At 67.3% G+C, this 55,862-nt stretch carries 53 protein-coding genes (2 of these 53 cut by a window edge); 24 read left to right on the plus strand and 29 right to left on the minus strand.

Translation table 11 applies throughout. From position 1 onward, the window contains the following. From PWS46_RS03110 to PWS46_RS03120, 3 genes are all read right to left on the minus strand, one after another. Positions 1-271, minus strand: partial view of an SCO family protein gene (locus tag PWS46_RS03110; RefSeq protein WP_434617900.1) — the start only. It extends 344 nt beyond the left edge of the window; only the first 271 of its 615 coding nucleotides appear in the window; the start codon lies at positions 269-271; its stop codon lies beyond the left edge, outside the window. Between the two features lie 87 nt (positions 272-358). After that, positions 359-2,566, minus strand: a complete 2,208-nt coding sequence (locus tag PWS46_RS03115; protein ID WP_434617903.1) for a bacteriohemerythrin — start codon at positions 2,564-2,566, stop codon at positions 359-361. Positions 2,567-2,794: 228 nt separating this feature from the next. Next, entirely contained in the window at positions 2,795-3,550 is a 756-nt protein-coding gene (locus PWS46_RS03120) for a PhoH family protein (protein ID WP_434617906.1), read from the minus strand. Positions 3,551-4,312: 762 nt separating this feature from the next. Between PWS46_RS03120 and minC the strand changes: the two genes are divergently transcribed. The 8 genes from minC to dgcA all read left to right on the plus strand — a co-directional run bounded on the left by minC (position 4,313) and on the right by dgcA (position 12,596). Further along, positions 4,313-5,080: a septum site-determining protein MinC gene (minC, locus tag PWS46_RS03125; RefSeq protein WP_434617909.1), complete on the plus strand. Its 768-nt coding sequence runs from the start codon at positions 4,313-4,315 to the stop codon at positions 5,078-5,080. A gap of 94 nt (positions 5,081-5,174) precedes the next feature. Continuing rightward, positions 5,175-5,990 carry a septum site-determining protein MinD gene (gene minD, locus PWS46_RS03130; RefSeq protein WP_085088446.1) on the plus strand — a complete coding sequence of 272 codons (816 nt, stop codon included), beginning with the start codon at positions 5,175-5,177 and terminating at the stop codon, positions 5,988-5,990. Continuing rightward, complete coding sequence (gene minE, locus PWS46_RS03135; protein ID WP_434617912.1) at positions 5,987-6,346, plus strand: cell division topological specificity factor MinE; 360 nt, start codon at positions 5,987-5,989, stop codon at positions 6,344-6,346. Before minD ends, minE begins: the two co-directional genes overlap by 4 nt. 268 nt (positions 6,347-6,614) lie before the next feature. Further along, complete coding sequence (locus PWS46_RS03140; RefSeq protein WP_434617915.1) at positions 6,615-8,000, plus strand: CRTAC1 family protein; 1,386 nt, start codon at positions 6,615-6,617, stop codon at positions 7,998-8,000. A 246-nt stretch (positions 8,001-8,246) separates the two neighbouring features. Continuing rightward, positions 8,247-8,771, plus strand: a complete 525-nt coding sequence (locus PWS46_RS03145; RefSeq protein ID WP_085088452.1) for a PAS domain-containing protein — start codon at positions 8,247-8,249, stop codon at positions 8,769-8,771. A gap of 49 nt (positions 8,772-8,820) precedes the next feature. Next, positions 8,821-10,089, plus strand: coding sequence for a methyl-accepting chemotaxis protein (locus PWS46_RS03150; RefSeq protein WP_434617918.1), 1,269 nt, complete (start codon positions 8,821-8,823; stop codon positions 10,087-10,089). A gap of 391 nt (positions 10,090-10,480) precedes the next feature. Next, positions 10,481-11,527: a methyl-accepting chemotaxis protein gene (locus tag PWS46_RS03155; RefSeq protein WP_434617921.1), complete on the plus strand. Its 1,047-nt coding sequence runs from the start codon at positions 10,481-10,483 to the stop codon at positions 11,525-11,527. Positions 11,528-11,603: 76 nt separating this feature from the next. Further along, positions 11,604-12,596: an N-acetyl-D-Glu racemase DgcA gene (dgcA, locus tag PWS46_RS03160; protein WP_434617924.1), complete on the plus strand. Its 993-nt coding sequence runs from the start codon at positions 11,604-11,606 to the stop codon at positions 12,594-12,596. Positions 12,597-12,770: 174 nt separating this feature from the next. Here the strand turns inward: dgcA and PWS46_RS03165 are convergent, their stop codons facing one another. Next, complete coding sequence (locus PWS46_RS03165; RefSeq protein ID WP_434617926.1) at positions 12,771-13,181, minus strand: 4a-hydroxytetrahydrobiopterin dehydratase; 411 nt, start codon at positions 13,179-13,181, stop codon at positions 12,771-12,773. A gap of 150 nt (positions 13,182-13,331) precedes the next feature. Here PWS46_RS03165 and PWS46_RS03170 point away from each other — a divergent pair, with 150 nt between their 5' ends. After that, positions 13,332-13,937, plus strand: coding sequence for a uracil-DNA glycosylase (locus PWS46_RS03170; RefSeq protein ID WP_434617929.1), 606 nt, complete (start codon positions 13,332-13,334; stop codon positions 13,935-13,937). Here the strand turns inward: PWS46_RS03170 and PWS46_RS03175 are convergent. Beyond that, a complete protein-coding gene (locus tag PWS46_RS03175) occupies positions 13,927-14,586 on the minus strand; it encodes a class I SAM-dependent methyltransferase (RefSeq protein WP_434617932.1) in 660 nt (219 codons plus the stop codon). The two genes, PWS46_RS03170 and PWS46_RS03175, sit on opposite strands and share 11 nt — an antisense overlap. 142 nt (positions 14,587-14,728) lie before the next feature. Here PWS46_RS03175 and PWS46_RS03180 point away from each other — a divergent pair, with 142 nt between their 5' ends. Further along, entirely contained in the window at positions 14,729-15,577 is an 849-nt protein-coding gene (locus tag PWS46_RS03180; RefSeq protein ID WP_434617935.1) for a CHAP domain-containing protein, read from the plus strand. Between the two features lie 101 nt (positions 15,578-15,678). Here PWS46_RS03180 and ubiA read toward each other — a convergent pair whose 3' ends face one another. After that, the gene (ubiA, locus tag PWS46_RS03185; RefSeq protein WP_434617938.1) at positions 15,679-16,626 is read right to left on the minus strand and encodes a 4-hydroxybenzoate octaprenyltransferase; all 948 of its coding nucleotides are present in this window, start codon (positions 16,624-16,626) and stop codon (positions 15,679-15,681) included. 243 nt (positions 16,627-16,869) lie between these two features. Here ubiA and PWS46_RS03190 point away from each other — a divergent pair, with 243 nt between their 5' ends. The 3 genes from PWS46_RS03190 to PWS46_RS03200 all read left to right on the plus strand — a co-directional run bounded on the left by PWS46_RS03190 (position 16,870) and on the right by PWS46_RS03200 (position 19,554). After that, complete coding sequence (locus PWS46_RS03190; RefSeq protein ID WP_434617941.1) at positions 16,870-17,253, plus strand: response regulator; 384 nt, start codon at positions 16,870-16,872, stop codon at positions 17,251-17,253. Between the two features lie 108 nt (positions 17,254-17,361). Next, positions 17,362-18,141 carry a 16S rRNA (uracil(1498)-N(3))-methyltransferase gene (locus PWS46_RS03195; RefSeq protein ID WP_434617944.1) on the plus strand — a complete coding sequence of 260 codons (780 nt, stop codon included), beginning with the start codon at positions 17,362-17,364 and terminating at the stop codon, positions 18,139-18,141. A 48-nt stretch (positions 18,142-18,189) separates the two neighbouring features. Next, positions 18,190-19,554: a glutamate--cysteine ligase gene (locus PWS46_RS03200; RefSeq protein ID WP_434617947.1), complete on the plus strand. Its 1,365-nt coding sequence runs from the start codon at positions 18,190-18,192 to the stop codon at positions 19,552-19,554. 147 nt (positions 19,555-19,701) lie between these two features. Here the strand turns inward: PWS46_RS03200 and fdxB are convergent, their stop codons facing one another. From fdxB to nifE, 6 genes are read right to left on the minus strand one after another with little or no spacing between them, the layout of a single operon-like run. Continuing rightward, positions 19,702-19,995 carry a ferredoxin III, nif-specific gene (fdxB, locus tag PWS46_RS03205; protein WP_012973385.1) on the minus strand — a complete coding sequence of 98 codons (294 nt, stop codon included), beginning with the start codon at positions 19,993-19,995 and terminating at the stop codon, positions 19,702-19,704. A gap of 56 nt (positions 19,996-20,051) precedes the next feature. Then, complete coding sequence (locus tag PWS46_RS03210; protein ID WP_434617951.1) at positions 20,052-20,252, minus strand: CCE_0567 family metalloprotein; 201 nt, start codon at positions 20,250-20,252, stop codon at positions 20,052-20,054. Positions 20,253-20,271: 19 nt separating this feature from the next. After that, positions 20,272-20,739 (minus strand): NifX-associated nitrogen fixation protein, encoded by a 468-nt coding sequence (locus PWS46_RS03215; protein WP_434617954.1) that lies wholly within the window; start codon positions 20,737-20,739, stop codon positions 20,272-20,274. A 2-nt stretch (positions 20,740-20,741) separates the two neighbouring features. Next, positions 20,742-21,140, minus strand: a complete 399-nt coding sequence (gene nifX / locus PWS46_RS03220) for a nitrogen fixation protein NifX (protein WP_434617957.1) — start codon at positions 21,138-21,140, stop codon at positions 20,742-20,744. Between the two features lie 50 nt (positions 21,141-21,190). Then, positions 21,191-22,564: a nitrogenase iron-molybdenum cofactor biosynthesis protein NifN gene (gene nifN, locus PWS46_RS03225; protein WP_434617959.1), complete on the minus strand. Its 1,374-nt coding sequence runs from the start codon at positions 22,562-22,564 to the stop codon at positions 21,191-21,193. Between the two features lie 5 nt (positions 22,565-22,569). Continuing rightward, complete coding sequence (nifE, locus tag PWS46_RS03230; protein ID WP_434617962.1) at positions 22,570-23,976, minus strand: nitrogenase iron-molybdenum cofactor biosynthesis protein NifE; 1,407 nt, start codon at positions 23,974-23,976, stop codon at positions 22,570-22,572. A gap of 272 nt (positions 23,977-24,248) precedes the next feature. Here nifE and PWS46_RS03235 point away from each other — a divergent pair, with 272 nt between their 5' ends. Beyond that, positions 24,249-24,752 carry a hypothetical protein gene (locus PWS46_RS03235; RefSeq protein ID WP_434617964.1) on the plus strand — a complete coding sequence of 168 codons (504 nt, stop codon included), beginning with the start codon at positions 24,249-24,251 and terminating at the stop codon, positions 24,750-24,752. A gap of 31 nt (positions 24,753-24,783) precedes the next feature. On the opposite strand, the gene PWS46_RS03240 is transcribed toward PWS46_RS03235, so the two are convergent. From PWS46_RS03240 to PWS46_RS03260, 5 genes are all read right to left on the minus strand, one after another. After that, positions 24,784-26,274, minus strand: coding sequence for a methyl-accepting chemotaxis protein (locus tag PWS46_RS03240; RefSeq protein ID WP_434617967.1), 1,491 nt, complete (start codon positions 26,272-26,274; stop codon positions 24,784-24,786). 437 nt (positions 26,275-26,711) lie between these two features. Then, on the minus strand, positions 26,712-28,271 hold the full coding sequence (gene nifK / locus PWS46_RS03245; RefSeq protein ID WP_434617970.1) for a nitrogenase molybdenum-iron protein subunit beta: 1,560 nt from the start codon (positions 28,269-28,271) through the stop codon (positions 26,712-26,714). Positions 28,272-28,302: 31 nt separating this feature from the next. Beyond that, positions 28,303-29,742 (minus strand): nitrogenase molybdenum-iron protein alpha chain, encoded by a 1,440-nt coding sequence (gene nifD / locus PWS46_RS03250; protein ID WP_111065782.1) that lies wholly within the window; start codon positions 29,740-29,742, stop codon positions 28,303-28,305. Positions 29,743-29,946: 204 nt separating this feature from the next. Next, the gene (gene nifH, locus PWS46_RS03255; RefSeq protein WP_012973395.1) at positions 29,947-30,843 is read right to left on the minus strand and encodes a nitrogenase iron protein; all 897 of its coding nucleotides are present in this window, start codon (positions 30,841-30,843) and stop codon (positions 29,947-29,949) included. A gap of 261 nt (positions 30,844-31,104) precedes the next feature. Beyond that, the gene (locus PWS46_RS03260) at positions 31,105-32,415 is read right to left on the minus strand and encodes a hypothetical protein (protein ID WP_434617974.1); all 1,311 of its coding nucleotides are present in this window, start codon (positions 32,413-32,415) and stop codon (positions 31,105-31,107) included. Positions 32,416-32,618: 203 nt separating this feature from the next. Between PWS46_RS03260 and PWS46_RS03265 the strand changes: the two genes are divergently transcribed. The 5 genes from PWS46_RS03265 (at position 32,619) to PWS46_RS03285 (ending at position 36,595) form a co-directional block, all read left to right on the plus strand. Continuing rightward, positions 32,619-33,491, plus strand: coding sequence for an NAD(+)--dinitrogen-reductase ADP-D-ribosyltransferase (locus PWS46_RS03265; RefSeq protein ID WP_434617976.1), 873 nt, complete (start codon positions 32,619-32,621; stop codon positions 33,489-33,491). A 106-nt stretch (positions 33,492-33,597) separates the two neighbouring features. Next, the gene (gene draG / locus PWS46_RS03270) at positions 33,598-34,491 is read left to right on the plus strand and encodes an ADP-ribosyl-[dinitrogen reductase] hydrolase (protein ID WP_434619886.1); all 894 of its coding nucleotides are present in this window, start codon (positions 33,598-33,600) and stop codon (positions 34,489-34,491) included. Between the two features lie 2 nt (positions 34,492-34,493). Next, complete coding sequence (locus PWS46_RS03275; protein ID WP_434617979.1) at positions 34,494-34,916, plus strand: ArsC/Spx/MgsR family protein; 423 nt, start codon at positions 34,494-34,496, stop codon at positions 34,914-34,916. Between the two features lie 125 nt (positions 34,917-35,041). Beyond that, on the plus strand, positions 35,042-35,812 hold the full coding sequence (locus PWS46_RS03280; protein WP_434617982.1) for a class II glutamine amidotransferase: 771 nt from the start codon (positions 35,042-35,044) through the stop codon (positions 35,810-35,812). Positions 35,813-35,971: 159 nt separating this feature from the next. Next, positions 35,972-36,595, plus strand: coding sequence for an FMN-dependent NADH-azoreductase (locus tag PWS46_RS03285; RefSeq protein WP_434617985.1), 624 nt, complete (start codon positions 35,972-35,974; stop codon positions 36,593-36,595). Between the two features lie 220 nt (positions 36,596-36,815). On the opposite strand, the gene PWS46_RS03290 is transcribed toward PWS46_RS03285, so the two are convergent. The 9 genes from PWS46_RS03290 to PWS46_RS03330 all read right to left on the minus strand — a co-directional run bounded on the left by PWS46_RS03290 (position 36,816) and on the right by PWS46_RS03330 (position 45,787). Beyond that, complete coding sequence (locus PWS46_RS03290; protein ID WP_434617988.1) at positions 36,816-38,324, minus strand: AMP nucleosidase; 1,509 nt, start codon at positions 38,322-38,324, stop codon at positions 36,816-36,818. A 111-nt stretch (positions 38,325-38,435) separates the two neighbouring features. Continuing rightward, positions 38,436-39,815 (minus strand): signal recognition particle-docking protein FtsY, encoded by a 1,380-nt coding sequence (ftsY, locus tag PWS46_RS03295; RefSeq protein WP_434617991.1) that lies wholly within the window; start codon positions 39,813-39,815, stop codon positions 38,436-38,438. Between the two features lie 22 nt (positions 39,816-39,837). Next, positions 39,838-41,106 carry a tRNA (N(6)-L-threonylcarbamoyladenosine(37)-C(2))-methylthiotransferase MtaB gene (gene mtaB, locus PWS46_RS03300; RefSeq protein ID WP_434617993.1) on the minus strand — a complete coding sequence of 423 codons (1,269 nt, stop codon included), beginning with the start codon at positions 41,104-41,106 and terminating at the stop codon, positions 39,838-39,840. Beyond that, the gene (locus tag PWS46_RS03305) at positions 41,096-41,377 is read right to left on the minus strand and encodes a DUF2442 domain-containing protein (RefSeq protein WP_434617996.1); all 282 of its coding nucleotides are present in this window, start codon (positions 41,375-41,377) and stop codon (positions 41,096-41,098) included. The genes mtaB and PWS46_RS03305 overlap by 11 nt, the downstream gene beginning before the upstream one ends. Positions 41,378-41,381: 4 nt before the next feature. Further along, positions 41,382-41,642, minus strand: coding sequence for a DUF4160 domain-containing protein (locus tag PWS46_RS03310; protein ID WP_434617999.1), 261 nt, complete (start codon positions 41,640-41,642; stop codon positions 41,382-41,384). Beyond that, on the minus strand, positions 41,635-42,486 hold the full coding sequence (dapF, locus tag PWS46_RS03315) for a diaminopimelate epimerase (protein ID WP_434618002.1): 852 nt from the start codon (positions 42,484-42,486) through the stop codon (positions 41,635-41,637). Before dapF ends, PWS46_RS03310 begins: the two co-directional genes overlap by 8 nt. Before the next feature lie 91 nt (positions 42,487-42,577). After that, positions 42,578-43,006, minus strand: a complete 429-nt coding sequence (locus PWS46_RS03320; RefSeq protein WP_434618005.1) for a GtrA family protein — start codon at positions 43,004-43,006, stop codon at positions 42,578-42,580. After that, on the minus strand, positions 43,006-44,058 hold the full coding sequence (locus PWS46_RS03325; RefSeq protein ID WP_434618008.1) for a glycosyltransferase family 2 protein: 1,053 nt from the start codon (positions 44,056-44,058) through the stop codon (positions 43,006-43,008). The genes PWS46_RS03320 and PWS46_RS03325 overlap by 1 nt, the downstream gene beginning before the upstream one ends. A gap of 70 nt (positions 44,059-44,128) precedes the next feature. Continuing rightward, on the minus strand, positions 44,129-45,787 hold the full coding sequence (locus PWS46_RS03330; RefSeq protein ID WP_434618011.1) for a hypothetical protein: 1,659 nt from the start codon (positions 45,785-45,787) through the stop codon (positions 44,129-44,131). A 295-nt stretch (positions 45,788-46,082) separates the two neighbouring features. Here PWS46_RS03330 and leuD point away from each other — a divergent pair, with 295 nt between their 5' ends. Both leuD and leuB read left to right on the plus strand, forming a co-directional pair. Beyond that, the gene (leuD, locus tag PWS46_RS03335) at positions 46,083-46,694 is read left to right on the plus strand and encodes a 3-isopropylmalate dehydratase small subunit (RefSeq protein WP_434618013.1); all 612 of its coding nucleotides are present in this window, start codon (positions 46,083-46,085) and stop codon (positions 46,692-46,694) included. A 71-nt stretch (positions 46,695-46,765) separates the two neighbouring features. Then, a complete protein-coding gene (gene leuB / locus PWS46_RS03340; protein ID WP_434618016.1) occupies positions 46,766-47,881 on the plus strand; it encodes a 3-isopropylmalate dehydrogenase in 1,116 nt (371 codons plus the stop codon). Between the two features lie 79 nt (positions 47,882-47,960). On the opposite strand, the gene PWS46_RS03345 is transcribed toward leuB, so the two are convergent. Further along, positions 47,961-48,251 carry a general stress protein gene (locus tag PWS46_RS03345; RefSeq protein WP_109050568.1) on the minus strand — a complete coding sequence of 97 codons (291 nt, stop codon included), beginning with the start codon at positions 48,249-48,251 and terminating at the stop codon, positions 47,961-47,963. A gap of 140 nt (positions 48,252-48,391) precedes the next feature. Beyond that, positions 48,392-49,273: an HpcH/HpaI aldolase/citrate lyase family protein gene (locus PWS46_RS03350; protein ID WP_434618019.1), complete on the minus strand. Its 882-nt coding sequence runs from the start codon at positions 49,271-49,273 to the stop codon at positions 48,392-48,394. 191 nt (positions 49,274-49,464) lie between these two features. Between PWS46_RS03350 and pdxY the strand changes: the two genes are divergently transcribed. Then, the gene (pdxY, locus tag PWS46_RS03355) at positions 49,465-50,325 is read left to right on the plus strand and encodes a pyridoxal kinase PdxY (protein WP_434618021.1); all 861 of its coding nucleotides are present in this window, start codon (positions 49,465-49,467) and stop codon (positions 50,323-50,325) included. A 30-nt stretch (positions 50,326-50,355) separates the two neighbouring features. Here the strand turns inward: pdxY and PWS46_RS03360 are convergent, their stop codons facing one another. Then, positions 50,356-52,560, minus strand: a complete 2,205-nt coding sequence (locus PWS46_RS03360) for an ATP-binding protein (protein ID WP_434618024.1) — start codon at positions 52,558-52,560, stop codon at positions 50,356-50,358. Positions 52,561-52,815: 255 nt separating this feature from the next. Here PWS46_RS03360 and zapE point away from each other — a divergent pair, with 255 nt between their 5' ends. After that, entirely contained in the window at positions 52,816-53,988 is a 1,173-nt protein-coding gene (gene zapE, locus PWS46_RS03365) for a cell division protein ZapE (protein ID WP_434618027.1), read from the plus strand. 190 nt (positions 53,989-54,178) lie between these two features. Next, positions 54,179-55,862: the 5' portion of a type I restriction-modification system endonuclease gene (gene hsdR / locus PWS46_RS03370; protein ID WP_434618030.1), read on the plus strand. Its footprint extends 1,862 nt past the window's final position; the window shows 1,684 of its 3,546 coding nt (coding positions 1-1,684); its start codon is at positions 54,179-54,181; its stop codon lies off the right edge, out of view.

A 55,862-nucleotide genomic window follows, 5' to 3' on the forward strand; every position in this document is an offset into this window, starting at 1 on the left:
CCTGGGTCATCACCCCCAGCTCGGTCGGGCAGACGTCCGGGCAATAGGTATAGCCGAAATAGATCAGCATATACTTGCCGCGGAAATCGGCGTCCGTGACCGACTTGCCGGTGTGATCGGTCAGCGTGAAGGGACCGCCGATCGGCACGGCGGACTTCGTTCCGCTTTCCACCGTGGTGGCGGCGTTGCGCACCTGCCACCAGGCGATCCCGGCGGACACGGCGATGGCGAGGGCGGAGGCGGCGGCGATGCGCAGGAGTCGTGTCTTCATGGTCCGTCAGGAATGGGGCCGTCCGCAGCCGAGGTCAAGGGGGCGCGGCGCCATTGCGCAGCCGACATCGCGCAGGCGATGCGCCGGTCAGGCCGCTTTCGCCGCCATGGCCGCCTTTGCCTCCATGCTGTGGCCGGTCGCCGCCAGATGCTCGCCGATCCGCTTGTCGGCGCGCTGGATATGCTCGAACAACCATTCGCGCAGCAGCGCCAGCAGCTCGTCGGCCACGGACTCGCCGGCGTCGAGGCGGCGGCGCAACTCGCCGGCACGGGTGCGCAGAGCCTCGTGCTGGGCCTTGTGAGTGGTGACGTCGGAATAGCCGCATTGGTCCATCAGCCGCTCCTCCTGCTCGAAATGCAGGTCGGTGTAGGCCAGCAGCCGGCCGACTGCCTCGGCCAATGCCCGGCGGTTGCCGCCCTCCCGTCCCTTCGGCCCGGCCTTGGCCTTCTGGGCGAGGGAGGCCGCTTCGTTCATCAGCGCGATCAGGATCATGTGGTCGGTGTCGATCACCTCCTCGCCGACCTCAAGGCCGTCGGTCCAGGGCATGAACAGCTCCGACCCTTCCGACGGCACGTCATGCAGGGCGGTGAGCGGCGCGGAGTTGATCGCCCCGACATTGACCAGGAAGGCATCGACCATCCCGCGCAGCCCCTGCGCCTGCTGCGACAGACCGCCGGCGGCCTCCAGCAGGGCGTCGGCCGACCGTTCGGTCTCCAGCGCGGCCCCGGACACCGCGTCGATGCTGGTGGAGACCTGCCGGGTGCCCTCCGCCGCCTCGCCGGCGCTGCGGGCGATCTCGCCGGTGGCGGCGCCCTGCTGCTGGACGGCGGCGGCGATGGAGGTGCCGATCTCGTCGCTGCGGGCGACGATGGCGCCGATCTCGTGGATCGCCGCGACGGCGGCACGCGTCGCCTCCTGCACGTCGGCGATGTGGCGGGCGATCTCTTCGGTGGCCTTGGCGGTCTGGTTGGCCAGCGTCTTCACCTCGCCGGCGACAACGGCGAATCCCTTGCCCATCTCGCCGGCGCGCGCCGCCTCGATGGTGGCGTTCAGGGCCAGCAGGTTGGTCTGCCCGGCGATGCCGGCGATCAGATCGGCCACCTCGCCGATCTTCTGGGCTGCCTGGCCCAGTCCGTCGATCCGCTCGCCCGCCTTCTGCGACGCCTCCACCGCCTGGGTGGAGATGGCCGAGGAGGTCACCACCTGTTCGCCGATCACGGCGATGGAGCCGGTCAGCTGCTCCGCCGCCGAGGCGACGGTCTGCACGCTGCTGTTGGCCTGCTGCGAGGCGCTAGCGACGGAGGTCGCCTCGCGACGGTTGCGGTCGGCGGTGGCGGACAGGGCGCGGGCGGTGGTCTCCAGCGTGCCGACGGCGCTGCCGACGGTGCGGATCGTCTCGGCGATGGTGGCGTCGAAGCGGTCGGTCAGCCGCTTCAGCGCCTGGGCGCGCTGTTCGGTGACGCGATGTTCGATCTTCTGCCGGTCCCAATGGCGGGCGAGATCGATCTGCTGGACGCGGAAGACCTCGACCGTGCGGGCCATCGCGCCGATCTCGTCGCCGCGGTCCAGTCCGGGGACGGCGACAGCGCTGTTGCCGCCGGCCAGATCCTGCATGACGCGGCCCAGCCCGTCCAGCGGCCGGACGATGGCGCGGCTGACCAGCAGGGCGAGCAGCACGGCGGCGAGCGCGATCAGCAGCCCGGTCCCGGCCAGCCGCAGCGCGGCATGGCGGAAGGCGACGTCGACGTCGTCGATGTAGATGCCCGACCCGATCAGCCAGCCCCAGGGGGCGAAGCCCTTGACATAGGACAGCTTCGCCACCGGCTGGGCCGACCCCGGCTTGGGCCAGAGATAGTCGACGAAGCCGGCGCCGTCGGCCTTCACCACCCGCACGAACTCCTGGAACAGCAGCTTGCCGTTCGGATCGGCGTTGCGCGACACGTCGGTGCCGTCCAGCTCCGGCTTGATCGGGTGCATGATCATGCGCGGGGCAAGGTCGGTGATGAAGAAATACTCGTCGCCATCGTGGCGCAGGGCCTTGAGCGCGATTTTCGCCTGGGCCTGTGCCGCGTCGCGGGGGAGGGTGCCGGCGCGTTCCTGCGCCTCGAAATGGGCGATCAGGCTGTGGGCGACCTCGACGACGTTGCGGGTCTTGTCCTGGCGATCGGCCATCATCTCCGCGCGCAGGCCGATCAGGCTGACCGCGGCGACCAGGACCAGCCCAAGGCCGGCCGCGGCCAGGATCAGTGCGATCTTGCCCTTGATGCTGATGCGTTCGAACAAGGCAACGGTCACGGCGGCAACCCCCTCCGGCAACGAAACGGCGATGTCCATAAAATTTTCGGGACTTTTGCCGGAAGGGGGCTGCTCGTCAAGTCGTAATGTTCGTATATCTTACCTTTCGTTCATCGGAATGTCATTATTGCAACCATAGTAGGGTGTGTCCTGCGAATGCCGGCCGTTGAACCGACGGGAGATGCGGCGGCCGCAGCTCCCGCACAACCCCAGGACGATTCCGAGGGATCAGAGGACCGTCAGCATGCTGGCGACCAGCGGATGGCGGACGATGTCCTTCTCCGTCAGGCGGGCGACGGCGATTCCCTCCACCGCCTCCAACCGGCGGGCGATGTCGGCCAGCCCGGACAGGTTGTCCAGCAGGTCGGTCTGGTCGGGATCCCCGGTCAGCACCATGGTGGAATGCCAGCCCAGCCGGGTCAGCAGCATCTTGATCTGGGCATAGGTGCAGTTCTGCGCCTCGTCGATCACCACGAAGGCGTTGTTCAGGGTGCGGCCGCGCATGAAGCCGACCGGGGCGATTTCGATGGTGCCGTCGGCCATCATCGTGCGCAGCCGCTTGGACCCCAGCCGGTCGGTCAGCGCGTCGTAGAGCGGGCGGAGGAAGGGCGCCATCTTCTCATGCATGTCGCCGGGCAGGTAACCGATGCTCTCGCCCGCCTCGATGGCCGGGCGGGACAGGACGATCCGGTCGACGCTGCCCGATTCCAGCGCCTCCACCGCCGAGGAGATGGCGATGTAGGTCTTGCCGGTGCCCGCCGGCCCCAGCGCCACCACCAGATTGTGCGTCTTGATGGCGTCCATCAGAAGCTTCTGGTTGGGGTTCTGCGGCTTCACCTTGCGGAGATAGCTCTGGTCGCGGCGATCCTCGCTCCCACCGAGCGGGTCCCAGCCGAAGGCGGCGGGGGCCGTCATACCGGGGAAAAGCGGGTGGACGGTGGAGTCGTCCGCCGCAGCGATGCCTTTGCTCGAACGCTTGGCCATGTCGCATCTCCTCGAATGGTGGGGGTGGCGCCGGAATTGGGCACAAAAAAGCCTCCCGCAGGGGGGAGGCTCGATCGGTCGCATGGATGCGCGGTGATGGGTGCTTTGCCGGGCACTGCGGCCGGATGGCGTGCCGGGTCCGGACATGCCGGTGCGGGCCGACGGGGGAGGTGCTCTATGGGCGAAACAAGGTGCAAGAGAACCTCATCGTCGTTGAAAGCCACGCAACCTGACTGTACCGGTCATAACGCGCGGCGTCAGGCAAAATTGCGGCCGACGCAAAATATTCATACCAGATGTGGTGTGGGTGCCGCAGGAAAGCCGCCAGAGCGGGCTTGGTAACCCTTTCCGCCGAGCCGGACCGGCGGCGGGATAGCCTTCCGGCGGAGGCAACCGAAAGGCTTTGCCGCTGTCGTGCGCTTTCATTACTATGGTCGGCCACGGGGGAAATCGAAAGTCAAGTTGCAACCCTGGCCTGTCCACCCTGGTGGCTGGCTGCGATCCCAGGTCGTCGCATCGGGCGAGGGCCGGGGAGGGTGGGCGTTTGCCCAGGGCCAAGCGGCGGCGCGGCTTTCGATTGTCACCCCGGCGGACGGGGAAACTCTTGAATCCGACCGGTGTGGACGGCTAGAAGGCGCTGATTGGCTGGCTCGATGCCGGTGTTGCGCGACGGGTGTACCGGGGCGGCCCTGGGGCGGTTGCGGACGCACGGGTAAACCGGATGCACGGCACGGGGCGGCAGGAACGAACGGGAAGGCTACGGTGAGCAGCGCCAGTCAGGTCGCCGAACGGGATGCGCCGTTCCAGTTGCGTGGCAACTCCTTCACCATGATGGTGCTGAAGGTTTTCGCCCCGACATCGCCGGATTTCTTCACCCAACTGAACGTCAAGGTGCGGCAGGCACCCAACTTCTTCCGCAACGCGCCGGTGGTGCTGGATTTCGACGACCTGCCGGAGAGCATCGTCTTCGATCTGGGCGCCTTCGTGGCGCAGGTGCAGGCGCTGCATCTGCTGCCGGTCGGCTTCCAGGGCGGGCCGCAGCCGGTGCGCGAGGCGGCGATGACGGTCGGGCTGACGCCGATGCCGTCGGGCCGCGCCGCCAAGCTGGAAGAGGTGGTGAAGGCCCCCGACCCGCGGCAACAGGATCAGCAGACGCCGATCCCGGCGCCGCAGGTGCTGATCGAGGTGGTCCACCGCCCGACGGTGGTGGTGACCGAGCCGGTGCGTTCCGGCATGCGGGTCTATGCCGAGAAGACCGATCTGATCGTCACCAGCTCCGTCTCGCCCGGAGCGGAACTGCTGGCCGACGGAAACATCCATGTCTACGGCGCGCTGCGAGGCCGGGCGCTGGCCGGATTTTCCGGCGACGGCAACGCCCGCATCTTCTGCCACAGCCTGGAGGCGGAGGTGCTATCGGTCGCAGGCAATTACCGTGTCAGCGAAGACATCGGCAGTGACTTTTACAAGAAAGCCGTGCAGGTTTTCCTGCGCGACGGCGTCCTCAGCATGGACCTGCTGAAGACCGCCTGAAAGCTGAAGCGACGGAATCTTGTTCGGGGGCTGAAATCTCCGGACGGTGTTTGGTATCGGTGACGGCAACTTTGGGATTATGGGAGAGGCTCCGTTGAGCAAGATCATCGTCATGACCTCCGGCAAGGGCGGTGTCGGCAAGACGACCTCGTCCGCGGCCTTTGCGACCGGGCTGGCGCTTCGCGGCTTCAAGACGGTCGTCATCGATTTCGACGTTGGCCTGCGCAACCTTGATCTGGTGATGGGTTGCGAGCGCCGTGTGGTCTTCGACTTCATCAACGTCATCAACGGCGAAGCGAAGCTGAACCAGGCGCTGATCAAGGACAAGCGGATCGAGAACCTGTACATCCTCCCGACCTCGCAGACGCGCGACAAGGATGCGCTGACCCGCGAGGGGGTGGAGAAGGTGCTGAACGAGCTGTCGAAGGAATTCGACTACATCCTGTGCGACAGCCCGGCCGGCATCGAGCGTGGTGCCCTGATGTCGCTTTATTTCGCCGACCACGCGATCATCGTCACCAACCCGGAAGTGTCGTCGGTGCGCGACAGCGACCGCATCCTGGGTGTGCTGAACTCGCGCTCCCGCCGGGCGGAACAGGGGCTGGAGCCGGTGACGCAGCAGTTGCTGCTGACCCGCTACGACCCGGAGCGCGTCGAGCGCGGCGAGATGCTGAAGGTCGACGACGTGCTGGAGATCCTGGCGATCCCGCTGCTCGGCGTCATTCCGGAAAGCCAGGCGGTGCTGCGCGCCTCCAACGTCGGCATGCCGGTGATCCTTGACGAGGTCTCCAACGCCGGTCTCGCCTATTCGGACGCGGTCGGCCGCTTCCTGGGCGAGGACATCGAGCATCGCTTCGTCACCCCCCAGAAGAAGGGCCTGTTCAGCCGGCTCCTGCGGAGGAGCGCATGAGCATCTTCAACTTCTTCCGCGCCGCCCCGCGCGCGTCGGCCGTCCAGGCCAAGGAGCGTCTGCAGATCGTCATGGCGCACGAGCGCGCCGGGCGCAGCGGCCCCGACTATCTGCCGATGCTCCAGCAGGAGTTGCTGGCGGTCATCGCCAAATACGTCAACATCGACGAGAACAAGGTCGAGGTGAAGCTCGACCGCGGCGGCGATTGTTCGACGCTGGAGGTCAACATCGAACTGCCGGCCCGCGAGCAGGCCAAGGCCGCGGCGGCCGCCAAGCCGGCGGAAAAGCCGGCCGGCAACGACGATGCTGCGGCCAAGCGTGCGGCCGGCAATGCCGGCGCGAAGAAGCGCATCTGAGCGAACCCGGCCTTCGACCGTTCGATATCCGCTTGGCGAAATCCCTCCGGCGTCACGGCGCCGGGGGGATTTTTCTTTCCGGCGAGACGATCCTGCCGCGCGGATTCGGGCTGCGGCATCGGGCATAGGCCGTCCCTGATCCTCCGTCCGGGTTTACGGCCGGGCGGGGACGGGGTATCAACAGGGATACACCGCTCGAAAGCCCAATGGCTCCAAAGGCCTGTTGCGGGCGGCGAGGGTGGACCGACCACGGGACAAGAGGGTGCATATGTTCCTCGATTGCTCGTCGCTGCTCGCCGAGAACCCGCCGCGGCCTTCGAACGGGATTGCGGTCACGGACATCGACGGCGACGGCGCCTTCGAGCTGGTCGTGGCCGGCTACCGCACCGCCAACCTCGTCCTGAAATGGACCGACGGCCGTCTGGTCGACGTCGCCACCCCGCTGATCGCCGATCCCTCCAGTCCCGCCATGGGGCTGGCAGCCGCCGACATCGACGGCGACGGGCGGGAGGAGCTTTACGTCGTCAATTGCGACCGCGCCACCGGTGCCAAGGACATGGCCGACCGGCTGTTCGCCTGTTTCGGCAAGCATTGGCTCGACCTTTTCGCCCAGGCGGAGAATGCCGGGGCGGCCAACCACACCGCCGCCGGCGCGGTGGCGGCGCTCGACCGCTGGGGGCATGGCCGCTACGGCTTCCTGGTGGCGACCGACGGCGGGCCGCTGCGCCTCTATGAGCTGACCCGGCGCGGCCGGCTGGAGGATGGGGCGGAGGAGGCCGGTCTCGACTCCATCGGCGCGGCGCGCGGCGTCGTCACCCTGCCCATCGTCTCCGACCATATGGATGTGGTGACGGTCAACGACGGCGGCCCCAACCAGCTGTTCCGCAACCTGGGCGACGGCAATTTCGAAGAGATCGCCGAGGAACGCGGCATCGCCGATTCGCGGCCGTCCGGACGCGCGGTCGCGGCGCTGGATGTCGACGGCGACGGCCTGTTCGATCTGGTGGTCGGCACCTGGGATGGGGCGCAGCGCCTGTTCCACCAGCGTATGGGCGGCGCCTTCATCGAATCTGCCGGCGCCGACATGTCGATGCCCGGCCGCATCTTCACCGTCGTCGCCGCCGATTTCGACAATGACGGCTATGAGGAGCTGTTCTTCCATGCCCATGGCGAACCCAACCGCCTGTTCGGCTGGCGCAACGACCAGTGGCAGGAGCTGGAGCTGGGCGATGCGGCCGAGCCGAAGGGGCTGGGCACCGGCGCGGTCGCGGCCGACATCGACGGCGACGGCCGGCTGGAACTGGTGCTGGCGCACGGCACCGCCCATGGCGGGCCGGATGCCGTGGCGCAGCCGCTGTCCATCTACCGTCCGGCCGCCTCGCACAATGGCTGGCTGCGCGTGCAGCCGCTGACCCCCTATGGCGCGCCGGCCCGCGGCGCCGTCGTCAATCTAACCGCGGGTGGCCGCCGGCAGCGCCGGGTCGTCAGCGCCGGGTCCGGCTATCTCTGCCAGGGCGAGCCGGTGGCGCATTTCGGGCTGGGCGCCCTGCACGAGGTGGAGCAGGTCGAGGTGCGCTGGCCCGACGGCACGGTGGTGACGGTGGACAACCCGCCGGCCGGCCGGCTGCTGACCATCCCCTATCCGCCGGAATAGGCGATACTCATCCAACCGGATGATGGTCACCCAAATATTTCGGCACCGCAATGGGTAGGGCCTTTCCTGACAGCTTCCGTCACATTAAAGTGCATTTCGTTGCGGCGCCCGCGGTGCGGGGCATCGCGCGGCATGTCGATCCGGAAATAATCCGTTCCTGCCGCCCGGTTCGCGCTGCAATACGGCGCACACAGGACCATGCCGCTCTGGGCGGGGCAGGTCTGGAAGCGGGAGACCGGAAGGCATATGGCACGACGCGACGTCCCCCTGACGGGGGTGGAACGCTTCTTCGACCCGGATGAAGTCATCGTTTCCAAGACCGATCTGAAGGGGCGGATCACCTACGCGAACCGGGTGTTCCAGCGGGTTGCCGGTTATGAGGAGGCGGACCTGATGGGCGCCCCCCATTCCATCGTCCGCCATCCCGACATGCCGCGCTGCGTCTTCAAGCTGCTGTGGGACACGCTGGCGGCGGGGAAAGAAATCTTCGCCTATGTGGTCAACCGCGCCCGCAACGGCGATCATTACTGGGTCTTTGCCCATGTCACGCCCAGCTTCGACGCCGAAGGGCGGGTGATCGGCTATCACTCCTCCCGCCGCGTGCCGGAGCGGTCGGCGCTGGAGAAGGTCATCCCGCTCTACCGCCAGCTTCTGGACATCGAAAACAGCCATGCCGACCGCAAGAAGGGGATGGAGGCGGGATTCGCCGCCGTCCTCGCCCTGCTGGCGGAGAAGGGGATCGGGTATGACGAATTCGTCTTCTCCCTCTAAGTCGTCTTCCCTCAGGGCATCTTCCCTGACACGGGCGGGCGGTCTGGCGATGCTGGGCGGGGTGGCGCTGGCGGCTTTGCTGACGGTCGACCTGCTTGGGCTCGGCGGGATCGCCCTGCGCGCCGGGCTGGCCGCGGCCGGGCTGGCGGCGATCGGCGGGGCGGTGCTGTTCCTGCGCCGCGCCTGTGCGGTGGTGGACCAGCTGACCCGCGTGAATCGTGCGATCTCCGCCGGCGATTTCGAGGCGCGGGTGATCGGCATCCGCGAGGGCGGGGCGCTCGGCGAGCTGATGCACGCCACCAACGACGCCATCGACCGCACCGACGCCTTCGTGCGCGAGGCGACCGCCTCCATGCACGCGGTTTCGGAACACAAGTATTTCCGCCGGATCATGCTGCGCGGCATGCAGGGCGGTTTCCTGCACGCCAGCCGCACCATCAATGCGGCGACGGAGAGCATCTCGCGGAAGGTGGCGGGCTTCGCCGGCGTGACCCAGCGCTTCGAAGGCCAGATCCAGAGCGTGTGCAGCGAGGTGGCCGACACCGCCCACCAGCTGGAGGTCTCCGCCCGTACCATGGAGACGGATGCGACCCAGGCCACCGGCAAGGCATCGTCGGTCGCGGCGTCGGCCGCCCAGACCGGCAGCAATGTCGGCAGCGTCGCCGCCGCGACGGAGGAGCTGTCCGCCTCCATCGCGGAGATCGCGCGCCAGATCGGCGAGGTCGCCCAGGTCGCGGAAGACGCGGCGGGCGAGGCCGAGCGCTCCAACGCGCTGGTCGGCAACCTGTCCGGCGCGGCGCGGACGGTGGGCGACGTCATCACCCTGATCAACGACATCGCCAGCCAGACCAATCTTCTGGCCCTAAACGCCACCATCGAGGCGGCCCGCGCCGGCGAGGCGGGGAAGGGCTTCGCCGTCGTGGCGCAGGAGGTGAAGCGGCTGGCCGACCAGACCGCCAAGGCCACCGGCGACATCGCCGCCCAGATCGCCGGCATCCAATCCTCCACCGAGGAGGCGGTGGGCGCCATCGTCGGCATCGGCCGCACCATCCAGTCGATCAACCAGATCGCCGCCGGCATCAGCGCCGGGATTGAGCAGCAGGGCTCCGCCGTGCGCGAGATCGTCGTCAACATGGAACAGGCCGCCGCCGGCACCCGTGCGGTCTCCGACGACATCCGCGAGGTCACCGACGCCGCCGGCCGCACCAGCGGCACCGCGCACGAGGTGTTCGCCGCCTCCGAACGCATGGCCGCCGAGGCCGACCGTCTGACCCGCGAGGTCCAGCGTTTCCTGGACGAAATGCACCGCGTGGCCTGACGGCTTTTCGGTGGTGCATTTCCTGCGGGGCGGTGACGTGCTCCGCATCAACTGCCCGGCGAATGTGCACAGCATGTGCATGGGATTTTGCAATGCGGAATTGATCTGGCGCGTTGCTCCTCAGATAAGAATTTTTGTTGCGAATTTGCGAAGAATTCGTGTTACGTGTCGGCAACATGGATGCCGCGCCCATGGCAAGTTCGCAACCTGTTGAGCAACCCGACGCCAGCATGCCTGCTGTTTCAGCAGCTTAACCGTACAACTCCCCCGAAATGCCGGATGGCGTCATGTCATCTGCGGCCAAGCGCCGCGGAAACCGGGAGGGCGGGCCGTTCACGGGGCGCCGGTGACCGTTGGCACGGCTTTTGATTTGGAGGATGCAGGGACGGTCATGACGGGGGACAAGACGATGAGCATGGCGGGCACCGATCTTTTCGAGCTGTCGCGGGGCGTGCTGGATGTTGCGTCGAAGAAGGTGTCCTTGATCGAGGACATCACCCGGCGCACCAAGATGCTGGCCATGAACGCCCTGATCGAGGCGGCGCGGGCCGGCGACGCCGGGCGCGGCTTCGCCGTCGTCGCCAACGAGGTGTCGGAGATCTCGACCCAGGTCAACAGCATCACCAAGGAGCTGCGGTCGGAGATCGTCGCCCGCGTCGACCATCTGACCACCACCGGCAGCGCCATGGTGCAGGAGATGCACGGCAAGCGGCTGGCCGACCTGTCGCTCAACATGATCGAGATCATCGACCGCAACCTGTATGAGCGGTCCTGCGACGTGCGCTGGTGGGCGACCGACAGCGCGGTGGTCGATTGCGCCGCCGACCCGACGGAGGAGGCGCGCCGCCATGCCTCGCGCCGGCTGGGCGTGATCCTGGAATCCTACACCGTCTATCTCGACCTGTGGATCGCCGACCGCAACGGCACCGTCATCGCCAACGGCCGGCCCGACCGTTATCCCGGTGCGCGCGGCGCCAACGTGTCGGACGAGCCGTGGTTCCGCCAGGCGCTGGCCACCCGCAACGGCGGCGAGTTCACCGTCGGCGACGTCGCCCGCAACCGCAGCCTGGACGACCGCGTCGTCGCCACCTATGCCACCGCTATCCGCCGCGACGGCGAGGCGGACGGCGACGCCATCGGCGTGCTCGGCATCTTCTTCGACTGGGAGCCGCAGGCCGCCGCGGTGGTCGAGGGCGTTCGGCTGGAAGCCGGCGAACGCGAGAAGTCGCGCTGCCTGCTGCTCGACGCCCGCCATCGGGTGATCGCCTCGTCCGACGGCCGCGGCCTGCTGACCGAGACGGTGCCGCTGCGCCGCAGCGCCTCCACCATGGGGCACTATATCGACGACAAGAACCGTCTGGTCGGCTACGCCCTGACGCCCGGCTACGAGACCTACAAGGGGCTCGGCTGGTATGGGGTCATCGTTCAGGAGCGGTGATCCCGCCGTCTTCACTGTCGCCTTCGGGAACGGGGCCGGGATACACTCCCGGCCCTGTTCCGTTTCGGGGTTCGCAATGTCTGCCCAGCAGTTGACCGTCCGTCGGGAAACCTTCCCCATCCGCGGCGCCTTCCGCATCTCGCGCGGGACCAAGACCGAAGCCGCGGTGGTGGTGGCGGAGGTGACCGACGGCCCCCACCGCGGCCGCGGCGAATGCGTGCCCTACGCCCGCTATGGCGAGAGCGTCGACGGAGTCGCCGCCGCGCTGGAGGCGATGGCCGGGGCGGTGGCCGGCGGGCTCGACCGCGACGCGCTGGCCCGGCAGATGCCGCCGGGCGCCGCCCGCAACGCGCTGGACTGCGCGCTCTGGGACCTGGAGGCCAAGCGCAGCGGCGTGCCGGCCTGGAAACTCGCCGGGCTGGCCGAGCCGTCGGGGCCGCTGGTCACCTGCTACACGCTGAGCGTCGACGAACCCGAGGCGATGGCCGCCGCGGCCCGCGAGCGGGCGCCGCGCCATCCGCTGCTGAAGATGAAGCTGACGGGGGAGGGCGATCTCGACCGCGTCCGCGCCGTCCGCGCCGCCGCCCCCGCCGCGCGGCTGGTGGTCGACGCCAACGAGGGCTGGACGTTGGACCAACTGCACCAGTTCGCCCCGGTGCTCGCCGGGCTGGGCGTCGAGATGATCGAGCAGCCGCTGCCGGCCGGCCAGGACGAGGCGTTGCGTGGAATCGACTGTCCGGTGCCGCTCGGCGCCGACGAATCCTGCCATGGGCTGGAGTCGTTGGAGCGTCTGCGAGGGCTCTATCGGGTGGTGAACGTCAAGCTGGACAAGACCGGCGGCCTGACCGAAGCGCTGGCGATGACCCGCGCCGCCCACGCCATGGGCTTCGAGGTGATGGTCGGCTGCATGGTTGCGACCTCGCTCGCCATGGCGCCGGCGATGCTGGTGGGGCAGGGCGCGCGCTACGTCGATCTGGACGGCCCGTTGCTGCTGGCCCGCGACCGCGACCCGGGGCTGGTCTATGACGGTGCGGTGGTCCAGCCGCCGGTCGCGGAGCTGTGGGGGTAGGGCAGCACTTAGCCCCCTCCCTGACCCTCCCCCTCTTCGAGGGAGAGGGGACTACCGCAGCTTTGCAAATTGACCCTCTCCCGCGATCGGACCGACCTTCGGTCGGCCGAGGGCGGGGGAGGGAGGGACCCGCGGCGACGCCGTGGGAGGGAGGGGGCAACCGAAGCCTGCGCCTCACGCCCCCTGCACATAAGGCGGCGGCGGAGTCCCCACCGACGCCGGCACATAGGGCGTATCGGCCAGCCCGTTGACCTTGGCGGCCATGACGAAGTCGTTCTCGTGCAGCCCACTGATCTTGTGGGTCCAGAAGGCGACCGAGCAGTGGCCCCAGCCGTAGCGGATCTCCGCATGGTGGCCTTCCGCCTCGCAGAGGTCGCCGACCTGGACGGCGAAGGCCTGGGCCTGGGCGAAGTCGGGGAACTTGAAGTCGCGTTCGATGCGGTCGGGATCCTCCTTCAGGACCCAGCCCGGCACCTGCACCAGATAGGAGGCGGCCATCTCCCGGTCCATCGGCGGTATCCCGCCGCGGCAGGGCTCGCAGGTCTTGCCCGCCAGTTCCTGCGTCGTCGGTGCTTGCGGTGTCATCCCGATCTCTCCCTTGTTGGTAGGCTGGTGTTGGTGGGCCGGACGGTCTGGGCTAGAACCTCACCGTCTACAAGCTTGGGGTCGGGCCGATGCTTCGGCAAGCCCGCCGCCCCGCCTGCACCCATTGCCGGGAATTTGGGAAGCGATCCGATGACTGACCTGCGCACCGACCTGCCCTTCGCCGACTACCAGTACCCGACCAAGCCGGTGGACGGGCGGCGGCTCGCCATCGTCGGCGAGGCGCCGGGGGCGGAGGAGGCGCGGCAGGGCACCCCCTTCGTCGGCCGCAGCGGCAAGCTGCTGGACGAATCGCTGGCCGCCGTCGGCATCGAGCGGGCGGAATGCCTCGTCGCCAACGTGTTCCGCTACCAGCCGCCCGGCAACAAGGTCGGGCACTTCTTCTCCTCGCGTGCCCGCGCCCGCAAGGAGGGGCGGGAGATCGACGAGAGTTGGGGCGCCTTCGGCACCTCCGACCGGCTGCTCGCCGAATTCGCCGGCGAGATCGAGCATCTGCGCGCCACCCTGGCCGAGTATCGCCCGTCGGTGATCGTCGCGCTGGGTCGCACCCCGACCTGGGCGCTGACCGGCGAGAACGGCATCCTGCAGCTGCGCGGCAAGCTGCTGCCCTGCCGCCTGCTGGAGGGGGTGGAGGTGGTGCCGACCTTCCACCCCAGCTATCTCCTGCGCGGCCAGCTGGTGGAGCAGCCGACCTTCCTGGCCGATCTGCGGCTGGCCGTGTCCCGCCTCAACCGTTAGGAAGTAGCCGCCAGACCGTCGTTTCGCGCGCCTCCCGGTCCTCCAGCTCGAGCGAGGTCGGGACGGTGTAGGTCGCCACCTTCTCGATCCCGCCGGCGGGGGCATAGGCGCGGCCGGGATCGCCCAGCAGGACCAGCGTGCCGGTCGCGGCGACCTCGCGCAGCCATGCGGTCACCCGCTCCGCCATCGGCTTCTCGTAGCAGACGTCGCCGGCCAGAACGACGTCGATGCCCGGCAGGGGGCGGCCGACCAGATCGGCGCTGACCGGCTTGACCTCCACCCCGTTGGCTTCGGCGTTCAGCGCGATGGCGGCGAGCGAGAAGCGGTCGATGTCGCAGGACTGCACCCGCGCCGCGCCGGCCTTCATCGCGGCGATGCCGACCAGCCCGGTGCCTGCGGCAAAATCGAGCACGGACTTGCCCTCCACCAACTCCGGCCGGTCGAGCAACAGCCGCGCCACAGCCTGCCCCCCCGGCCAAGCGAAAGCCCAGTATGGCGGTGGCAAATTCGTGGCGGCCAAGGTCTCCTCGGTCGCCTGCCAGAGTGGCGTGACCTCGGTGGCAAGATGAAGCTGGATTTCCGGCAACAGCGGGGTGGTCGTCAGCGTCGTGTTGTCGCGGACGAAATCTGGCGGGGATGCATTGTTCATACGAGGATTCCCAAGGGACTCCGCTGTTGGGGGGAAGGCGGCCGATGGCTTATGAATGTTACATAATTCAAACGGTGTAGACACAGCTGCGAACCCGTGTTACCCGTTTCCATCAGGGGAAAACAGAGGGATTGGGGGAGTCATGCGGCAGAGGGGAACCGCCATCGGCCTTTCGTTTGCGGCTTTGATCGCGCTCAGCCCCCTTACCGTGTCGACGGCCGCCGCACAAGACGGCGATTGCGTTCGTACGGTCCGCTCCATCTCCGATTTCACCATTCGCGGCGATGCCTGGACCTGGTGGGACCATGCCGCCGGCCAGTATGACCGCGAACACCGCCCCGCCATCGGCTCCGTCCTCGTCTTCAAGCGCACCGGTCACATGCGCCGCGGCCACGTCTCGCTGGTCAGCGCGGTGATCGACCGCCGCACCATCGAGGTCGACCACAGCTGGCTGGATGGCGAGGGGCTTCGCCGCGGCATGCGGGTGGTCGATGTGTCCCGCAACAACGACTGGTCCGCCGTCCGCGTCTGGCACGAGCCGACCGACCAGCTCGGCCTGCGCGTCTATGCCGCCTATGGCTTCATCATGCCGGACGGCGAGGAAGCGCCGCGCGGCGGCCGGATGCTGGATGCCGGCGACCGCGGCATGGACCAGGGCTTCGCCAGCAGCCCGCGCGGCCGCGGCAAGTCCACCGGCCCGCGCATGCTGGAAGCGTCGCTGCACCCGCAGAAGGGCCATGCCGTCTCGGTCCCCGGCCGCAAGCCGCAGAGCCTGCCGACCACGGCCGTCGCCTCCCTCGCCCCGCAGAAGCCGCAGCGCATGGATGTCGCCGTGTTGCCGTCGCGCAAGCCGGCCAGCGCGCATGCCGCCCCGGCCCCGGTGACGGTCGCCGAGGTCTCCTCGCCCGGCAGCCGCCGCACCGTCGCCCCCGGCCGCAAGCCCGGCTCCGGCAACTCCGTCGCCCAGTTGGCCGAGACCAGCGGGCGCTGAACGGCGCGTATCTCAGGTTTTCAGGAAGGGCGGGGCTTTGCTCCGCCCTTTTTTGTGCGGGAGTTGGGGCATCGAAGCCAACACCACCCTCACCATGCCCCCTATATCTTCCCCACCAGAATCGCCGCCAGCACCAGCCAGCCGAACCAGCGGTTGGACTTGAACTTGTCCAGGCAGTCGCCCTGATCGTCCGGCCGCCAGGTCGCGACCTGCCAGGCCAGCTGCAGGGCGGCCAGCGACAGCACCGGCAGGAACAGCCCGCCCAAGCCCGCAAGACGGCCGGCGATGCCGATGCCGACATAGGTCAGGGCGTAGAAGCCGTAGATCCAGATCTTGCTCTGGTCGCCCAGGCGCAGAGCGGTGGACTTGACGCCGATGCGGGCGTCGTCCTCCTTGTCCTGATGGGCGTAGATGGTGTCGTAGCCCAGCGTCCAGGCGATGCCCGTCACATAGAGCGCCACCGCCGGCCAGCCGACATCGTTCTGCACCGCCGCCCAGCCCATCAGCGCGCCCCAGTTGAAGGTCAGGCCAAGAAAAGCCTGCGGCCACCACGTGATCCGCTTCATCAGCGGATAGGTGAAGACCAGCAGCAGCGACAGCACGCCCAGACCGATGGCGGTCGTCCCCAACTGCACCAGAATCAGCAGCGACACCAGAAGCTGGGCCAACAGTAAGGCCAGCGCCTGACGCACCGACACCTGTCCCGACGGGATCGGGCGCGAGCGGGTGCGCTCCACCATCGCGTCGAACTTGCGGTCCAGGATGTCGTTGACGGTGCAGCCGGCGCCGCGCATCAGCACCGCGCCGACCCCGAACAGCGCCATCAGCCACAGCAGCGACGGCCAGTCCCGGAAGGGCTGCGGCATGGCCAGCGCCACGCTCCACCAGCAGGGGAACAGCAGCAGCCATGTCCCGATCGGGCGGTCTAGTCGCGCCAGCGTGACATAAGGGCGCAGCCGGGCGGGAATGCGGCGGGCGATCCACCCATCCTGCCGGATGTCGGTGAATCCGGAATCGGGAAGAGTCGGGCCGGTGGAAGCAGTGGGCATGACGGCGGTGTTTCCGCTGTGCTATGGAGATGTCGGAACAGCAATTCTGGCGAAGGTATCGGGCCGCCGTCCGTGCGGCAAGTGCGGCGCACAGCGTGTGACCGGAGTGAAGTCCGGAAACGGCGCGGCGAAGCACCCGGGCTCAAGCTATGAAAAATTGCAGTCCCAGGACTTGCGCGCGCCAAAATCGTGCCAATACTGTTTCTTTATCAAAACCTCAGCGGCTTGCAATCGCAAATGGACATGAGCACGAAACCGGACCGTTTCGCCGTCGTCATCGATGACGAGTCGATCATCTTGGCCGGGATGGAGATCATGCTGGACACCTGGGGCTATCAGGTGCTTGCCGCGGAGGATGTGGAAACCGTCCTGGCGAAGCTCCCCGGCTGTCCGGCGCCGGACGTGATCCTGTCCGATTACCGGCTGCGCGACGGCTGGTCCGGCATCACCGCGATTCGGGCGGTGCGCGAGGCCTGCGGCGCCGCCGTACCCGCCATCATCCTGACCGGCGACACCGGGGCCGAACTGATGGCCGCCGCGAAGGCGGATCAGATCCGCATCCTGCACAAGCCTGTCCAGCCCAACGACCTGCGCCGCCAGATCGACGCCCTGATCTCGACGCCCTGATCTCGACTCCTTGATCTCTGCCGCCGATCCGCATGTCCGGCGTCTGATCTGCTGACTTGCACGCCCGCGGCCGGCTATAGTCGGCGCCGCCCCGCGGAGACGAGAGCCATGGCCGACCCGATCAAGACCCGCCTGTATGTGGACAGCCCGCTGGCCGAAGGCCAGTCGGTCGGGCTGGACCATGAGCGCGCCCATTTCCTGCGCCATGTCCTGCGGCTGGACCGCGGCGACCCGGTGGCGGTGTTCAACGGCCGCGACGGCGAATGGCGGGCGGTGATCGACGGCTTCGGCAAGGGCTGGTGCTCGCTGACCGTGGCGGAGCAGCGGCGGGAGCAGGACTCGACCCCCGACCTGTGGCTTCTCTTCGCCCCGCTGAAGAAAGGCCGCATCGACTTCGTCGCCGAGAAGGCGACCGAGATGGGGGTTTCCCGCCTGTGGCCGGTCTTCACCCGCCGCACCGATCCCAACCGCGTCAACAGCGACCGGCTGCGCGCCAACGCGGTGGAGGCGGCCGAACAGTGCGAGCGCCTGAGCGTGCCGGAGATGGGCGAGGCGCTGCCGCTGGAGCGCGTGCTGGCCGGCTGGCCGGCCGACCGCCGGCTTTACCTGTGTGCCGAGGCCGGCTCCGCCCGTCCCATCGCCGAGGTGCTGCGCGACGCCCCTGCAGGCCCTGCAGCCCTGCTCATCGGGCCGGAGGGGGGCTTCGACCAGTCGGAACTTGACGAACTCGCCAAACTTCCCTTTGTTGTTCCGGTGGGATTGGGTCCGCGCATTCTGCGGGCCGACACGGCGGTGGTGGCGGCGCTGGCTTGCTGGCAGTCCTTGGCCGGGGACTGGACTGCCGGGGGAAGCGACCGGCGTCCGCCATTCCGCGCGCCGATCCCGTAACCGGCCGTCACCCGGCCGATCCTCCGTCCACTTCCCGCGAGAGACTTCATGTCCGCACCCCCGACCACGCGCGGCGAACCCATCACCGACCGCCGCCAGCTTGCGGCCTATCTCGAATCCGGCTGCAAGCCGGCGCCGGACTGGCGCATCGGGACCGAGCACGAGAAATTCGCCTACCGCACCTCCGACCTGCGGCCGCTGCCCTATGACGGGCCGGACGGCATCCGCGAGTTGCTGACCCGCATGACCCGCTTCGGCTGGCAGCCGGTGGAGGAGAAGGGCAACATCATCGCCCTGGTCCAGGACAAGGCCAACATCACGCTGGAGCCCGGCGGGCAGGTCGAACTGTCCGGCGCGCCGCTGGAGACCCTGCACCAGACCTGCGCCGAGGTGCATCGCCACCTGCGCCAGGTGAAGGAGATCGGGTCCGAGCTGGGCATCGCCATGATGGGGCTGGGCTTCCAGCCGAAATGGACGCGCGACGACATCCCCTGGATGCCGAAGGGCCGCTACAAGATCATGCGCGACTACATGCCGAAGGTCGGCTCGCTCGGCCTCGACATGATGACGCGGACCTGCACCGTGCAGGTCAATCTGGACTTTGCGTCCGAAGCCGACATGGTGAAGAAGTTCCGCGTGTCGCTGGCCTTGCAGCCGATCGCCACCGCGCTGTTCGCCATGTCGCCCTTTACGGAAGGCAAGCCGAACGGCTTCCAGAGCTTCCGCAGCCACATCTGGACCGACACCGATCCGGATCGCACCGGCGACATCCCCTTCGTGTTCGAGGATGGCTTCGGCTTCGAACGCTATGTCGACTATCTGCTCGACACGCCGATGTACTTCGTCTACCGCGACGGCACCTACATCGATGCCGCCGGCCAGTCCTTCCGTGATTTCCTGGAGGGCAGGCTGCCGGCGCTGCCGGGCGAGCTGCCGCTCATCACCGACTGGGCCGACCACACCACCACCGCCTTTCCGGAAGCGCGTCTGAAGAAGTATCTGGAGATGCGCGGCGCCGACGGTGGGCCGTGGCGTAGCCTGTGCGCCCTGCCGGCCCTGTGGGTCGGGCTGCTCTACGATCAGGTGTCGCTGGATGCCGCGTGGGATCTGGTGAAGGGCTGGACGGCGGACGAGCGCTCGCACCTGCGTTCCGATGTGCCGCGCTCGGGCCTGCGCACCAGCTTCCGCAGCGGCAATGTGCGCGATGTGGCGCTGGAGATGCTGGCGATCGCCCGCGACGGTCTGGCCCGCCGCGCCCGCAACGACAATTGGGGCGACGACGAGACTCACTTCCTCGACACGCTTCAGGTCATTGCCGAGACCGGCCGCAGCCCCGCCGACGAGCTTCTGGAGAAGTTCAACGGCCCCTGGGGCGGCAGCGTCGATCCGGTGTTCAAGGAGTATGCGTACTGAGGGGAGTGGGGGCTTGGCAGAAGTGAGGCCCCCTCCCTAACCCTCCCCCGCTGAGCGGGGGAGGGAGCAAGCGCTTATCCGGGAGAGTGGCGGCAGTCCCTCCCCCGCCCAGCGGGGGAGGCTAGGTGGGGGGCTAGCCTCTACAACTCACGCCGCCACTGGCGCATGGGTGATGCAGCTCTTCGAGCAGACCTTGGAGCAGCTTTCGCAGCCGATGCAGTTGGCCGCTTCCTTGACCGTCATGATCTTCTTCTCGGCCTCGTCGTCGAAGGCGTCGACGATGTCGCCGTCCTCGGTCAGACCGATCATATCGAGCACGCCGCGCCCGCACACCTTGAAGCAGCGGCCACAGCCGATGCACTGCTTCTGGTCGATGGATTGGACGAATTTCGGGGTCCAGCTCTGACCACCGCGGGTGGTGCCGGTCAGGAACTCAGCCATGGGAATGCTCCTCTCGGGAAAGGGTGCGCCTAAGCTATTCTTTAAAAATGGAGGGGTTACGCCGTCTCCAGCGCCTTCAGCGCCGCCCGCTTCTCGGTCAGGGTCTTGAAGGCGTCATAGGTTTCCTGCGCCACCGTCATGATGGTCTGCCAGTTCTGCGGAAGCTCTTCCGACAGATCGTGCAGGTCCATCTTCTTCTGGGTGGCGCGGGCGTTCAGCTTCTTGATCTCGTCCTTCAACGCGTCGATGTCGGTCATGGTCGTGCTCCCGCAAGGCTCAGAGGTTCGCGACCTCGGGATATTCCCGGATCAGCGCCACCGCATCCTCGACCAGCTTGGCGCCGTCGGCGGCCAGCTTCTCCAGGCTGGGGAAGCCGAAGCGATGGACGTCGCGCAGGGTCTTCGACACCACCACCAGCCGGCCGGTGGTCAGGATCATGCGGCCGAAGCCCTCGTGGCTCATCTTCATCATCGGCGAGGCCATCATGCCGGTCTGCTTTTCGACCGTGACGCCGACCGCCTTGTAGAACAGCTCCAGCCGCCACAGCGTGTCCGGGTCGGGATCGCCGATGATCGGGATGGCGGCGCGCGCCTCCTTGTCCAGGATGAAGGGGGCGAGCAGAGCCTCGTCGGGCTTGCCTTCCCAGGCGCCATAGCTGTCCTCGGCACGGAACAGCAGGACCAGCGTCTTCACGAACTGGTCGGCGACCGACAGTTCAGCCACATCAGCGCTCTCTGCAGCCATGCTCAGACCTCCTCCTCGTCGAAATGGAATTGCGGCGTCTCGCCCATCGCCTTGCGCAGCCAGGGCGGCGGATTGCCGTTCAGCGTCTGGACCAGCTTGTCGAGCAGGGCCGGGATGGCCTCACTGGCCTCGACCTTCACCGGATGGATCTTCTTCGCCACCACGCGGGCGGCGGCCGAGGCGCCGATGGCCGACAGATAGATGATGGCGACGTCGGCCAGCACCTCCAGCTTGGGCACCAGCTTGTCCTCGTTGCCGTCCTCGAACATCGAGCCGCCGAACTGGAAGGTCTCCAGAAAGGCATGGCCCTGGCGGTCGACCTGATAGACGGCGATGTTCTTGGCCCAGCCGAAATGCGCATCGACGTGCTGCATGTCCTGGGTGCAGAAAGCGACCTTCATCGATCCTCCTCGTGTCGGATGGTGTGTCGGGCGTGGGGCCTGCACCAGGCTCAGACGGCGTTGCATCCGCATGATCCGCCTCCGCAGCCGTGCGATTCTTCCGCTTCGTGGCCGTGCTCGTGGTCCATTTCGCGGGCGAGGAACAGGTTGCCGATGTCGCACAGCAGCTCGCGCGTGCCGCGGTAGCCGACCTGGACGCGCAAGCCCGCTCCCAGCCGGTCGAACATCGGCAGGCCCATGCGGTGCAGCGGCACGCCGATCCGCGCCGCCCCCTGCCGCCCGTGCGAGTTGGAGACGATCAGGTCGGCGTCACGGGCCAGCGTCTCTACGTCGGAATGGTCGCCGACCATGATGGTGGCGGCCTTCAGCCGCTCCAGAACCGGGCTCTGCGTCGGCGATACTGCGGCGACGACTTCCGCCCCCATATCGGTCAGGAAGCCGGTGACGGCGTAGAGCAGGTCGGGCTCCAGCGCCACGGCGATGCGCTTGCGGCTGTAGAAGAAGTGCCCGTCCAGCATGGCGTCGACCAGGGCTTCGCGCTGGCGCCGCAGACGGGCCGGTGCCGGCTTGCCCGACAGCTCCATCAGAAGGCGGACCAGCTTGTCCGTCGCCTCCAGCCCGGTCAGCCGGCTGAAGAAGTGGCTGGGCACGTCGGTCTTCAACTCCAGCGCGTTGCCGGCGACCCGCATATGCTCGCCGACCACGATGGTCGCGGCCGAAGCGCCCATGGCGCGGATCTGGTCCACGGTCACGCCGCCCAGCGAGGTCGCGGTGAAGTCGGTCGGCTGGCGGCCGGACATCGACAGCGACAGGTCGGGCAGCATGATCGGCGACAGGCCGAAACCTTCGATGATGTCGCGCAGTTCCTCGACATCGCCGGGCGACAAATGGCTGCCGGCCAGCACATTGACCTGGGTCGGGATGCGCACCGGCGACGGTTCGACCAGCCGTTCGACGATCCCGGTGACGGCGGCAGCATAGCCGTCCTCGAAGCCGCCGGCGAAGTCGGGGGTGTTGGCGAAGACCAGGGCGGTGTCGGCCATGTCGGGATTGCGCTGGCGGAACAGCGTGTACTGGCCGCCCATGTCCTCGCCCTTGGTCTCGGTCACGCCGGTGGTGGCGACGCCGATCATGGCCGGCTTGTTGCGCTCGACGATGGTGCGGATCGCCTGCTCGAGATTCTCGTAACCGCCGAGGATGGTGGAAACCTGATCCATCGCCGTGGTCTGCAGCGGGATCGCCTCGCGGAAATGGCGCACCAGCAGCACCAGCCCGAAGGCGGTGCAGCCCTGCGATCCGTGGAACAGCGGCAGGCAGCGGTCGACGCCGAGATAGGCCAGCGCCGCGCCCAGCGGCTGGCTCATTTTCAGCGGGTTGGTCAAGGCGGCCTTGGCGGCGGAGGGGAAGCGCTGGATGTGCGACATCGGTCTCACTCCGCCGCCAGAAGAGTGGAGGACGGGCCGGATTCCCACGGTGCCGGCTGGCGCACCTGCCGCCAGATCGGGTTCGACAGCGTCTTGTCGATCTCCTCGCAGAGATTGACGATGCCGTCATAGCCGGCATAGGCGTGGTGGCGCTCCTGGTTGATGTCGAGCCAGGGAACCTTGGCCTTCAAGGAGATGAACTGCGACCGGCCACCGGACATCATGATATCGGCCTGATTGTCGGCCAGCATCCTGTAGATGTCGCGCGGCTTCAGATCGTCCCACTGGTGGAACTCCTCGCCCTTCATCTTCTTGATGCGCTCCTTGTCCTCCTTGGTCGATTTCTTGGTGGAGGTGCCGAGGATGGTCAGACCGGCGCCTTCCAGCGCGCTGACCATCGACCAGCTCTTGACCCCGCCGGTGAAGAGAAGGACGCGCTTGCCCTCGAAACGCGGCTTGTAGGGTTCCAGACGGCGCCAGACGCGGCTTTCCTCGCGCGCGATCACGCCCTCGGCCCGGTCGATCAGCCCCTTGTCGGCGCCACGCTCCACCAGCATGCGGGTCATGGTGCGCAGCGTGTCCGACATGTCGGATACGCCGTAGAAGGACCCTTCGAAATAGGGGATGCCGTAGCGTTCCTGCATCTTGCGGCCGACATTCACCAGCGCCTGGCTGCACACCATCATGGTGACGCGGGCACGGTGCGCTTGAGCGACCTCGTTGTACCGCCCGTCGCCGGAGATGCAGGACAAGAGGCGGATGCCGATCTCGTCCAGCAGCGGCTTGACCAGCCACAGCTCGCCGGCGAGGTTGTATTCGCCGATGATGCAGACGTCGGTGGGGGTGGTGTATTCCGGCTCCACCGTGCCGATGACATGCTCCAGCAGGGCCTCGCCGGCCAGCTTGTTGCCGAGATTCTTCGACCCGACGAAGCCCGGCGCCTCCACCGGGATCACCGGCTTGCCCAGCTTTTGGGTGGCGAACTTGCAGACGGCGGCGATGTCGTCGCCGGTCATGGCGGGCACGCAGGTCTGATAGACGAAGACGGCCGGCGGATCGTATTGCTGAACGATCTCCTTGATGGCGCGGTAGAGCTTTTTCTCGCCGCCGCCGATGACGTCCAGTTCCGACAGGTCGGTGGTGAAGCCGGTGCGGTAGAGCTGCGGGCCGGAGGATTGCGAGCCGCGGTTGTCCCAGCTGTTGCCCAGGCAGGCGATGGGGCCATGGACCAGATGAGCGGCGTCGGCGATCGGCTGCAGCACGATCATCGCGCCGTCATAGGCGCAGCCGCCGGCCGCGGCCCCCGGCTTCAGCGACTTGGTGCAGCCCTTCTTCTTCTCCTTGGCCGACTTGGCCTGGTTGGTCGCGCAGCCCGGTTCGTTGAAGACGTCCTGGATCTTGTCCTGGAGCATGCCCGCTCTCCCATCCTGGCGCCGGAAATGGCTCTGCGGGCATCTGATGCAGGGGGCGTGCCAGTGGGGAAGCTATTGATAAAAAAGGATTGTCATCTTTTCCATCGCTGTCCGATAGCTGACAATCGCTCCCGGCCGGCCGCGGCTTGTCGGGTGTCGCACAGCACTTGGCAGGGCGCGCACGCAGGGAAGGGGCGGGGCGGCCGTATCAGGACGGTTCGCTGCGATGAGGTTTCATGATGGTACGGTTCGGGCGGCGCGGTGGCCGAGGGATGATGAGCGGCATGCTGCTGGCGCTGGCGGCAGTGCCGGCCGTGGCCGCGCAGAATGACGCGGTGATCCGGTTGGCGACGGAGCCCGGCCATGAGATCGGCATCGCCTGCCGTTTCCTCGACCCCGACCAGCGCCCCGTCCCGCCGGAGGCCGAGACCTTGTGTGCGGCTGCCGCCGATCTCGTCGAGGGCAGGATCGCCGGCCATGGCAAGGCGGTGGTGCGTCTCGGTCTGCGGGCTGTGGCGCCTGACGACGGGGAGGTGGAGGAGAAGCCGCCCGCGGTCGATGGCCCGATCCTGCTGCTGGTTCTGGAAGGTCGTCAGGATTGGAGCGGTACGGCCCATCCCCGCCTGCTTCTGCGCGCCCGTCCTGTCCGCGACGGCAGGGCCGCCCCGTCGGTCGGCCTGCCGCCGGTCTCGGTCGAACTGGGCGGAGAGAACTGGCGGGCGGCTGCCGACCTTGCGTTGGAGCGGGTGGTCGGCTTCGCGATTCGGGACAGTTGAGGCTGGATGACCGACCAGACCACCGGCAGGGTCAGCGGGCGAGCACTTGCGCGGCTTCCTTGGTCGAGGCGATGGCGGTTCCGACCTGCGCAAAGGCGGCGGAGATTGCGGTGATGTTCCGATCCACCACCGCCACCGAGGTCGATGCTCCCTGCATGTTGGCGGAGATGCTGGCGGTGACGGTGGTCTGTTCCTCGACCGCGCCGGCGGACATGACGACGAATTCGCGCAGATTGTTCATGGCCGTGCGAATTGCCGACAGGGATGACACGACGTCGCCGGAGACGGATCGCATTCCCTCGATTTCGCGGGAAATCTGGGCGGTGGCGTTGGCCGACTGGTTGGCCAGATTCTTGACCTCGTTGGCGACCACGGCGAAACCTCTGCCGGCCTCGCCCGCCCGCGCCGCCTCGATGGTCGCGTTCAGTGCCAGCATGTTGATCTGTCCGGCGATGGAGCGGATCAGTTCGACGATGCCGCCCATCGCCTTCGCCACTTCCGACAAACGGGTCGCGGCGCGGTCGGCGTTGTCGGCTTCGCTCACGGCGGCATCGGCCGCCTGCTGCGACCGCGACATGCTGTCGGCGATCTCACGGGCGGCGGCGGCCAGTTCCTCCGCCCCGGCCGCGATGGTCTGCACCGTTCCCCTGGTCTCCGACGATGCGGCGGCGGCGGTGTCGGCCTGCCGGTGGGCGCCGCTCATCGCCTGTTCGATCTCGGTGAAATTGGTGTCGATCAGCGACTTCAGACGGTCCAGCAGGCTGATCTGTTCGGTGATGTCGGTCGCGAATTTCACGACCTTGCACAGGCGGCCGGCACCATCGAAGACCGGGTTGTAGGAGGCCTGGATCCAGACGACGCGGCCGCCTTTGCCGATGCGGCGGTATTGGGCGGCTTCGAACTGGCCCTTGTTCAGCCGGTGCCAGAAATCGCGATAGGCAGCGCCCTCGCGCTCCCGCGGGTCGACGAACATGCTGTGATGGCGTCCGCGTATCTCGTCCAGGCTGTAGCCGAGCACCTTGAGGAAATTCTCGTTGGCGGTGATGACGGTGCCGTCCGGATTGAATTCGATGACGGCTTGCGACCGGGAAATGGCGTCGATCTTGCCACGCATGTCGGCGTTTACGGTCTGGCGCTCGGTCACGTCGGTGGCAATCTTGACAATCCTGATGGGTCGTCCGGCGGAATTGAGGACGGGATTGTAGGTTGCCTCGATCCAGACCTCGCGGCCCTTCTTGCCGATGCGCCGGTACAAAGCCCGTTGAAACTCTCCACGCTTCAGCCGATCCCAGAATTCCCGATAGGCGGTACCCGCATGTTCAGCAGGATCCACGAATATCCGGTGATGCTTGCCGACAATTTCAGGCAATGAATAACCCATCACCGTCAGGAAGTTGGAATTTGCGGTCAGGATTGTGCCATCCATGCCGAATTCGATGACTGCCTGAGATCGATCCAATGCTGCCAGCATTGCTTGGCTATCGGATTCCTTCGAACCAATCGACCGGATGAAACCAATCATTTCCACCCCCTCCGCGCGTCCACCTTGAACGCTTGACGGGCCCTATGAAAGCCTGACCTTTTCAATTGGTCAATCAGGACTAGCACTAAAGACCGAAGAATTTTCGAGGCAAACTTAAGACATAAGTGCCACCTAATGATCAGAGGACCATTTTATATTTTCGGGTCTAAAGAATTTATAGGGAAAGCCATTTTTCAAGCGCAAGTCGTGTCGTTTCCTGTGCGAGAATCGGTAATATTATTTACTTGTAGCATAATAATAATTCCCATGCCTCAGCAGTTTGTCAAACTTGAAGTCCACAGACGAAAATACCCGGAGCGTGCCGTCGCCGGCGCTCTCCGGGTTGGGGAGGTTGCCGCCGGGCCGGGGGGATGGAAACCCCGGCCCGTCGGATAGGCTGGAACCGATGCCTGGCTCGCTGGCGACCTGCCGGCCGATCAGCGGATCAGGTCGAACGAGTAGTCGGTCTGGCCGACGATGTTGGTGTTGGCGTCGATGTCCTCGAAGATCCGGTCCAGGATCCGCACCAGCACGTTCAGCGCGCCCTGGTAGCCCCAGGTCGGGTAGCGGTGGTGATGGTGGCGGTCGAAGATCGGGTAGGTCAGGCGGATCAGCGGAACCTTGGTGTCGCGCTCCAGATACTTGCCGTAGCTGTTGCCGATGATGTAGTCCACCTTGTCGGTGAAGATCAGCGAGCGCAGGTGCCACAGGTCCTTGCCGCCGTAAGCCGCGCCAGAGGCGCCGAAGGGCGAGCCGTCCAGCACCTTCTGGACCTGCTTCTCCCACTTCTTGGAGCCGGAGGTGGACAGGATGTGCACCGGCTCCGCACCCAGCTCCAGCAGGAACTTGGTCATGCCCAGGCAGAAGTCCGGGTCGCCGTAGACCGCGAAACGCTTGCCGTGCATGTGGGTGTGGCTGTCGGCGATGGCGTCGACCAGACGGCCGCGCTCCAGCTTCAGGCTGGCCGGCACCGGCTTGCCCGACAGTTCCGCCAGCTTCAGCAGCAGCTCGTCGGTGGCGGTGACGCCCATCGGGTAGTTGAACTTGGCGACGTCCTGGCCCTTCTCCTTGCAGAACTGCAGGGTCTGGGTGGTGTTGTACTCCTGCATGGAGATGGTGGCCTTGGCATGCAGGGCCTCCTTCGTCTCCTCGATGGTGGTGCCGCCGTCATACATGCGGTACTCGCCATCCATCGGCGTGTCGAAATTGTCGGACACGTCGGACAGGATCTGCAGCTTCAGGCCGAATTCGCCGGCGATGCGCTTCAGTTCGCGGTTGTTGCCGACCGCGAAGCCGTCGAAGCCCGGGATCAGGTTGATCTGCTCGGTCTTGGGCGTGTCGAAATTCTCCGACGTGCCCCAGAAGTTGCTCAGGATCCCCTTGATCATGTTGTCGTAGCCGACGATGTGGCTGCCGACGAAGGCCGGGGTGTGGGCGAACGGCACCGGGAAGTCGGCCGGGACGCTTTCCTTGTTCTTCGCGTTGGCGATGAAGCCCTGCAGGTCGTCGCCGATGACTTCGGCCATGCAGGTGGTCATCACCGCGATCATCTTCGGCTTGTAGAGCGCATAGGCGTTCGCCAGTCCGTCGATCATGTTGTTCAGGCCGCCGAACACCGCCGCGTCTTCCGTCATCGACGAGGAAACCGCGCTGTTCGGCTCCTTGAAGTGGCGGGTCAGATGGGTGCGGTAATAGGCGACGCAGCCCTGGGAGCCATGGACGAAGGGCAGGGTGCCTTCGAAGCCCTGGGCGGCGAACATCGCGCCGATCGGCTGGCAGGCCTTGGTCGGGTTGATGACGACCGCTTCACGGGCGAAGTTCTTCGCCTTGTATTCCTCGGACTTGGTCCATTCGGACACGCGGGCGACTTCCGCGTCCGAATGGCCGTATTCGAACTCGGTCTTCTTCTTCTCGAACATCGCCGCATATTCGGGCTGCCGGAAGAGGGTGTAGTGGTCGAGGACCTTGTCGGCGCTCTGCGAAAGCTTGTCGGTCATTCTCAAATTCTCCTGTTCCAGAGGCCGATGGTCAGAACGGGGCCTTCATCACGCCCCAGACGGGGTTGTTGATGGCCAGGTCCATGTCGCGGGCGAAGATCGCGAAGCCGTCATAGCCGTGGTACGGGCCGGAATAATCCCAGCTGTGCATCTGGCGGAACGGCAGGCCCATCTTCTGGAACACGTACTTTTCCTTGATGCCCGACGCGACGAGGTCGGGACGCATCGCCTCGACGAACTTCTCCAGTTCGAACGCGGTGACGTCGTCGTAGATCAGCGTGCCTTCTTTCACATAATGCGGCGTGCGCTGATAGTCGTCGTTGTGGGCGAACTCGTAGCCGGTGCCGATGATCTCCATGCCCAGGTCATGGTAGGCATCGACGACGTGGCGGGGACGCAGGCCGCCGACGTAGATCATGACCTTCTTGCCGTCCAGCCGCGGCTTGTACTTGGCGATGACCGCATCGACCATCGGCTGGTAGCGGGCGATGACCTTCTCGGCGTTCTCCTTGATCTTGTCGTCGAACAGAGCGGCGATCTTGCGCAGGGATTCGGCGATCTGGCTCGGGCCGAAGAAGTTGTATTCCATCCAAGGAATATTGTACTTCTCTTCCATGTGGCGCGCGATGTAGTTCATCGAGCGGTAGCAGTGGATCAGGTTGACCTTGGCCTTCGGCGTGTTCTCCAGCTCGGCCATGGTGCCGTCGCCCGACCACTGGGCGATCACGCGCAGGCCGATCTCCTCCAGCAGGATGCGGGAAGACCAGGCGTCGCCGCCGATGTTGTAGTCGCCGATGATGGTGACGTCATAGGGGGTGGAGACGAAGTCGGCCTTGGGTTCCGTCTTCTCGAACACCCAGTCGCGGATGGCGTCGTTGGCGATGTGGTGGCCCAGCGACTGGGACACGCCGCGGAAGCCTTCGCAGCGCACGGGGATGACCGGCTTGCCGATTTCCGCCGACTTGGCGCGGGCGACCGCCTCGATGTCGTCGCCGATCAGGCCGATCGGGCATTCCGACTGGATCGAGATGCCGTTCACCAGCGGGAACAGCTCGTTGATTTCCTCGATGACCTTGTGCAGCTTCTTGTCGCCGCCGAAGACGATGTCCTTCTCCTGGAAGTCGGAGGTGAAGTGCATCGTGCCCCAGCTGTCCACACCGGTGTCGCCGATGTAGTAGTTGCGGCGGCCCGACCAGGAGTAATAGCCGCAGCCGACCGGGCCGTGGGAGATGTGGATCATGTCCTTGATCGGACCCCACACCACGCCCTTGGAACCGGCGTAGGCGCAGCCGCGGATGGTCATGACGCCGGGGATGGACTTGACGTTCGACTTGACGCCGCAGTCCTTGGCCTCGGCCTCCAGCACGTTCAGGTGCTTGGCGCGGCGCTTGCGGGACTTTTCGGGATAGGCTTCGAGGACTTCGTTGACGAGGTTCTTGACGTCGACCGTGGTGTTCTCGGACAGGCTCATAGCCGGCCTCCTGCTTGAATATGCCGCGCCACTGCAGCGCGTGACCGAGCCCCTCCCTCCCACGCCGACGTCGCCCGGCCGGAACCGGTGGGCAGTCGTTGGGTCGACGTCGTACGGGGCTGGGGAAAAGGGCCAGTGTTCAGGCGGTCCCCCCTGCGCCGATGGGGCAGGGGGGCCGGTAGGCAACCGTCGCTACGCCCGGGATCAGGCGCCGGCCTTCGCCGCTTCCTTGGCAGCCAGCTCGGCGAGCTGCTGCTCCTCGGTCTTCATGATGCCGAAGTCCATCAGCATCTCTTCCAGCTCTTCCATGGTGATCGGGGTCGGGATGCAACCCTGGCCGGAATTCGCGTGGATCTTGTTGGCCAGCGCGCGGTATTCGCCGGCCTGCTTGCTGTCCGGGGCGTACTCGATGACCGTCATGCGGCGCAGCTCGGCGTGCTGGACGATGTTGTCGCGCGGCACGAAGTGGATCAGCTTGGAGCCCAGGCGCTTGGCCAGCGCGTCGGCCAGATCCCATTCCTTGTCCGTCTGACGCTCGTTGCAGATCAGACCGCCGAGGCGGACGCCGCCGCTGTGGGCGTACTTCAGGATGCCCTTGGCGATGTTGTTGGCGGCGTAGAGCGCCATCATCTCGCCCGACATGACGATGTAGATTTCCTGGGCCTTGTTCTCGCGGATCGGCATGGCGAAGCCGCCGCAGACCACGTCGCCCAGCACGTCGTAGGACACATAGTCCACGTCGTCGTAGGCGCCGTTCTCTTCCAGGAAGTTGATCGAGGTGATGACGCCGCGGCCGGCGCAGCCGACGCCCGGCTCCGGACCGCCGGACTCGACGCACTTGATGTTCTTGTAGCCGACCTTGAGGACGTCCTCGAGCTCCAGATCCTCGACCGAACCGGCTTCGGCGGCCAGATGCAGCACGGTATCCTGGGCCTTGGCGTGCAGGATCAGGCGGGTCGAGTCGGCCTTCGGATCGCAGCCGACGATCAGGATCTTCTGATCCAGCTCGACCAGCGCGGCCAGCGTGTTCTGAGAGGTGGTGGACTTACCGATACCGCCCTTGCCGTAAAAGGCGATCTGACGCAGAGGCGCTTTGGCCATGTGGGTCGCTCCTGTGCTTGGGTCGTGGGGACTGTGCTTCGATCCGGTGCGGCCGGTTCGTGGCCGCTTCGGATTTCATGGATTGCACGACCCGTGCCAGAACGATGAAATCTCGCAAGCTATTGTTTTTGCAAAATATTTTACCGAGTCGGCGCTGCGTGCCCCTTTGTCGGGGTCCCGACACACACGACAAAGCCCGACATTTTGTCGGGTCTTTATGGCGGGAAGGATTTATGGGAAGCGAGCACCAACAGCAGAGCCCTACTGCCCCTCGCCCAATGCCTCCGCCGCGACGACGATGCGCAGCGCCAGTTCCTCCACCGCCTCGTCGCGGTCCATGTCGTAGAGCAGTTGCGCCAGCAGCCGGCCGCGCGCCATTAGGCGCAGGGCGAGCGCGGGATCGGCGGGCTTCGCCAGCAGCGCCTCGACCAGACGTTCGCCGGTCAGGCGGGCCAGAGCGTCGCAGCGGTCGACCAGCCGCTGCTTCAGCGTGTCCACGGCGGCGGGACGGCCGGCATGGCTGAGGTCGGCGCAGAAATGGTGAAGGCTGCGCAGTTGCCGCAGCAGGGCCGCGAACAGCAGGTCATCCAGTTCGCCGCCGGCCGCCGCCTTGCCGATCAGATCGAACAATGTGTCGGAAAGCCGCCAAGCCGCCGACAGCCAGTCGTTCATCGCCTTGCGGTCGGCCGGCTCGACGAAAGGACCGGATTCCTCCTTCGTCTCTTCCTGGTCGTCCAGATTGCGCAGCGCGATGACGATCAGCCCGTCGGCCTGGGCCAGCGTCGCGAGGCTGGCGTGCAGCGTTTTCAGCCCGCGGTCAGCGACGAAACCCTCGATCGCCTCGGTGGCCCGGCGCAGCGAGTAGCGGGCGAGCCGCCGTGACTGATAGACGACGTCCTGCATGGCACTGTCGCCGCCCAGCGCTTCCAGCGCCATCCGCCGCACTTCGAAGCGCAGCAGGGCGCGGGCCAGCCGGTCGATGCCGCCGACGTCGATGGGGCGGCTATCCTTGGTCAGGTTGTCGGCGGTGGTGCGGGCATCGGCAACGATGGCGGCGATCACCGCCTGGAGATGGCCCTTGCCGCCGCCGCGCATCCGGCTGACCAGCGTCCGCATCGCCTCGGCGAGGTCGACGGCGCCCGGCAGGCTTTCCTCATGGTCGGTGCGGCCGGTCACCAGCCGGTCGATCAGATGGTCGCGCACGCCCGGCAGCAGGACGTCGGTGACGATCTGGCCGATCGGTCGCAGCAGCGCGTCCATCAGGCGGCCGGGCGGCTGTCCGACCAGTCCCGGCAGCGGGTTGATCGGCTTGGGCACCAGCCGCGGCCGGTGCGGCTCCAGCAACTCCAGCACGGCATCGCCGCGCAGGGGCGTGATCGACCCGCGCAGCAGCTGGGCAAGCCGCAGCGCGGTGCGCGCCTCGGCGACGCCGCGCGGTGGGCGGTTGTCGGGGGTGGCGGGCGATGAAGCCGCGGGGTCGGCGGGCGTCTTGGGCCGGACAGGCGTCTGCGCGGGCACGGGCGGGGTGCGCCGGCGCCGGCTGTCGTCGTACTTGGTCGGCCAGAAGGCCATGCGGGTGCCGCCGGATCGTAAGCGTCGCTGTACTGAGTATGGGGACGGGAAGTTCGGCTTCAAATGGACAATATTGCGACATGCGGCGACACGCCCCCGCCGGTTGCAGCGGTGAAGGCTTGGCACGCGCCGGCTTATACAATATCCATATAAGAAGTAATGGCTTTTCGACGGGGCGGCCGGGCGTGACGGATGGGGGCTTGATGCGCGATGCGAGCGGACGGGCGGTGGACTCCGGCTCGCCCTCCGACTCACCGCTGGCTCTGCACGCCCACCGCACCAACCTCGTCAATGTCCCGGCCGCCGTGCTGTGCAGCGAAGCCTACAATGACGAGCCGCGCCGCCTGCGCATCGGCGCCACCCGCAGCGAGCACGCCGCCCTGTTCGAGGCGCTGGACGAAAGCCCCGACGCGCTGACGGCATCCGACATCTTCCAGCGCCATATGGCCGAGGTGTTCGGGGTGAACCCCGACTTTTCCGGGGCGGAGGGGCCGGACGGCAGGCGGCGTTTCCGCGCCAGCTATCTGCGGCTGCTGAAGGGCTGGATGTTCGACAGCAACCGGGCGGAAGGGGCGGTGCTGAAGGGCTGGGTGGAGAGCCGTTTCGGCCTGCTGCCGACCTTCCATGGCGAACCGATCCGCCGCTTCGCCTCCGACGCCTGGACGGCCTATGGCGAGCAGAAGCAGTCGACCCGCTTCCACAACAACAACATCCACCTGCAGCTCGACCTTCTGTACGAGTTCTGCCAGTGGACGATCCGCCGCGGCTGGCCCGACGCGCCGATGCCCAACTGGGCCTCGCACATCCGGCTGTACCGCGGCGTCAACGATTTCGAGGAACACCACATCGTCGCCCGGCCGGACAAGCGCACGGCGGTGCTGCGGCTGAACAACCTGTGTTCCTTTTCCATCAACCGCGACATCGCCGGCCAGTTCGGCGACTACATCCTCGATGCCTGGGTGCCGCTGCCCAAGGTGATCTTCTTCCGCGACATCTTGCCGCGTTACCCTTTCCAGGGCGAAGGAGAATATCTGGTGATCGGCGGGGACTATCGGGTGGGTGTGTCGCTTCTTTGACAACCTTACGCCCGGCGTCGGCCTGCGTGCCGTCGGAGGGGCGCACCAGGAAGGGGCGGGCGCTTTGCCCGATGGCATGACCGATCCGACGATTTTGACACCCGGGATCCGATCCCCCGAAGTCCGATCCAGGGCGCTCGGCGCCTATCTCGGCCTTGCCTGCGGCGACGCGCTGGGGGCGACGGTGGAATTCCTGACCAAGGGCGAGATCGCCCACCAATATGGCGTCCACAAGCACATCAAGGGCGGCGGCTGGCTGAAGCTGCCGGCGGGTCAGGTGACCGACGACACCGAGATGTCGCTGCATCTCGGCCGCGCCATCCTGTCGGCTCCGGAGTGGGAGCCCCGCCGCGCCGCCGAGGAGTTCGCGATCTGGCTTAAGTCGGTGCCGGTCGATGTCGGCGACACGACACGGCGCGGCATCCGCCGCTTCATCATGCACGGCACGCTGGAGGAGCCGGAGTCGGAATACCACGCCGGCAACGGCGCGGCGATGCGCAACCTGCCGGTGGCGCTGGCCACGCTGGGCGACGATGCGGCGTTCGAACGCTGGTCGGTCGAGCAGTCGCACATCACCCATTGCAACCAGCTGTCTGATTCCGCGGTGATCGCGCTGGGGCGGATGGTGCGGCGGCTGGTTCTGGGCGGCGGCATCGTCGCCGCGCGGGAGGAGGCCAACGCCCTGATCGCCAAACACCGCCAGTTCAAGTTCGAACCCTATCGCGGCCTGTCCACCGCCTTCATCGTCGATACGGTGCAGACCGTCTTCCACTATTACTTCCAGACCGATTCGGTCGAATCCTGCGTGGTGGAGACGGTGAACCAGGGGGGAGACGCCGACACCACCGGCGCCATCGCCGGCATGCTGGCCGGCGCGACCTATGGCGTCGAGTCGATCCCGTCGCGCTGGCTGCGCAAGCTGGACCGCAAGGTCTACGACGAGATTTGTCAGCAAACCGACGCGCTGCTGGCCCGCGCGCCGCTGTTCCGGGAGAGATGACGATGGCCGACGTGATTTTCTTCGAAAAGCCCGGCTGCGGCGGCAACGCCCGGCAGAAAGCCCTGCTGGAGCAGGCCGGTCACCGCGTGATCGCCCGCGACCTGCTCGCCGAGCCCTGGACGGCGGCGACGCTCCGTCCCTTCTTCGGCGACCGGCCGGTGGCCGACTGGTTCAACCGGGCCGCCCCGGCGGTGAAGAGCGGCGAGGTGGTGCCGGAGGCGATGGACGAGGCCGCGGCGCTCGCCGCGATGGTCGAACGGCCCTTGCTGATCCGCCGCCCGCTGATGCAGGTCGGCGACCGCCGCGACTGCGGGTTCGAGACCGACCGGGTGGAGTCCTGGATCGGGCTGGGCGGTGCTGCGCCGGCGGGCGGGAAGATGGAAGGCTGCCTGCGGCCGGACATGCCGCCCTGTCTTAAACCATGAGGGCCCAAACCATGAGGGTCAAAGCCCTGCAGCCCGAAACCATGAACGTCAGCGCGTGACCTCGGGCACCACCTGTCGTAGCTTGTCGCTCCCAAGGGCGACGACCAGCGGCAGACGAGGACACCATGTGCGAACTCCTGGGCATGAGCGCCAACGTGCCCACGGACATCTGCTTCAGCTTCGCCGGCCTGATGCGCCGCGGCGGGCAGACCGGTCCGCACCGCGACGGCTGGGGCATCGCCTTTTACGAAGGCAAGGGCTGCCGCACCTTCCATGACCCGGCCCCCAGCAGCGAGTCGGAGATCGCCCGGCTGGTCAGCCAATATTCGATCAAGTCCTGCACGGTGATCTCGCACATCCGCCGGGCCAACCGCGGCCGGGTGTCGCTGGAGAACACCCATCCCTTCACCCGCGAGCTGTGGGGGCGGGTGTGGACCTTCGCCCATAACGGCCAACTGAAGGGCATCAAGGACCGCATCCTGACCTTCTACGAGCCGGTCGGCAGCACCGACAGCGAGCATGCCTTTTGCTGGCTGCTCGACCAGATCCGCATGCAGTATCCGGAGCCGCCGAAGACGACGGCCGGCCTGATGAAGCTGATCCGCCATCTGGCCGCCGATCTGGGAACGCTGGGTGTGTTCAACATGCTGCTCAGCGACGGGCGGTATCTGTGGTGCCACTGCGCCACCAACCTCGCCTGGCTGACCCGCAAGGCGCCGTTCGGCGCCGCCACCCTGCTGGATGCGGACATGAGCGTCGATTTCTCCAAGGAGACGACACCCAACGACATCGTCACCGTCATCGCCACCCGCCCGCTGACCAGGGACGAAGCGTGGACGGTGATGCAGCCGGGGCAGATGGCGGTCTTCCGCGGCGGGACCCTGGTGACGCGCTGAACCCGCCGGGCCGATGGTCGCTTGGCCGCCGATTGTTGCCTCTCCAGAGACGATCTTTCGCGCACAGCCCGGCTTAACCGTCGGAAATCAAAAGAGCATCTTGGGTGTCAGAAACCGGCCGGACCTGACGGCCGCAACAACCAAGAGGCTCCTTCCGCCATGACCACGATCCTGCATGTCGACTCCAGCCCGCTCGGCGCCGCCTCCGTCACCCGCCAGCTGACCGCCTCCATCGTCGAGGCCCTGGTGAAGGCCGAACCGTCGGCCACCGTCGTCGCCCGCGACGTCGCCGCCAACCCGCCGGCCCATCTGGACGGCGAGCTTCTCCAGGTCGTCAAGCTCGGCAACCGCGACGGTCTGACCGAGCGTCAGCGCGACGAACTGGCACTGAGCGACGCCCTGGTCGAGGAGTTCCTGGCCGCCGACGTCGTGGTGATCGGCGCGCCGATGTACAATTTCTCCATCCCGACGCAGCTGAAGGCCTGGATCGACCGCCTCGCCCAGGCCGGCCGCACCTTCCGCTACACCGAGAAGGGCCCCGAGGGGCTGGCCGGCGGCAAGCGCGTGATCATCGCCTCGGGCCGCGGCGGCGTCTATTCGACCAACCCGGCGCTGGCCGGCCTGGACCACCAGGAGGCCTATCTGCGCACGGTTCTGGGCTTCTTCGGCATCACCGACGTGACATTCATCCGCGCCGAGGGCATCGGCATGGGGCCGGAAGCCAAGGACAAGGCGCTGGCCGGCGCGGCGAAGGAAATCGAAGGGCTGCTGGTGGCGGCTTGAGTTGTTGAGGGGGCGGGTGTTCTTGCCCCCACCCTAACCCTCCCCCGCTCTCAGCGGACCGTAGGTCCGCCTGCCGCGTCAGCACAAAGCGAAGCTTTGTGCGAGAGCTGGGCGGGGGAGGGGATTGGCGCTTGTTCAATAAAGTGGCGGCAGTCCCTCCCCCGCCCAGCGGGGGAGGATAGGTGGGGGTCTAACTCCGCACTGCAAGCCGGCACTCCCCCTACTGGAACGCCACCTCCGCCAGGCTGCGCAGCTTGCGGGAATGCAGTGTCTCCATCCCGTGCTCGCGCAGCAGTTCCATCGCCAGCACGCCGATCTTCAGATGCTGATCGACCCGCTCGCGATAGAAGCGGTCGGCCATGCCCGGCAGCTTCAGCTGCCCGTGCATCGGCTTGTCCGACACGCACAACAGCGTCCCGTACGGCACGCGGAAGCGGAAGCCGTTGGCGGCAATCGTCGCGCTTTCCATGTCCAGCGCGATGGCGCGGCTCTGGCTGAAGCGCATCAGCGGCTCGCGGTGGTCGCGCAGTTCCCAGTTGCGGTTGTCGATGGTCGCCACCGTGCCGGTGCGCATGATGCTCTTCAGGTCGAAGCCCGAAAGCCCGGTTACCCGCTCCACCGCCGTCTCCAGCGCGCGCTGAACCTCCGCCAGCGCCGGCACCGGCACCCACAAGGGCAGGTCGGCGTCCAGCACATGGTCCTCGCGGACATAGCCGTGGGCCAGCACGTAATCGCCCAGCCGCTGGGTATGGCGCAGCCCGGCGCAATGGCCCAGCATCAGCCACGCATGCGGGCGCAGCACCGCGATGTGGTCGGTGATCGTCTTGGCGTTCGACGGGCCGACGCCGATGTTCACCAGCGTGATGCCGTTGCCGTCCGGCCGTTTCAGGTGATAGGCCGGCATCTGCGGCATGCGCGCCAGCTTGGCCGAGACGGCATCCACGGTGCCACCGAGATTCTGGTTGGTGGTGACGATGTCGCCCGGCTCGACGAAGCTGTCATATTGGCTGCGGTAGGCCGCCAGTTCGGCATCGCCGGTCGGCTCCATGATCTCGCGCGACAGCCGGATGAACTCATCCACATAGAACTGGTAGTTGGTGAACAGGACGAAGTTCTGGAAATGCTCCGGTGCGGTCGCGGTGTAGTGGCGCAGCCGGTGCAGCGAGAAATCCACCCGCGGGCCGGTGAACAGGGCCAGCGGCTTCACCGCGTCCGGCCCACCGTCAAAGGTGCCGTTGACGATGGTGTCGTCCATCCGCGCCAGATCGGGCAGGTCGAACAGATCCGGCAGCTTGGTCAGCCGGTCCGGCGGCAGGTCGCCTTCCACATACATGCCGTTGGGGAAGGCGAAATGGATCGGAATCGCCTCCTCGCTGACGCCGACCTCCAGCGGGACGCCGTGGTTGCGCAGCAGAAGCGTGAACTGTTCCAGCAGATAGCGTTCGAACAGGTCGGGTCGGGTCACCGTGGTGGAATGGACGCCGACCCCCTCGACGAAGCCGTAGGACAAGCGCGTATCGACCGCGGCCCCCGACACGGCGGTCAGCCGGACATAGGGGTAATAGGCCCGGTTCCGTCCGCCGTCCTCCTCGCCCTGGGTGTAGGCGGCGAAGCGGTCCCGCAAATAGGCGGTGTTGCGATCGTAAATGTCGCGCACGCAGGCCAGTGCGGCTTTGGCATCGGTGAAGCGCCCGGCCGACCCGGGCTGGAGCGGGGCTTTGTCGTTCATGTCGTCAAAGATGGGGTACGAACGACCGGCTGGGAAGGCCGAATTTCGGCCAACCTCCGCCGCTTACCCATTCGGCGATGACCACCCGGCCTCCGCTCCCGCTCCTGCCGCTCAGTCGGCGTTCAGCCCCATCAGCGACTTGGCGAAGGCATCCGCATCGAATGGGCGCAGGTCATAGACGCCTTCGCCGACGCCGATGGCGTGGACCGGGATCTTGAACTTCTCCGCCAGCGAAACCAGCACGCCGCCACGGGCGGAGCCGTCCAGTTTGGTCAGGATCAGGCCGTTGACGTTGACCATGTCGCGGAAGATCTCGACCTGGCTGTGCGCGTTCTGGCCGGTGGTGGCGTCCAGCGTCAGCAGGGTGGTGTGCGGCGCCGTTTCGTCCAGCTTCTTGATGACGCGGACGATCTTGCGCAGTTCCTCCATCAGGCCGGTCTTGTTCTGCAGGCGGCCGGCGGTGTCGATCAGCAGCACGTCGACCTTCTCGGCCCGTGCCCGCTCCAGCGCGTCATAGGCGAGGCCGGCGGCATCGGCCCCGGTGTCGCGGGCGACGACCGGGCAGCCGGTGCGCTCGCCCCAGATCTTCAGCTGGCTGACGGCGGCGGCGCGGAAGGTGTCGCCGGCGGCCAGCATCACGCTCTTGCCCTCCGCCTTGAACTGGCGGGCGAGCTTGCCGATGGTGGTGGTCTTGCCGGTGCCGTTGACGCCGACGACCAGGATGACATGCGGCTTCAGCGCCGGATCCAGCACCAGCGGCTTGGCGATCGGGGTGATGATCTTCGACACCTCGGCGGCCAGCGTCGCCTTGACCTCCTCCGGTGAGACCTCCTTGCCGAAGCGGGTGCGCGCCAGTTCCGCCGTGACCTTCGCCGCGGTGACCGGGCCGAGGTCGGCGGTGATCAGCAGCTCTTCCAACTCCTCCAGCGCTTCGTCGTCCAGCTTGCGCTTGGTGAAGATGCCGGTGATGCCGTCGGTCAGCTTGGACGAGGACTTCGACAGCCCTTCCTTCAGCTTGGCGAACCAGCCCTTCTTGGTCGGCGGCGCTTCCTCGGCAGCAGCAGGGACAGCCGCGACCGGGGCCGGGGCGGGGGATGGGGCCGCTATCGGAGCCGGCGGCAACTCGGGAACGGGTTCCGGCTCCGGGGCCGGAGGCTGAGCGACCGGGGCAGGGGCCGTCGGAGTGGAGGCAGGCGGCGGTTCGGCCGGCGGGGGCACCACAGGCGGTGCGATCGGCGCCGGTGCGGCAGGCGGCTGGGCGGGCGGAGCCGGTGGCGCAGGCGGGATATCGGGGCGCGGCGGTGCGGGCGCCATTTCCGGCACCGGCTCGACCTCCGGCATCGGCGGCGCAGCCGGCGGCTCGGGCGTCTTTTCCTGTTCCGGTTCCGGCGCCGGGGTGGCGGAGTCCAGATTCACCGATTCGGTCTTCGCCGCCTCGTCCTTGGGAGCGGTCTCTTCGGGCTTCTTGCGGCCGAACCAGCGGAAAATCATGGAGTGTCCACTATAAGAGGGGTCAGAGCGGGGCGCCGGTCAGCACGCCGTTCTCGATGCCGGTGATGACGGCGGGCACCAGCGAGCCGGGCGCGAAGGTCCGGCCCAGGCGGATCGCGGCGAAATGCTCGGTGCGGCCCAGATCGTCCTTCTCCACCAGCACCGTGGCGGTGCGGCCGACGAGGCTTGCCAGCGTGCGGGCCTCCGCCGCCTCGCCGATGGCGCGCAGGCGGGCGGCGCGTTCCTTGCGGACGGCACCGTCGACCTGCGGCATGCGGGCGGCCGGCGTGCCGGGACGCGGGCTGTAGGGGAAGACATGCAGCCAGGTCAGGCCGCACTCCTCCACCAGCCTCATGGTGTTCTGGAACATCTCCTCGGTTTCCGTCGGGAAACCGGCGATGAAGTCGGCACCGAACACCACATCGGGCCGGATCGAGCGCACCCGCTCGCAGAAGGCGATGGAATCGGCGCGGCCGTGGCGGCGCTTCATCCGCTTCAGCACCATGTCGTCTCCGGCCTGCAGCGACAGGTGCAGGTGCGGCATCAGGCGCGGCTCGTTCTCGATCAGGCGCCACAGGTCGTCGTCCATCTCGATGCAGTCGATAGAGGACAGGCGCAGCCGCGGCAACTCCGGCACCAGCGCCAGCAGCCGGCGCACCATCTGCCCCAGCGACGGCGAACCCGGCAGGTCGGGGCCGTAGCTGGTGATGTCGACGCCGGACAGCACCACCTCGTTGTAGCCGGCCTTCACCAGCGCCTGGACCTGTTCGACGATGCCGCCGATGGGAACCGAGCGCGAGGGACCGCGGCCATAGGGGATGATGCAGAAGGTGCAGCGGTGGTCGCAGCCCTGCTGAACCTGGACGAAGGCGCGGGCGCGGTCCTCGAAGCCGCCGATCAGGTGACCGGCGGTCTCCTTCACCGACATGATGTCGTTGACCAGCACCTTTTCGGCCGGGGGAAGGCCCCAGCTTTCCGGCTGCAGCTTCTCCTGGTTGCCCAGCACCTGATCGACCTCCGGCATCGCCGCGAAGCGCTGCGGGTCGATCTGCGCGGCGCAGCCGGTGACGACGATGCGGGCGTCCGGCCGCTCGCGCCGCAGCTTGCGGATGGTCTGCCGCGCCTGCCGTTCCGCTTCGGAGGTGACGGCGCAGGTGTTGACGATCACCACGTCGTCCAGCCCGGCGCTGCGCACATGGTTGCGCATCACCTCGGACTCGTAGGTATTCAGGCGGCAGCCGAAGGTGACGATCTCAGGGCCATCGGTCTTCAGGGCGACATCATCGGGCATGCTGAGCCCCTCCCATACCGGGCAAAGGGGCACCGGTGATCGAAGAATAAAGAACGGCTGGATCTAGATCGGCCCCGTTCGGCCAGACCACCGTCCCAAGCTCCGGGTCGACGCGAACCGCAGCGAAGGTTTCGGGTTCGCGCAGTACGGCAAACACTCCGGTGAATGGAACCAGGGCGGAAACGTCGACATTCCCCTCCGCACCATCCTCGAATCGGAGGTGCAGGCGGTAGCCGTCGAGCGGCTTTGCGGCGACGATATCCTTCATCATCGGTTCATTCCAGCGGAGCAATCGGAGCCAGTGGCGCGTGCATGCGTGCCAGTTCCCAGTCGTTCTTCAACTCTTCCCTATGTAGGGCAGCCCATTCCGTGACAAGCCCCAAGGTTCTCGGGGAAAGTTCACCTTCCATGATCCCGAGCGTTGTGATGTCGATCACGGCTTTCTGGTTGCCATACCGCACATGGAAATGCGGAGGCGCGTGATCGTTGTAATACATGGCTATGATGATGCCGAAAAACCGGCAGATTTCAGGCATCGACCTGTCCGCCAGAAACCAATTCGGCCGAAAGCCGGCCACTGAAGCTCAGCGCCACCGGGCCGGTCATCAGAACGCGGTCGTCCTCGGTCCATTCGATGGTGAGCGTGCCGCCGTCCAGCAGGATGTCGGCCTTGCGCCCGGTCAGGCCGCGGCGGGCGGCGGCCACCAGCGTGGCGCAGGCGCCGGTGCCGCAGGCCTGGGTGATGCCGGCGCCGCGCTCCCACACCCGCATGCGGATGGTGCTGGGCGACAGCACCTGCGCGAACTCGATGTTGGAGCGTTCGGGGAAGGTCGGGTGGTTCTCGAACACCGGACCAACCTCGGCCAGCGGCACCGCCTCGGCATCGTCGACGAAGAAGACGGCGTGCGGGTTGCCCATATTGACCGCGACCGGACCTGAGAAGCCGTCATGCTCCACCGATTCGACCCGCAGCGTGTCGGTTGGGGCGGCCAGCGGGATGGCGCTCCAGTCCAGTCGGGGCAGACCCATGTCGACGGTGATGCGGCCGTTGTCGGCGCGGGAGGCGTGCAGCAGTCCGGCGGCGGTCTGGAAGCTGGCGCGGTCGCGCCCGCTCTCCTCCATCAGCAGCCAGCCGACGCAGCGCGACGCGTTGCCGCACGCCGCGGCCTCGCTGCCGTCCGCGTTGTGGATGCGCATGAAGGCGTCCGCCCCCGGCGCGTCCGTGCCTTCCAGAATGATGAACTGGTCGCAGCCCACGCCGGTCTTGCGGTCGGCGATGGCGCGCACCTCCGCCGCAGAGGGGCGGTAGGGTTCGGAACGGGCGTCGATCACGACGAAGTCGTTGCCGAGGCCGTGCATCTTCAGGAATTCGCGGGTCATGGCCGCCGTTATATGGCGAGCCGCGGGGATAAGTCCATAAGGCGCCGCGCAACGCAGATTCGCGGGCGCCTCCAGATGGCTACGTCCCCCTCTACGCCCCCTTGAACACCAGATGCTTCGACGCCGCGAAGTTGAAGAACATGCCGGCGATGGAGCCGGCGGCCACCGCCAGGAACGGATGCTCGGCTACCATCTGCACGCTGGACTCCAGCCCCACCGACACGCCGTAATTCACCACGCCGCCAATGGCGTTGGCGGCGATGAATTTGGCCCACTGACGGTGCAGAGGCTCGGTCGCGGCGCCACGGAAGGTGAAGGCGCGGTTCAGCGCCCAGGTGGCGGTCGCAGCAGCGAAGAAGGACGGGACGCGGGCGGCGAAGAACTGCAGTCCCAGCGCCAGGCCGGCGTAGAGCACGATGGTGTCCACCACCAGCCCGATGACGCCGACGACGCCGAACTTGGCGAACTGCACCCCCAGCCGGCCGAGCCGGCTGTCCAGCAGGCTTGCGACCGATGCCATCACCGGCGCTCGTCCCCGCGGGCGCCGGCCAGCGGCGGGTGGTTGCCCGGCGCGCGCAGCGACAGGTAGCTCATGCGCTTGGCCTCGCGGCGGCCATGGGTGACGGTGTCCAGGATCAGGCCGCAGGTCAGGCTGAGGAAGGCCAGCAGCATCAGCCCGGTGGCGAGCAGGGCGGTGGGGAAACGCGGGACCAGCCCGGTCTCGAAATAGGTCGCGATCACCGGCACGCCCAGGATCATCGACAGCAGAGCCAGCAACCCGAAGGCGGCGGAGAAGAAGGGCAGCGGCCGCTCCTCCTTCACCAGGATGATGATGGTGCGCAGGATGCGGATGCCGTCGCGGATGGTGTTCAGCTTGCTGTGCGATCCGGGCGGACGATCCTTGTAGGGGGTCTTCACCTCGGCGATCGGCATGCGCAGCTCCAGCGCATGGACGGTCAGTTCCGTTTCGGTTTCGAAACCGCTGGCCAGCGCCGGGAAGGACTTCACGAAGCGGCGGGAGAACACCCGGTAGCCCGACAGCATGTCGCCGATGCGGCTGCCGAAGATCTTGGCGACCATGCCGGTCAGCACGAGGTTGCCGAAGCGGTGGCCGGGGCGGTAGGCGGCGACGATCTCCGTCACCCGCGCGCCGTTGACCATGTCCAGCTGCTCGTCCCACAGCCGCTTGACCAGTTCCGGAGCGCTGGGGGCGTGATAGGTGTCGTCGCCGTCGACCAGCACATAGACGTCCGCCTCGATGTCGGCGAACATGCGGCGCATGACATTGCCCTTGCCCTGCAGCGGCTCGCGACGGACAACGGCGCCGGCAGCGCGCGCGACCTCCACCGTCCGGTCCTTCGAGTTGTTGTCGTAGACATAGACGATGGCGTCGGGCAGGGCCGCGCGGAAGTCCTGCACCACCTTGCCGATCGCCGCCTCCTCGTTGTAGCAGGGGATTAGCACCGCGACGGTGGGGGCCGGGCCGGCCTGCAAGGCCGCCGCCGGCGTTCCGGAAGCGTCAGCGGCCGGGGTGGGGCGGTCGGCAGGGCGGTCGAGGGTCGATACGGTCATGGCGCTGGCTTCTGGCTGGAGACGGGACAGGCACGGCTGTCAGCGGCGATAAACAGCACAAACCCGCCGATTATTCCACTGTCTCCCGATTGCCGCCCGACCGGTCGACGTCGCAGAGGTTCAGCGTCTCGCCGAGATTGTTGTGAATGGGCCGGCAGCGCTGCGGGTCGAGCCGCAGGCCGAGCAGCGCCGCCGCCTTCGCCGCGCCGGGGGTATCGGGGATGGTGCTCAGCATCAGGAAGGGGCCGCGGTGGGACGCCACCTTGTCATTCATGATGGCGAGGTAGCCGTTGCCGACCGAATCCGGCTGCAGGAAGTTCGATTGGATGCGCACGAAGGTGACGCGCGGCGGGAAGGACGGAATGACGTGCGAGATGGCCCAATAGCCGGCCATCAGCACCATGGTATCGTCCGGGTCGTCGATGGGCGGCACCTCCGCCGTCACCCAGCTGTCCGCCCAGGCGACGCGCCCCCAATCGGCCGGCTGCACCGTCAGTTGCACCAGCGCCAGCACCGCCACCGCCAGCCCGATGCGCAGCCGGCGCGCCAGCGGCAGCAGCCCAACCGCCATCACCAGCCCCAGCGGCGCCAGCATCTCCAACGGCACCAGATAGCGGTAGATGCAGAACATCACCACCCACAGCGCGTAAGTGACGCTCAACGCCGTCAGCAGGAAGCGCGTCGCCGGCACCTCGGTCAGCCACTCGTTCCGCTTTCCCATCGACCGGCCGGCGACCGCACAGACGAACCCGACCGGCACCAGAACGAACAGCGCCAGCACCCGCAGGTCGAACCACGGCACCTCTCCCACCGTCAGCGGATGGAAGGTAAAGACGAAGGGGAAGAACAGCCGCTGCCACAGGCCGGGCGGGAAAAAGCTGACATTGACGTAGTCGGAGATGGCGGCGAAAGGCGACCGGAAGATGTGGTTCATGTGCGGGAAGACCGGGTTCCCGTAATCGTGCCACAGATGGGCCATCCAAACGCCGCCGCCCAGCGCCAGCCCGACCAGCACGCCGATGCCGAAGAAGAAGGCCAGCCACAGCCGCCGCCATTGCCGCGCCGGCAGGGCCAGGAAGCCCAGGCACAGGCCGACCGCATAGATCACCGTCGGGTTCTTCAACCCCATGGCCGCCCCGGCCAGCAGCCCGGCCGCCGCGACCCGTGCGAAGCTGGGCAGCGGCCGTCCGTCCAGGATGCCGGGAAGGCTGCCGGCGACCACCACCGCGGCCCCCAGCACGCCCAGGCTGACCACATTGTCCTGGAAGGTGGTGCCGATCAGCCCCAGCGTCCCGCCGCCGAGCCCGCCCATCACCGCCAATGCCATCGCAACCAACGCCCGTTTCAGATCCGGAACGTTCCGCAGGCAGAATGATGCAAGCAGGTATAGCAGCGACAGGTTGATCCCCTGCAGCGTCCCCCACAGGAAACCCGCCGTCCGCGCCGGCAGATGGGTGGCCAGCCAATAGAAGGGCACGTCGAGGAAGGGGCTGTAGAAGCTCGGCATCTGCGCCACCAGCAGATCGCGCCCGATCCGCCCCGTCAGCATCGCATAGCCGTTGTACCAGTGGTAATTCCGCAGGTCCCAGTTCGCATCCATGCCGAAGGCCAGCGTCAGCAGCCCATAGGCCGGCGGGGCCAGCAGCAGGAAGGCGATGCCGATCAGGCGGGCGCGGCTATCCGATCGGCGGTCTGATGGGCGGTCTTCGCGGAAGGCGGCTATCGGCATCGGAACGGGACAACCCTGCTGTTGCGCGGTATTGTCCTTAGGTGGCGGCCGCGCTCTCCGCAAGGGGAATGCCGGTTCCGGCGCTGCGTTTCGGGGTCCGCAATCGGGCCGGACAGGGACGATCCCTGGTCGTTCGCGCAACAAAGATGCGCGGCAGTGCATTCGCGCATGCCTGTTCGCTCATTGCGTGCCGGGAAAAGGGCAAGCTTCCTCTGGCAATGGCTTGTTCGGTCTGCTATTCACCACGCTCTGCATGCGCACGCTTGCGCCTTCTTGCGCGACAGGATTTCTGGCGATGGAAAAGTTCACGGTTCTCACCGGCGTTGCGGCGCCGCTGCCGATGATCAATGTCGATACCGATATGATCATCCCGAAGCAGTTCCTGAAGACCATCAAGCGGACGGGGCTTGGCAAGCATCTGTTCGACGAGATGCGCTACACCCCCGACGGGCAGGAGATCCCGGACTTCGTCCTGAACAAGCCGGCCTACCGCAAGGCCAGCATCCTGGTTTCCGGCGACAATTTCGGCTGCGGCTCCTCGCGTGAGCATGCGCCGTGGGCGCTGGCCGACTTCGGCATCCGCTGCATCATCGCCCCCAGCTTCGCCGACATCTTCTACAACAACTGTTTCAAGAACGGCATCCTGCCGATCAAGTTGCCGAAGGAGCAGGTCGACCTGCTGCTCGACGACGCGTCGCGCGGGTCGAACGCCGTCATCACGGTCGACCTTGAGAAGCAGACCATCACCGGCCCGGACGGCGGCACCATCTCCTTCGAGCTGGATCCCTTCCGCAAGCATTGCCTGCTGAACGGCCTGGACGACATCGGCCTGACGCTGCAGCAGGCGGCCCACATCGACGGGTACGAGGGCAAGCAGCGCGCCGGCCAGCCGTGGATGTGGGGCTGACCGCGCCCATCCTCCCCCGATCTCCTCAACTTCTGTCTTCTTGACGTCTGACATTTGGGAGTGCGCCCGCCATGGCCGCCAATAAGAAGCTTCTGTTCCTCCCCGGCGACGGTATCGGCCCGGAGGTGATGCGCCAGGTTCGCCGGGTCATCGACTGGATGGACCGCAAGCGCAAGATCACCTTCGACGTGTCCGAAGGCCTGGTCGGCGGCGCGGCGATCGACGCCCACGGCGTTCCGCTGTCCGACGCCACGCTGGCCGAGGCGCTGGCGGTGGACGCGGTGATGCTGGGCGCCGTCGGCGGCCCGAAGTGGGACAACCCGACTGACTACACCAAGCGTCCGGAAGCCGGCCTGCTGACCCTGCGCAAGGAACTGGGTCTGTTCGCCAACCTGCGCCCGGCCGTGGTGTTCGACGCGCTGGTCGACGCCTCGACCCTGAAGGCCGACGTCATCCGCGGGCTGGACATCCTGATCGTCCGCGAGCTGACCGGCGGCGTCTATTTCGGTGAGCCGCGCGGCATCACCGACATCGGCAACGGCGAGCGCCGCGGCGTCAACACCCAGGTCTACACCACCTCGGAAATCCGCCGCGTCGCCCGCGTCGCGTTCGAGCTGGCCCGCAAGCGCGGCAACAAGCTCTGCTCGATGGAAAAGGCGAACGTCATGGAATCCGGCCTGCTGTGGCGGCAGGAAGTGACCAAGCTGCACGGGGAAGAGTTCCAGGACGTCGAGCTGAGCCACATGTACGCCGACAACGGCGCCATGCAGCTGCTGAAGAACCCGAAGCAGTTCGACGTGATCGTCACCGACAACCTGTTCGGCGACATCCTGTCGGACGAGGCGGCGATGATGACCGGCTCGCTCGGCATGCTGCCGTCGGCCTCGCTGGGCGCCCCGGATGCCAACGGCAACCGTAAGGCCCTGTACGAGCCGGTGCACGGCTCCGCCCCGGACATCGCCGGCCGTGATCTGGCCAACCCCTGCGCGACGCTGCTGTCCTTCGCGATGTGCCTGCGCTACTCGTTCAACCTGGACGAGGATGCCAAGCTGATCGAGCGGGCCATTCAGAACGTGCTGGGCGGCGGCATGCGCACGGCCGACATCATGGCCCCGGGCATGGCGCGCTGCTCCACCACCGTCATGGGCGACTCGATCCTGCGCGAGCTGGACAAGCTGGCGTCCTGATCGGTCCCTGAACGGCGTTCAGGAAAAAGCCCCCGTCCGCAAGGACGGGGGCTTTTTCGTCTGCACGGTTAACAGCGCTTCAATCGCCCCCGGCCGGGCGGTCGGCCGTGCGACCGCCATGGCTCGCCTGTCCGCCCTTGCGGCCGGCTTCCGCCGCCAGCGAGGGGTTCTTGGAGAAGCTGCGCGAGGAGGCGGGGACACTGCGCCCGCCCTTGCGCCCGGCTTCCGCCGCGAGTTCCGGATTCTTTGAAAAGCTGCGTTTGTCGGCCGGCACGCTTTCGCCGCCCTTGCTGGCGATCTGACGTTGCCGATCAGGGTCCATCGACGCGAAGCCGCGGCCCGACGTCCGATTGCTCTCTTTCGAGGCCATAACCAACCTCCGACTGTGCCTTGTTGAATCGACAACCGGACAGCCGGGGGGTTGGTTCCAAATCACCGATAAATTCTGCAACCGGAATTGTCGGTGCGGCGATCATTTCGTTTCGGGAACGGTCGTGCCGCAGCCGTTGCTCACCCCGCAGCTTGCAGTTTGGCGATGGCGTCGGCCAGGGTTACCAGCCGGCGGGCGTTCTCGACATGCAGGTTCTCCACCAGCTTGCCGTCGACCAGCACCACGCCCTTGCCGGATGCCGCGGCCTCCGCATGGGCGGCGATGATGCGGTGGGCCTGGGCGATCTCCTCGTCATCCGGGGCGAAGGCGGCATTGCAGGCGGCGATCGTCTTGGGATGGATCAGCGTCTTGCCGTCGAAGCCCAACTCGCGCCCCTGCCGGCAGGAGGCGGCGAAGCCCTCGTCGTCGTTCAGGTCCAGATGCACGCCGTCCAGCACCGCCAGCCCATAGGCCCGTGCCGCCAGCAGGCACAGCCCCAGGCTGGTGATCATCGGCAGCCGCTGCGCCGTATGGGCGGCGTGCAGGTCCTTGGCGAGATCCGAGGTCCCGAGCACCAGCGCGCCGACGGCGGGGGAGGCTCCGGCGATCTCCTTGGCGTTCAGGATGCCCAGCGGCGTCTCCATCATGCACCAGATGCTCTGGCCGGCCGGGGCGCCGGCGGCGCGCAGCACCGCTTCGGCCTGCCGCACCGCATCGGCGCTCTCCACCTTCGGCAGCAGCACGGCATCGGCGCCGCTGGCCGCCGCCATGCGCAGGTCGTCATAGCCCCAGGGGGTGTTCAGTCCGTTGACGCGGACGATCAGCTCCCGCCCGCCATAGCCGCCGGCCGACAGCGCAGCCGCGATGGTGTCGCGCGCCGTCGCCTTGGCGTCGGGGGCGACCGCGTCCTCCAGGTCGAGGATCAGCCCGTCGGCGGGCAGGCTGCGTCCCTTTTCCAGGGCGCGGGCGTTCGAACCCGGCATGTAGAGCACGCTGCGGCGGGGGCGGACGGTCGTGGCCATGGCGGTTTCCCGGAAATGCGGATGGTTGGAGAGGGCAGCTTTAGCCGCCGGCCGCCGCCCTGTCCATGGGCCAGGCCGTCACAGTGGCGCATGGGGCAGGCGCCCTGCATGGCAGCCATGCCACGCATCCCGGTCTTAGCCATGGAGTCGGCGGGTTTACGCAAGGCGGACCGTCGCTTACGCTTGGCCCCATGAAAAGCGTCCTCACCATCCAATCGCACGTCGCCTATGGCTATGTCGGCAACCGGGCCGCGGTGTTTCCGCTGCAGCGGCTGGGGATCGACGCCACGGCGGTGAACACCGTCCAGTTCTCCAATCACACCGGCTATGGCGCCTGGACCGGACAGGTCTTCACGGCGGAGCACATCGCCGAGATCGTAGACGGCATCGCCGCCCGCGGAGTGCTGCCGTCTCAGGATGCTGTGCTGTCCGGCTATATGGGCGCCGTCGAGCTGGGGCAGGTGATCGTGGAGACCGCGGCGCGGGTGAAGGGCGCCAACCCCAAGGCGATCTATTGCTGCGACCCGGTGATGGGCGATGTCGGCCGCGGCTTCTTCGTGCGGCCCGGCCTGCCGGAATTCATCCGCGACCACGCGGTGCCCGCCGCCGACCTGATGACACCGAACCAGTTCGAGCTGGAATATCTGACCGACCGCAAGGTGGAGACGCTGGACGACGCGCTGGCGGCGACCGCGGCGTTGCGGGCGCGCGGGCCGCGGCTGGTCCTGGTCACCAGCCTGACCCGCAGCGATGCCGATCCCGACAGCATCGAGATGCTGGCGGACGGCGCCGACGGCTCCTGGCTGGTGTCTACGCCGCGCCTGACCTTCGACCCGCCGCCCAACGGGTCGGGTGACGCGGTGGCGGCGCTGTTCCTCGCCCATTACCTGACCGCCTTCGACCCGGCCGCCGCGCTGGAAAAGGCCGCGGCGGCGATCTATGCCATCTTCGAGGCGACCAAGCGCATCGGCACGCGCGAGCTGCAGCTGATCGCCGCCCAGGACGATTTCGTCAACCCGCCGAGGCGCTTCACCGCGACCCGAATCCGCTGATCTGCCTGGGCCGCATGGGCCGACGCGGTGTCAGGCCGCAGGGGCCGCATGCCCGCCCATCTTGATGGAGCGATCGATCACCCGTTCCGCCGGCAGCCATACCCTCATCGCGGTCCCGGCCCCCGGCGCGCTGCGGCAGGTCAGCGTTCCGCCATGCAGGTCGATGAAGTTCTTCGAGATCGACAGGCCCAGCCCGGTGCCCTCGTACCTGCGGTTCGCGGCATTCTCCGCCTGACGGAAGGGCTGGAACAGGTCGGCCATGAAATCGGGCGGGATGCCGATCCCGGTGTCGGCCACCGTCAAAGCGAAGCCGCCATCCTTGTCCAGCCCGGCGGTGATGGTGATGCTGCCGCCGTTGGGCGTGAACTTCACGGCGTTGGACAGCAGGTTCAGGATCACCTGCTTGAAGGCCCGGCGGTCGACCCACAGGGTGGCGACGGCGGCCGTCGCCTCGTTGTGGATGGCGACCCCACCGGCGGCGGCGCGGTCGCGCACCATCATCAGGCATTGCCCGACCGCCTCATGCGCCTCGACCGCCTCTTCGCACAGCTCGAACTGGCCGGATTCCAGCTTCGACATGTCCAGCACGGCATTGACGATGTCCAGCAGGTGCCGGCCGCTGTCGTGGATGTCGGCGATGCAGGATTTCTGCCGGTCGTTGAGGGCGCCGAAGAACTCGCTGTCCAGCACCTCGGCGAAGCCGATGATGGCGTTCAGCGGGGTGCGCAGTTCGTGGCTCATGTTGGCGAGGAACTCGCTCTTCGCCCGGTTTCCCAGTTCCGCCTGCGTCTTGGAGGCGATCAGTTCCGCCTCCTGCTGCTTGCGGCGGGTCATGTCGCGGATGACGCCGACATAGATGCGTGGTTCGTCCGGACGCAGCGCGCCGACGGAGGCCGGGTAGGAGGCCGGGGCGCAGGGGCCGCCGCCCAGCCGCAGATCGCTGACGGTGAAGCCGACCGGAAAGGCGCGGCCGTCGCGGCGTATCGCGGTCAGGTCGCGGTCGTTGGCGCCGCCGCGGGCATCGGGGATCAGCGCCTCGATCGGCTGGCCGATCATCTCGCGCTCCGGCACGCCGAACATCATCTCGGCCGCCCGGTTGAAGGTGACGATGCGCCCGGCGCTGTCGAAGGTCACCACCGCATCCAGCATGGAATCGAGGATGCCTCGGATCCGGCGCGAGGCGCGGGCCAGCCGGGCCTGATCCTCCTCCCGCCGGGCGTGCTGGCGGACGACGAAGGCGGTCAGCAAGGCGATGGCGATGGTCATGACCGTGCCGATCGCGGTCCAGGCCGCCGTATCGCGCCGCCATTCGGCCAGCGCCGCCCCCACCGGCAACGTCGCCACGATGACGAAGGGATAGCCCTGCACCCGCCGCACGCTGACCAGACTGTCGATGCCCGCCCCCAAGCCGGGACCTGAACCGGGCATGGCGTCGCGGATGGTGGCCTCGTCATGCGCCGCCAACGCCTGCCACACCGCCGGCCAGTCGGTCAGCCGGACCGGCCCATTGTGGCCCGGTGGCCGGTCCAGCAGGATGGTGCCGTCGGCCAGCGCCAGGATCACGCTGCCCTTGCGGTCGATGCCCCGCGATTCCAGCGTCGCCGCCAGCCGGTTGGGGTCGACCATGGCGACCAGCACGCCGCGGAAACCGCCGTCGCGGTCCGTCCAGCGCCGGCTGAAGGGAATGACGCGCGTCCCCTCCCTCACCCGGCTGGCGATGGCGGCGCCGACATGCAGCCCCTGCCCGGCACCGTTGCGCGGCCCGGCGAAATAGGTGCGGTCCGACAGCGTCGCCGTCGGCAAAGGCGCCTCGGCCGAATGGTGCAGGGCGAAGCCGTCGGCGCCGACCACCACCAGATCGGCCAGTTCCGCGAAGGAATCGCGCCGCTCTCGCAGATGGTCATGGATGGCAGGGCTGCCGCGCCGGGCGCCGTCGGGCAGCGTGTCGAGCGCGAAGGCGAGGTCGCGCAGCAGTTGGTCGACCGAAAAGGCGGTGCGCAGAGTCTGCGATTCCAGCATGCGGGCAAGATCGCGGGTGGCACGCTCCCCCGCATCCAGCGCCTCGCGCCGGCCCAGCAGCATGCCGTATCCGATCAGCGCGTTGACCACGAGGATGAAGGCGAGGCCGGAGGCGGTCATCAGGAATCGCACCGATCCCAACCGGCCACGCAGCGCCCCCGCCAGCGTTGCGGCGGAGCGGGGCAGCGGCGGAGAAGGGGACCCGGGAACGGGCATCGGCGTGGCGGCTTCCAGTGGTGCTTGCGACCTGACGGCCCGTGTTGGTCAGACCGACCGCTACCCTAAAGAAAGTGTAACCGGACGGAAACATCTGCCGTCGGCACTGCGCGCAGATGCCGCGCCGCCGGGGGGCGTCGACGGCATGTGGCGCCACCCTGCCATTCCCCGCCCGCCATCCTGTCGGCGGTTGCCGGGAGCGGCTCCATCCGCTAGGTAAGGGACCATCTTGGCAGCCGGATCGCCCATATTCCCATGACCGACGGACCGCTTTCGCTCTACCGCGCCCGCCGCGGCAGCGGCACGCTTCGCCCCGATCCCGACCAGGAACTGGCGGCGGAGAAGTTCCAAAGCCTGTACCAGGCGCTGAAGGGCTATCAGCCGCAACCCGCCGGCGACGACAGGCCGGCCGGGGGAGGGTGGCTGGAACGGTTCGGTCTGGGCCGCCGCCGCGCCGCGCCGCCGCCGCCGGACATCGCCTCCACCGCGCCACAGGGGCTGTACATCTACGGCAGCGTCGGACGCGGCAAGTCGATGCTGATGGACCTGTTCTATGAGACCGCTCCGGTCGACAAGAAGCGGCGCGTCCATTTCCACGAATTCATGCTGGAGATCCACCAGCGCATCCACGACCACCGCCAGTCCGGCAAGGGAAAAGGCGACGGCCCCGACGAGGCGCTGCCCGAACTGGCCCGCGCGCTCGCCGACGAGGCATGGCTGCTCTGCTTCGACGAGTTCCACGTCACCAACATCGTCGACGCGATGATCCTGGGCCGGCTGTTCACCAACCTGTTCGATCTGGGCGTGGTGGTGGTGGCGACCTCCAACTGGCCGCCGGATATGCTGTACAAGGACGGGCTCCAGCGCGAGCTGTTCCTGCCCTTCATCGCACTTCTGAAGGAAAAGCTGGACATCCTGTCGCTGGACGGCCCGACCGACTACCGGCTGGACCGCTTGAAGGGCGTGCCGATCTACCACCACCCGCTGGGTGCCGCATCGGATGCCGCCCTCGCCAAGGCCTTTTCCGACCTGACCGGCGGTGTATCGGGCGAGCCCTGCAGCCTGACGGTGCAGGGCCGCCGCGTCGAGATCGACCGCGCCGCCAAATGCGTGGCCTGGGTCGATTTCTGGGACCTGTGCGGCAAGCCGCTGGGGGCGGCCGACTATCTGGCCATCGCCACCCATTTCCACACGGTGCTGATCAACCACGTTCCGACCATGAAGGACGAACTGCGCAACGAGGCCAAGCGCTTCATGACGCTGATCGACGCGCTGTACGAGCACAAGGTCAACGTCGTCATCGCCGCCGAAGGCCCGCCGGAGCGCCTCTACCCGGAAGGCACCCACGCCTTCGAATTTGAACGGACGGTGAGTCGCCTCATGGAGATGCAGAGCGAGGACTACCTCCGGCGCCAGCATTTGACTTAGGTTTTCGGGGCCGCAACGCGCACGGTGTCACAGCCGTGTCACGGCAGAGGGAGGGTGCCCCTCGGTGACGCCGCGCCCCCGCCTCTGATGCGCCGACCATTCCGGCCCCGACATGACCCAACCGCAGGTCGACACAGCAAGGTGACAGGGTCCGCCTCGACGTGTAAGCTCAGGCGCTTGCATGAGGTGAATGGTGAGCCGGTCAGCCAACTTCAGCTTCCTCGCGAAACACAGCATCCAGCTTGAACGGCTTGGTGCGCTCGGCGAGCGCTTCTTCGCGGACGACGCCAACACCGCGATCCTCAAGATGCGGCAGTTCGCCGAGCTGCTGGCCCAGCTGACGGCCGCCAAGCTCGGCATGTGGACATCGCCGGAGGAGACGCAGGACCAGCTGCTACGCCGGTTGCGCGACCGTGGCGCGCTGCCGCGCGAGGTCGGCGACCTCTTCCACTACATCCGCAAGACCGGCAACGCGGCGAACCATGACCTTGCCGGCGATCAGGCGATGGCGCTGTCCTGCCTGAAGCACGGCCGCACGCTGGGCGTCTGGTTCCATTGCACCGTGACCGGCGACCGCGCTTTCAACCCCGGCCCCTTCGTGCCGCCGCGCGATCCACGCGCCGAGAGCGCCGCCATGAAGGCGGAGCTGGACCGGCTGCGCGGCGAACTCCAGGCGCAGCAATCGGCCCATGAGCGCATGGCGGCCGAAGCCCAAGCGGAAGCCGAGCGCCGCCTGACCGCGGAGGAACGCGCCGCCCAGGCCGAGGCGGACCGGCTGGAATGGGAGCGGCTGGCCCAGCAGGTCGAGGCCGACCGTGCCCGGCTGGAAGCCGAACTGCTGACCAGCGTCCAGGCACAGGCCGCCGCTATGCCGGCGCTGGCCATCCAGCAGGCCGTCGAGCTGGCGCAGGAGGTCGGGCAGGGCATCGACCTGGACGAGCGTGAAACCCGCCGCCTGATCGATGCCCAGCTTCGCGAAGCCGGCTGGGAAGCCGACAGCGAGACGCTGAGCTATGCCGCCGGCACCTGCCCGCAGAAGGGCCGCAACCTCGCCATCGCCGAATGGCCCACGGCGGATGGGCGGGCCGATTACGCCTTGTTCGTCGGTCTGACCATCGTCGGCATGGTCGAGGCGAAGCGCCGCAACACCAACGCCTCCGAATACATCGAGTGGGCGGCCCGCTACAGCCGCGGCTATGTCCGCCGGGCTGATGAGGCGCCGCCGTCCGAAGGGCCGTGGGGGGAGGGCGACGCGCGCTACCCGGTGCCCTTCCTTTTCTCGACCAACGGCCGCCCCTTCCTGCGCCAGTTCGAGGAGCTGTCGGGCGTCTGGTTCCGCGACGCCCGCCACCCGCACAACCATGCCAAGGCGCTCGACGGCTGGTACACCCCGGCCGGCCTGCTGGAGGCGCTGCGCAACGATCCGCGGGCCGCGCAGGACCGTCTTGCCCGCGACCCCTTCGGCTATAACTTTCCGCTGCGCGACTATCAGGAGCGGGCCATCCGCGCCGTCGAGGCCGCCATCGGCGCCGGCCGGCGCGACATCCTGGTCGCCATGGCCACCGGCACCGGCAAGACCAAGACCTGCATCGCGCTCGTCTATCGCCTGCTGAAGGCGCAGCGCTTCCGCCGCATCCTGTTCCTGGTCGACCGCACCGCGCTGGGCGAGCAGGCCGGCAACGCGTTCAAGGAAACGCGTATGGAGCAGCAGCAGGTCTTCGCCGACATCTTCCAGGTCAAGGAGCTGGGCGACATCGTCCCGGACGCGGAAACCAAGCTCCACATCGCGACGGTCCAATCCCTGGTCCGCCGCATCCTGGACGGCGATGCGCCGCCGCCCATCGACGAGTACGACTGCATCGTCGTCGACGAAT

Origin of the sequence: Azospirillum sp. B2RO_4 (genome assembly GCF_051124815.1) — a bacterium.
In the GTDB taxonomy this organism is placed as follows: Bacteria; Pseudomonadota; Alphaproteobacteria; order Azospirillales; family Azospirillaceae; genus Azospirillum.

What these genes read in the sequence shown, in the direction of transcription:
- PWS46_RS03155 (WP_434617921.1), top strand. Translation starts at nt 10,481, where the DNA reads ATGACGGGGGACAAGACGATGAGCATGGCGGGCACCGATCTTTTCGAG.
- PWS46_RS03145 (WP_085088452.1), top strand. Translation starts at nt 8,247, where the DNA reads ATGGCACGACGCGACGTCCCCCTGACGGGGGTGGAACGCTTCTTCGAC.
- PWS46_RS03180 (WP_434617935.1), top strand. Translation starts at nt 14,729, where the DNA reads ATGCGGCAGAGGGGAACCGCCATCGGCCTTTCGTTTGCGGCTTTGATC.
- PWS46_RS03330 (WP_434618011.1), bottom strand. Translation starts at nt 45,787, where the DNA reads ATGCCGATAGCCGCCTTCCGCGAAGACCGCCCATCAGACCGCCGATCG.
- PWS46_RS03190 (WP_434617941.1), top strand. Translation starts at nt 16,870, where the DNA reads ATGAGCACGAAACCGGACCGTTTCGCCGTCGTCATCGATGACGAGTCG.
- pdxY (WP_434618021.1), top strand. Translation starts at nt 49,465, where the DNA reads ATGAAAAGCGTCCTCACCATCCAATCGCACGTCGCCTATGGCTATGTC.
- nifK (WP_434617970.1), bottom strand. Translation starts at nt 28,271, where the DNA reads ATGACCGACAAGCTTTCGCAGAGCGCCGACAAGGTCCTCGACCACTAC.
- PWS46_RS03200 (WP_434617947.1), top strand. Translation starts at nt 18,190, where the DNA reads ATGTCCGCACCCCCGACCACGCGCGGCGAACCCATCACCGACCGCCGC.
- PWS46_RS03170 (WP_434617929.1), top strand. Translation starts at nt 13,332, where the DNA reads ATGACTGACCTGCGCACCGACCTGCCCTTCGCCGACTACCAGTACCCG.
- PWS46_RS03210 (WP_434617951.1), bottom strand. Translation starts at nt 20,252, where the DNA reads ATGACCGACATCGACGCGTTGAAGGACGAGATCAAGAAGCTGAACGCC.
- leuD (WP_434618013.1), top strand. Translation starts at nt 46,083, where the DNA reads ATGGAAAAGTTCACGGTTCTCACCGGCGTTGCGGCGCCGCTGCCGATG.
- PWS46_RS03140 (WP_434617915.1), top strand. Translation starts at nt 6,615, where the DNA reads ATGTTCCTCGATTGCTCGTCGCTGCTCGCCGAGAACCCGCCGCGGCCT.
- PWS46_RS03165 (WP_434617926.1), bottom strand. Translation starts at nt 13,181, where the DNA reads ATGACACCGCAAGCACCGACGACGCAGGAACTGGCGGGCAAGACCTGC.
- PWS46_RS03150 (WP_434617918.1), top strand. Translation starts at nt 8,821, where the DNA reads ATGCTGGGCGGGGTGGCGCTGGCGGCTTTGCTGACGGTCGACCTGCTT.
- PWS46_RS03240 (WP_434617967.1), bottom strand. Translation starts at nt 26,274, where the DNA reads ATGATTGGTTTCATCCGGTCGATTGGTTCGAAGGAATCCGATAGCCAA.
- leuB (WP_434618016.1), top strand. Translation starts at nt 46,766, where the DNA reads ATGGCCGCCAATAAGAAGCTTCTGTTCCTCCCCGGCGACGGTATCGGC.
- PWS46_RS03345 (WP_109050568.1), bottom strand. Translation starts at nt 48,251, where the DNA reads ATGGCCTCGAAAGAGAGCAATCGGACGTCGGGCCGCGGCTTCGCGTCG.
- PWS46_RS03325 (WP_434618008.1), bottom strand. Translation starts at nt 44,058, where the DNA reads ATGACCGTATCGACCCTCGACCGCCCTGCCGACCGCCCCACCCCGGCC.
- minE (WP_434617912.1), top strand. Translation starts at nt 5,987, where the DNA reads ATGAGCATCTTCAACTTCTTCCGCGCCGCCCCGCGCGCGTCGGCCGTC.
- PWS46_RS03265 (WP_434617976.1), top strand. Translation starts at nt 32,619, where the DNA reads ATGCGCGATGCGAGCGGACGGGCGGTGGACTCCGGCTCGCCCTCCGAC.
- PWS46_RS03275 (WP_434617979.1), top strand. Translation starts at nt 34,494, where the DNA reads ATGGCCGACGTGATTTTCTTCGAAAAGCCCGGCTGCGGCGGCAACGCC.
- PWS46_RS03285 (WP_434617985.1), top strand. Translation starts at nt 35,972, where the DNA reads ATGACCACGATCCTGCATGTCGACTCCAGCCCGCTCGGCGCCGCCTCC.
- PWS46_RS03360 (WP_434618024.1), bottom strand. Translation starts at nt 52,560, where the DNA reads ATGCCCGTTCCCGGGTCCCCTTCTCCGCCGCTGCCCCGCTCCGCCGCA.
- PWS46_RS03280 (WP_434617982.1), top strand. Translation starts at nt 35,042, where the DNA reads ATGTGCGAACTCCTGGGCATGAGCGCCAACGTGCCCACGGACATCTGC.
- nifH (WP_012973395.1), bottom strand. Translation starts at nt 30,843, where the DNA reads ATGGCCAAAGCGCCTCTGCGTCAGATCGCCTTTTACGGCAAGGGCGGT.
- PWS46_RS03350 (WP_434618019.1), bottom strand. Translation starts at nt 49,273, where the DNA reads ATGGCCACGACCGTCCGCCCCCGCCGCAGCGTGCTCTACATGCCGGGT.
- nifN (WP_434617959.1), bottom strand. Translation starts at nt 22,564, where the DNA reads ATGTCGCACATCCAGCGCTTCCCCTCCGCCGCCAAGGCCGCCTTGACC.
- PWS46_RS03195 (WP_434617944.1), top strand. Translation starts at nt 17,362, where the DNA reads ATGGCCGACCCGATCAAGACCCGCCTGTATGTGGACAGCCCGCTGGCC.
- PWS46_RS03235 (WP_434617964.1), top strand. Translation starts at nt 24,249, where the DNA reads ATGATGAGCGGCATGCTGCTGGCGCTGGCGGCAGTGCCGGCCGTGGCC.
- dgcA (WP_434617924.1), top strand. Translation starts at nt 11,604, where the DNA reads ATGTCTGCCCAGCAGTTGACCGTCCGTCGGGAAACCTTCCCCATCCGC.
- PWS46_RS03260 (WP_434617974.1), bottom strand. Translation starts at nt 32,415, where the DNA reads ATGGCCTTCTGGCCGACCAAGTACGACGACAGCCGGCGCCGGCGCACC.
- nifE (WP_434617962.1), bottom strand. Translation starts at nt 23,976, where the DNA reads ATGCTCCAGGACAAGATCCAGGACGTCTTCAACGAACCGGGCTGCGCG.
- PWS46_RS03215 (WP_434617954.1), bottom strand. Translation starts at nt 20,739, where the DNA reads ATGGCTGCAGAGAGCGCTGATGTGGCTGAACTGTCGGTCGCCGACCAG.
- mtaB (WP_434617993.1), bottom strand. Translation starts at nt 41,106, where the DNA reads ATGCCCGATGATGTCGCCCTGAAGACCGATGGCCCTGAGATCGTCACC.
- ubiA (WP_434617938.1), bottom strand. Translation starts at nt 16,626, where the DNA reads ATGCCCACTGCTTCCACCGGCCCGACTCTTCCCGATTCCGGATTCACC.
- zapE (WP_434618027.1), top strand. Translation starts at nt 52,816, where the DNA reads ATGACCGACGGACCGCTTTCGCTCTACCGCGCCCGCCGCGGCAGCGGC.
- PWS46_RS03310 (WP_434617999.1), bottom strand. Translation starts at nt 41,642, where the DNA reads ATGCCTGAAATCTGCCGGTTTTTCGGCATCATCATAGCCATGTATTAC.
- PWS46_RS03305 (WP_434617996.1), bottom strand. Translation starts at nt 41,377, where the DNA reads ATGATGAAGGATATCGTCGCCGCAAAGCCGCTCGACGGCTACCGCCTG.
- PWS46_RS03290 (WP_434617988.1), bottom strand. Translation starts at nt 38,324, where the DNA reads ATGAACGACAAAGCCCCGCTCCAGCCCGGGTCGGCCGGGCGCTTCACC.
- nifD (WP_111065782.1), bottom strand. Translation starts at nt 29,742, where the DNA reads ATGAGCCTGTCCGAGAACACCACGGTCGACGTCAAGAACCTCGTCAAC.
- PWS46_RS03320 (WP_434618005.1), bottom strand. Translation starts at nt 43,006, where the DNA reads ATGGCATCGGTCGCAAGCCTGCTGGACAGCCGGCTCGGCCGGCTGGGG.
- fdxB (WP_012973385.1), bottom strand. Translation starts at nt 19,995, where the DNA reads ATGGCTGAGTTCCTGACCGGCACCACCCGCGGTGGTCAGAGCTGGACC.
- nifX (WP_434617957.1), bottom strand. Translation starts at nt 21,140, where the DNA reads ATGAAGGTCGCTTTCTGCACCCAGGACATGCAGCACGTCGATGCGCAT.
- dapF (WP_434618002.1), bottom strand. Translation starts at nt 42,486, where the DNA reads ATGACCCGCGAATTCCTGAAGATGCACGGCCTCGGCAACGACTTCGTC.
- ftsY (WP_434617991.1), bottom strand. Translation starts at nt 39,815, where the DNA reads ATGATTTTCCGCTGGTTCGGCCGCAAGAAGCCCGAAGAGACCGCTCCC.
- PWS46_RS03120 (WP_434617906.1), bottom strand. Translation starts at nt 3,550, where the DNA reads ATGGCCAAGCGTTCGAGCAAAGGCATCGCTGCGGCGGACGACTCCACC.
- PWS46_RS03175 (WP_434617932.1), bottom strand. Translation starts at nt 14,586, where the DNA reads ATGAACAATGCATCCCCGCCAGATTTCGTCCGCGACAACACGACGCTG.